Origin of the sequence: Burkholderia sp. MSMB1078WGS (assembly GCF_001528895.1) — a bacterium.
In the GTDB taxonomy this organism is placed as follows: Bacteria; Pseudomonadota; Gammaproteobacteria; order Burkholderiales; family Burkholderiaceae; genus Burkholderia.
This window is the reverse complement of the sequence record NZ_LPDI01000044.1, coordinates 1-46,104: the sequence shown is the minus strand read 5'-3', so window position 1 is coordinate 46,104 and position 46,104 is coordinate 1. Positions and strand designations below refer to the sequence as shown.

Below are 46,104 nucleotides of genomic sequence, written 5' to 3'. Positions count from 1 at the left end.
ACATCAAGGACCCGACGCAGAACATCGTGTGGGTCACGCCCGAAGGCGGCGGCGGGCCGAATTACCCGAACATGTAACGCAATGCATCCCCGCGCCCCGCGGGCGTGAACGAACCGGAGTGAGACGATGAGCAATGCAGCGAAGGAAGTCGTGGTGGTGAGCGGTGTCCGTACCGCGATCGGCGATTTCGGCGGGAGCCTGAAGGATTTCTCGCCGACCGACCTCGGCGCGAAGGTCGTCGCCGAAGTGCTGGCGCGCGCGAGCGTGCCGGGCGACGCGGTCGGGCATGTCGTGTTCGGCCACGTCGTGAACACCGAGCCGAAGGACATGTATCTCGCGCGCGTCGCGGCGATCAACGGCGGCGTCGCGCAGCACACGCCGGCGCTCACCGTGAACCGCCTGTGCGGTTCGGGCCTGCAGGCGATCGTGTCGGCCGCGCAGACGATCATGCTCGGCGACGCCGACGTCGCGATCGGCGGCGGTTCGGAGAGCATGAGCCGCGCGCCGTACACCGTGCCGGCCGCGCGTTTCGGCCAGCGCATGGGCGATGCGAAACTCGTCGACATGATGCTCGGCGCGCTGCACGACCCGTTCCAGACGATCCACATGGGCGTGACGGCCGAGAACGTCGCACGCAAGTACGACATCTCGCGTGACGCGCAGGATGCGCTGGCGCTCGAGTCGCATCGTCGCGCGGCGCGCGCGATCGCGGAAGGGCGCTTCAAGGATCAGATCCTGCCGATCTCGATCCGCACGAAGAAGGGCGAAGTCGCGTTCGACACCGACGAACACGTGCGGCACGACGCGAGCGCGGACGATTTCACGAAGCTCAAGCCTGTGTTCGTGAAGGAGAACGGCACCGTGACGGCCGGCAACGCATCGGGCATCAACGATGCGGCCGCCGCCGTGCTGATGATGAGCGCGGACGCCGCGCGCGCGCAGGGCGTGAAGCCGCTCGCGCGTCTCGTGTCGTATGCGCACGCGGGCGTCGATCCGGCGTACATGGGCATCGGTCCGGTGCCGGCCACGCAGAAGGCGCTTGAACGCGCGGGCCTGACGATCGCCGATCTCGACGTGATCGAAGCCAACGAGGCGTTCGCCGCACAGGCCTGCGCGGTCACGCAGGAACTCGGCCTCGATCCCGCGAAGGTCAACCCGAACGGCTCGGGCATCTCGCTCGGTCACCCGATCGGCGCGACCGGCGCGCTGATCACGGTGAAGGCGCTGTACGAACTGAAGCGTATCGGCGGCCGTTACGCGCTCGTGACGATGTGCATCGGCGGTGGCCAGGGGATTGCCGCGATCTTCGAGAACATCTGATAATCGAGCGCTCCGCACCCGAACACACAGGAATCGTCATGACCATCGAAACCGTCGGCGTCGTAGGCGCCGGAACCATGGGCAACGGCATTGCGCAAACCGCCGCCGTTGCAGGACTGAACGTGGTGATGATCGACGTCAGCGACGCCGCGCTCGACAAGGGTCTCGCGACGCTGAAGGGCAGCCTCGAGCGACTCGTGTCGAAGGACAAGCTCGACGCGGCCGCACGCGATGCGGCGCTCGCGCGCATCGCGACGTCGACCGACTACGCGAAGCTCGCGGCGGTCGACATCGTGATCGAAGCGGCGACCGAGAACGTCGAGCTGAAGGGCCGCATCCTGAAGCAGATCGAGGCCGTCGCGCGCCCGGACGCGATCATCGCGACCAACACGTCGTCGATCTCGATCACCGCGCTCGCGGCGCCGCTCGCCGATCCGTCGCGTTTCCTCGGCATGCATTTCTTCAACCCGGTGCCACTGATGCCGCTCGTCGAGATCATCCGCGGGCTGCAGACGAGCGACGCGACCGCGTCGGCCGTGCGCGCGCTGACCGAGCGTTTCGACAAATCGCCGATCGGCGTGCGCAATTCGCCGGGCTTTGTCGTGAACCGGATCCTGGTGCCGATGATCAACGAAGCGTTCTTCGTGCTGGCCGAAGGCATCGCGTCGGCCGAGGAGATCGACGCGGGGATGAAACTCGGCGCGAACCACCCGATCGGGCCGCTCGCGCTGGCCGACCTCGTCGGGCTCGACGTGTGCCTCGCGGTGATGGACGTATTCCTGAAGGACTTCGGGGATCCGAAGTATCGTGCGTGCCCGCTGCTACGCGAGATGGTGTCGGCGGGGCGCCTCGGGCGGAAGACGGGGCGTGGGGTGTACGACTACGGCAAGTAAGCGGCGCATCGGTGCCTCTTCGCGCGGCCGCCTTCGGGCGGCCGTGTGCATTGAGCGGCGCGCACGGCGAGATTACGCGTCGAGTATCGACAGGTCGCGCGGCAGCGCGCGCTTGAACATCGCCAGAAGCTGCCGCGCCGCCTTCGGCGGCAGCGTGATCGCATGGCGCACGGCCGCCGCGATCTGGATCATCATCAGTTCCGCGAATGCGCTGCGTTGCGCGCGGGTCGTGTCGGGCGCGACGTCTGCCAGCGCATTCGCGAACAGTCCGGCCAGGAATTCGCCGTCCGCGCGATCCAGTTCCTGCAGCGCGCGATCGGCCTGCGTCGCGCGCCAGATGTCGCGCATCAGCGGCTCGTCGACGAACATCCGGTAATAGCTGTCCGTGATGCGTGCAAGCGTGCCGTGCAGATCGTCGAGCGTCTTCATCGTGGCGAGATCGCGCCGCACGCAGTCGTGGCCAACCTCGTTGTAGCGCTCCGCGAGCGTGCCGATCACGGCCGTCTTGTCCGGAAAGTACTGATACAGCGACCCGAACGAAATGCCCGTGCGTTCGACGATGTCGCTCATCCGGAACGCGTCGCAGCCTTTCTCGATCATCACTTCCGATGCGCATGCAAGGATGCGCTCGAACCGCTCGCGGCTGCGCTGCTGCGTCGGTACCAGCCGCGCACGCGCCGGCGCGGCCGCCGCGGCGGCGGGCTCGTCGCTCTGCCCCGATTTTTGCCGGCCCATGCCGCCTCCCCAAAAACTTGACGTTATTAATGCGAGAGTCTATCGTGTTTTTAAAACGCGAGACATTCTCGTGTTTTTCCATGAAGGAGACGCGCATGTCGGCACTTCCCATCCTCATCGTCGGCGGTTCGGGCAAGACGGGCGCCCGCGTCGATGCCCGGCTGCGCACGCGCGGCCTCGCGACGCGACCGGTGTCGCGCACGTCGGCGGTCCGCTTCGACTGGACGGCGCCCGAAACCTGGCCGGCCGCGCTCGATGGCGTGTCGGCCGCTTATGTGGCCTACCAGCCCGATCTGGCCGTCGAAGGTGCGGTGGACGCGATCGCTGGATTCGCGCGGCTCGCGCGGGAGCGCGGCGTCGAGCGCGTGGTGCTGCTGTCCGGGCGCGGCGAGCCGCGTGCGCAGGCCGCCGAGGCTGCGCTGCAGGCGTCGGGCGTAGGCTGGGGTGTCGTGCGTGCAAGCTGGTTCAACCAGAACTTCTCCGAAGGCTATCTGCTCGACGGCGTGCTGGCCGGCGAAGTCGCGTTGCCGGCCGGCGCGGTGCCCGAGCCGTTCGTCGATGCGGACGACATCGCGGACGTGGCCGTGGCCGCGCTCACCGATGCGCGGTTCGCGGACCGCGTGATCGAGGTCACGGGCCCGCGCGCGCTGACGTTCGCCGAAGCGGTCGGCGAAATCGCACGGGCTGCCGGGCGGCCGATCGCCTATCGCGAGATTGCGCACGATGCGTTCGTCGCGGGGCTGCGCGAGGTCGGCGTACCGGCGCCGGTCGTCGCGCTGCTCGACGACCTGTTCGACGTGGTGCTCGACGGGCGCAACAGCGCGGTGACACAGGGCGTCGAGGCCACGCTCGGGCGCCCGGCGCGCGATTTCGCCGACTATGCGCGTGCGGCCGCCGCGACCGGCGCGTGGAACGCCCGACCATGATCGCGTTCGTGACTTCGGCGTTGTTGTGGGGTTCCGCCGTCGGCTGCGGGCTGATGGCCGGCGTGTACTTCGCATTTTCGGCGTTCGTGATGACGTCGCTCGGGCGGCTCGCGCCGCCGGCCGGCGCGGCCGCGATGAACGCGATCAACGTCGACATCGTGCGTTCGTCGTTCATGCCGCTGTTCCTCGGCACGACGCTGATGGCGCTCGCGCTCGTCGTGATCGAGGTGTTCGATCGCGACTCGCCGGGCGCGATGGCGGCGCTCGCCGGCGGCGTGCTGTACGTGTTCGGCATGTTCGCGGTGACGATGGCCGTCAACGTACCGCTCAACGACGGGCTCGCCGCGGCCGATCCGGCCACGACGCACGGCGCGGCGCTGTGGGCGCGCTACCTGCACGACTGGACGAGGTGGAATCACGTGCGCACGGTGGCGTCGGCGGCCGCGTGCGCCTGCTTCATCGTGGCGATTGCGGCGCGGTAGCGGTCGCGCCGCCGTTACGCATAAAACGCCGACGGCGACATCCCGAAGTGCCGCTTGAACATCGCGGAGAACGCGCAGTGGCTGCTGTGGCCGACGATTCACTCCGGCTCGGGTTCGTGCATCCGTTGCCGCGACACGTTCAACCAACGCGCGATCCTGCCGCCCGCGAGTTGCCACTCGAACGGATTGCGGAAGTCGAAGGTGTACAGCTCGCGTCGAAGATACGGCCAGCACCCACGTAGACCCCGGGACACCCGCGAGCGCTCGATGCGCGAGGGCCGCCACGTGTCGTGCCACGGAAAGTTCGTCGCCATACCCGAGCGACGTCGCGGTAACCGGAAATTGAGCGCATACGCGTACCGCGGCTGGTCCGAGAAGTTTGCCCCCGCGGCATGCAGCGTGCGCCCCGCATGCACGGTGCAGTCTCCCGGCATCAACGGACACGCCACGGCGCGCGCCGGATCGAATCCGCCGACACACTCGAGTCCATGGGCGGTCACGTCGCCCCCGAGCGGTGCATGCGGAAGGACGTCGTACAGATGCGACCCGGGGATGAACTGCATGCACCCGTTGTCGATCGACACGGCTTGTAACGGAATCCAGAAGTTGACTTCGCGATGGTCAATGCGCGCGTCGGTAAATGCGTCGTCCTGATGCCACGGCGTCACGGTGTCCGTATGCGACTGCTTCAGGAAAAAACTGTCGCCGGCGAAACGAACGTTCGGGCCGAGCAGCGTCTTGGCGATATCGAACGCGGCGCGGCGGATACGGAGCCTCGATAGCCGACGCTCGAAATAGGATGCCCAGTGGAGTTGGAGAAGTTGAGGGTCGAAATCGCGCCCGTTCGACTCGGGATAGAAATCGAACATCAGGCCCTCGGCGTAGCCCGTGCGGCCGCCGAGCAGACGATGGCCGATTTCGCGCAAGTCTTCGATCTCCGAGATGTCGATCAGCCCGTTGATGACCGCAAAGCCGTCGTGATGGAACCGGGACCGAAGATTGGCTTGCATTGGAGCCCTGACGATGAGTTCACGGATCGCGAAGCGATGCAGACGGCCTCTGACTTGTCGATTTTCGTATTTTCGCGCGGGACGCTTCTGTTCGATATCTTACGTTGATTGCCGACGGCGGAGCAGTCCGACGAGTCGTACGACAAGGGCGACGCCGCACGGTCTGGCTCCCGCGAGGTATTTCGACGGCCGGTCTTGATGCGTGATGCACGTGCGCGAAGGCCGGCCGTTCTCGCGTCAGTACCCTGACCCGCCGCCGCCCTGATCCGTGACGATCGCCACTCCCGAACTCGTGCCGAGCCGGGTTGCGCCGGCCTCGAGCATCGCGAGCGCGGCCGCGCGGTCGCGCACGCCGCCCGACGCCTTCACGCCGAGCGTCGGCCCGACCGTGCGGCGCATCAGCGCGACATCCGCGAGCGTCGCGCCGCCATGGCCGAACCCGGTCGACGTCTTCACGAACGCGACGCCGAGATCGCGGCACATCTCGCACACGCGCACCTTCTCGTCGTCGGTCAACAATCCCGTTTCGAGGATCACCTTGAGCGGCACCGTGCCGCAGGCGCGGTGCACGGCGTCGATGTCGGCCTTCACGTCGTCGGCGCGGCCGCTTTTCAGCGCGCCGATGTTGATCACCATGTCGATCTCGCTGGCGCCCGCCGCGATCGCGGCGGTGGCTTCGAATGCCTTCGCGGCGGACAGCCCCGCGCCGAGCGGAAAGCCGACCACGGCACAGACGAGCACGCCGGTATCGGCCAGCTCGCGCGCGGCAAGCGGCACGTTCGCCGAATTCACGCAGACCGAGTAAAAGCGATGCTCGGCCGCCTGGCGGCAGAGTTCGCGGATCTGCGCGTCGCTCGCGTCGGGCGCAAGCAGCGTGTGATCGATGGTTTGGGCGAGTTGGGCGTTGGAAAGCGGCATGTGTCAGGACTCCACGGATCGTGTGCGGAAAGGGCACACGGAAAGTTGATGTTTTCACATCGGTTTGTTACAAATACGACATTCCGGCCGGGCCTGCGCGCCCGGCACGACGAGCGACTCACGCGACGGGCACGCAGGATACAGGCATGGAAACAAAGAAGGGCGAACGGATCAAGACATTGATGAACGTGCTGCAAGGGCAGAACGCGATTCATCTGCGGGAAGTCGCCGAGCTGTTCGGCGTGTCCGAAATGACGATCCGCCGCGATCTCGCGGACAACCCGCATGGCCTCAGCCTGATCGGCGGCTACGTGACGCGCCATTTCGCCGCGCAGCGCAGCGACATCGGCGAATACCTGATCAGCGCCGAGAACAACCGGCAGACCGAGGAAAAGCGCCGCATCGGCAAGCTGGCAGCACAGTTCGTGACGACCGGCGACACGATCTTCGTCGACTGCGGGTCGACCACGCCGTTCGTCGTCGATTTCATTCCGGACGACCTCGAATTCACGGCGGTCTGCAATTCGCTTAACGTGTTCGCGAAGCTGCAGCAAAAGCCGCATTGCAACGTGATCCTGTGCGGCGGCGCGTATCACCGCCAGAACATGGTGTTCGAATCGGTCGCCGAAACAGGCATCCTCGATTCGGTGCGCGTGTCGAAGGCGTTCATCTCGGCGGCCGGCGTGAGCGATCGCTGCGGCGTCACGTGCTTCAACTTCCACGAAGTCGATGCGAAGAAGAAGGTGATGGCGCGCGCGCAGAACCGCTTCCTGCTGGTCGATCACACGAAGTTCGACGAAGTGCGCGCGGCCTATTTCGCCGAACTGACCGATTTCAACTACGTGATCTCCGACGGGCAACTGAGCCGCCGCTACGAAACCGCGATCCGCGAACACGGGATCGCGCTCGTGACCTGATGCGGCGCGCGCGTGCAGCGCGCCGGGCGTCGCGCTATTCATCGCGTCAGGCATCGCGCGCTTCCGCCGCGCTCAAGTAGCCGGTGACCACCTCGAAGCGGCGCGACGCACCCGGCGCCAGCGCCGCGACGTGACCCTTGCGGCGTTCGGCTTCGTAACCTTCCGGCTCGCAGGTCGACGGCAGCGCGAACGCGGCGACCTGCTGATCCGCGTTGTGCAGGATCCAGCGCGTCGCATGCGGGAATTGCGCGGGGCGGTACGCGGTATGGAAAGCGCCGCCGTCCGGATGCGCGAGCCGGAAATGCGCGACGCCGTCGGCATCGGCTTGCACGTCGTTCATGAAGAACACGATCTCCGGGTCGTACAGCGCGGGCGCATCGAGCGTCGCGAGCCGCGCCGGTTCGCGCGCGAGCGTGGCCGTGTAGTCGCGCCACGCAGCGGTCGGCTTCACGTGCGCGGGCACGCTGTCGCGCAGCCGCATGCCGCCGTGCGGGAGCGATTGCACGAAGCGGCCGCCCGGCACGTACGCGTAATTCAGGTGGGCCATGTACATCAGGTCCATCGGCGCGCCGCCGAGATTCGTCACGTCCATCGCGATCGTCATCCGCGCATCGTGCTCCGTCAGTCGCACCGACGGACGCGCGACGTAGTGGCTGCCGAAGCCCTGCACGTACTCGTATTCTCCCGTCACTTCGACCATGGCGCCGCGCGCATCCGTGCCGACGATCAGGCTCGCGCGATCCATCGGCGCGCACGGCATCTCGCCGTGCAGCGCGTGCGTGTCGTCCGGCCCCGGGCAGCCGTTGCGCAGCAGCCCGCTGTGGAACATGAAGCAGCCGTAGGTATCGACGATCGACGTCGCGCGCCTCGGCTGCCGGAACATGTGCTTCATCGTCAGGTCGCGGCCGTCGAATTCGGCGGCCCAGATCATCTGGCCGAGATACGGCAGCACGACGAGATGGCCGCGGCGGTTTTCGAGCTTCAGCGCCTCGACGCCGGACGGATACGCGAACGCGGTGACGGTGATGCCGTCGGTGCGATACAGCGTGCGCGGTGCTTCGCGGAAGTCGTCGCACCGCAGTTCGATCTCGCCGCGCATGGTCAGGCTCCCGACGTGCGGCGCGTCGCGGCGTAGCGCGCGGACGCGGGCCCGTCGGCCGCCGCGTCGGGCGTTGCCGCCGGCAGATGACGCAGGCAGTAGAAGCCGTAGTAGACGATCACGACGAAGCATGCGAGCGGCACGACGAACGCGAGCTGCATGTTGCCGCCCGTGTGATCGGAGATCAGCCCCTGGATGAGCGGCACGACCGCGCCGCCGACGATGCTCATCACGAGGATCGAGCCGCCGTATTCGGTGTCCTTGCCGAGGCCGTCGATCGTCAGCCCGTAGATCGTCGGCCAGCACGGGCCGAGGAAGATGCTCACGCACACGGCTGCATACACGGCCGTGATGTTGTGCACGCTGATCGTGTATGCAAGCAGCGCGATGCACAGGATGCCGTAGACGATCAGCACCTTGGCTGGGCCGACGCGCTTCATCACGAGTGTCGCGACCAGCTTGCCGACGAAGAACGCGAAGAAGGTCGCGAGCAGGTAGCGCGACGCGCCGCGCTCGGTGAGGCCGCCGATCTGCATCGCGAGCCGGATCGTGAAGCTCCACACGCCGACCTGCGCGCCGACGTACAGGAATTGCGCGACCACGCCCGCGACGAAGCGCCGGTTGCCGAACAGGCGCGCGAGCGTGCCGCGCGCGTCGATCCGGTGCGTGACCGTGCTCGCGCCGTTGCCCTTGCACGCCGGGTACGGCGTGAGCGCGAACACGACGAACACGGCGGCGAGCACGACGATCAGCCACTTGTACGGTTCGAGCGTAGCCTGAATCATCGCGAGCTGGTGCGTGTGGGCTTCGGCGGCCGACATCGCCGCGAGCTGCGCATGCGACGCGTCCCCTTCCTTGAAGATCAGGAAGCTGCCCATGTAGACGCCGGCCATCGCGCCGAACGGATAGAACGTCTGCGAGATGTTCAGCCGCCGCGTGCTGGTGTCGCGCGGGCCCATCAGCGTCGAATACGAGTTCGACGCCGTTTCGAGGAACGACAGGCCCGCGGCGATCACGAACAGCGCGACGAGGAACATCCCGTACTTCGCCATCGACGCGGCCGGGAAGAACAGCAGGCAGCCGGTCGTGTAGAGCAGCAGGCCGACGAGGATCGTCGTCTTGTAGCTGAACTTCTTCACGACGGTCGCGGCCGGAATCGCGAGGAAGAAGTAGCCGAGATAGAACGCCGACTGCACGAACGCCGATTCGAAATCGGACAGGAAGAACGATTTCTTGAACTGCGCGATCAGCACGTCGTTCAGGTTCGCGGCCGTGCCCCACAGCGCGAACAGGCAGCACAGCAGCGTAAACGCGAAGAGCGGCGTGCGATTCAGGTAATAGCCGTCGGGTGTGTGTTCGATCCGGGTTCGGCTCATGGGTGTCTCCTTCCCAATGTCTCGTCGATGAAGGCGCCGGTCAGAAGCCGGCGTCGCGGAGGAAGCGTTCGAACGTCGCGGCGTCGGCGTACGACTTCTGCGTGCCGAGGCCCGTGACCGAATGCGCGGCGTAGGCGGACGCGTAACGCATCGCGTCGACGGCGTCGCGCGACGCGGCATAGCAGCGCGCGAAGCAGCCGATATACGCATCGCCGGCGCCCGTCGTATCGCGCGCGTCGACCGGCACGCCCGGCACGTGGCGCGCGCCGTCGCGCGACACCAGCAGCGAACCCTTGTCGCCGAGCGTGACGAGCACGTGCTTGAGCCCGCGCGCGACCAGCGCTTCGGCGGCACGGGTCGCGCTGTCGCGCGAATCGACCGGCATGCCCGACACGATTGCGAGCTCGGTCTCGTTCGGCACGAAGAATTCGACGGAACGGATGCGCTCGAAATCGAGGTCGGCGACGGCCGGGGCCGGGTTCAGCAACACGGGAATGCCGTGCCGTGCGCCGAATTCGATCGCGTGATAGACGGTGTCTAGCTCGATTTCGAGTTGCAGCACGATCAGCGCGCAGTCGGCGAGCATCGGCGCGGCCGCATCGATGTCGGCCGGTTGCAGATGGCGGTTCGCGCCCTTGACGATCAGGATGCTGTTGCTCGAATCGGGCTCGACGAAGATCGGCGCGACGCCGCTGGGCACGCCGGCGACCTTGCGCACGTGCGTGGTGTCGATGCCTTCGCGCTCGAAGTTGCGGATCGTGGTGTCGGCGAACACGTCGTCGCCGACCTTCGTGACCATCACGACGCGCGCGCCGAGGCGCGCGGCCGCGACGGCCTGGTTCGCGCCCTTGCCGCCGCAGCCGAGCTCGAAGTTCGGCGCCTCGAGCGTTTCGCCCCGGGCGGGCATGCGCGCGACATAGGTCACGAGGTCGACCATGTTGCTGCCGATGACGGCGATCGTCTCCATCTGCGTCTCTTCCTTGGTATGGGGTGCGCCGCGCGCGCGTGGTCGGCGGCGGCTCGTGAGTGTGATAATAAAATCACATTAAATGTGAAAATGCAATCCTATGATGTTAGAAGGGTCACTTGTGGGGGCGGGCATCCGGCCGGACGAATTGCTCGTTCCGCCGCGTTGGAGCGGGTTCGGATTCATCGGGGGAGCGCTGGGAGTCGTTACGCGAACGATGCCGCGTTCTCGGATTTTCGTTGCGCGGCGCGATGCGAGCCATGTCGCGCGCTTCGCGGCCGTACGCCAGGATGACCGGCCGATTACCGTTTTGTCATCTACGTCGTTCGCGCCTGCACGGTGAGCGGCCGCGTCGCCGTTTCCGGGTAACATCGCCCGATGTCCCCATGCAAGCGACGGAGCCGGCCATGCGCATCCTGATAGTCGAAGACGAACCGAAGACGGGCGCGTACCTGAAGAAGGGGCTCGAGGAATCGGGCTTCAGCGTCGATCTCGCGAAGGACGGCGGCGAAGGGCTGACGCTCGCGCAGGAAGAGCGTTACGACGTGATCGTGCTCGACGTGATGCTGCCCGTGCTCGACGGCTGGGGCGTGCTCAAGCGGCTGCGCGACACGCACACGACGCCGGTGCTGTTCCTGACCGCGCGCGACGACGTGCAGGACCGCGTGCACGGGCTCGAACTCGGCGCCGACGACTATCTCGTGAAACCGTTCGCGTTCGTCGAACTGCTCGCCCGCATCCGCACGCTCGCGCGTCGCGGGCCGCCGCGCGAGACCGAACGCCTGACGGTCGGCGATCTGGACATCGACGTGGTGCGCCGCCGCGTGAAGCGCGGCGCCACGCGGATCGACCTCACGCCGCGCGAATTCTCGCTGCTGCAACTGCTCGCGCGCCGGCAAGGCGAGGTGCTGAGCCGGACGCAGATCGCATCGTACGTGTGGGACATGAATTTCGACAGCGACACCAACGTGGTCGAGGTCGCGATCCGGCGCCTGCGCGCGAAGATCGACGACGCGTTCCCGGTCAAGCTGATCCATACCGTGCGCGGCGTCGGCTACGTGCTCGAACCGAAGGACGACGCATGACGCGCCCGCGCTCGCTGGCCGCGACGCTCGCGCTCGCGTTCGCCGCGACCACGCTCGCCGCGTTCGCGCTCGTCGGCGCGTACGTGTATGCGGGCCTCGAGCGGCAGGTGAATACGCAGGACGACCTCGACATCGTGCTGGCCGCGCGTCACACGCGCCGGCTCGCGGGCGAGCTCGAGTCGCTCGATGCGGTTCGCGCGCACGCGGAGCGGCTGACGAGCCAGGTGCTGGGCAACGAGGCGCTGTCGATGGCCGCCGTCGATGCGCGGGGCGACGTGCTCGCACGTCACAACGTCCGGCTCGCCGCGCCCGACGATGCGCCTGCGGCCGCATCCGCTCCGCTGGCCGACGCGCAATTGTTCGCGCCGCACGCGGTGCCGGTTCCCGCGAACGACCGGATCACGGCCGACCGGCTCGTCACGTGGACTGCCGGCGGCGGCACGCCGATGCGCGGCGTCGTGATCGAGGCCACGCTCGGCGACCGCACGCCGATCCGCATCGCGATCGCCCGCAACATGCGCGACCGGGCCGATCTGCTCGACGGTTACCGCGACCGGCTCAAGCTCGCCGGCGGGCTCGGCGCGCTGTTCGCGCTGCTGCTCGGCTACTGGCTGATCCGCACGGCGCTCGCGCCGCTGCGCGAGATCGTCGACAACACCGGCCGGATCACGGTCGACAAGCTCGACACGCGGCTCGACGCGTCGCGCGCCCCACCCGAGTTGCGCGCGCTCGTCGATGCGCAGAATGCGATGCTCGGCCGCCTGCAGCAGGCGTTCGCGCATCTGTCGCAATTCAGCGCCGATCTCGCGCATGACCTGCGCACGCCGCTGAACAACATGCGCGGCGCCACCGAAGTCGCGCTCGCGCGGCCGCGTTCGGCAGACGAGTACCAGGCGCTGCTCGAATCGAATCTCGAGGAATACGATCGTCTCGCGCGGATGATCGAGAACGTGCTGTTTCTCGCGCGTGCCGAGCATCCGAGCTTCGTCACCCGGCAGCGCGCGTTCGACGTGCGCGACGAACTCGAGCGCATCGCGGAGTATTTCGAGGGGCTTGCCGACGAAGCGGGCTCGACGTTGCGCGTCGAAGGGCAAGGGCAGCTGACTGCCGATGTCGAGCTGTTTCGCCGCGCCGTCGGCAACCTGCTCGCGAACGCGCTGCGTTACACGCCCGCCGGCGGCGTCATCACGCTGAGCGTGGATGAAGCCGCCGATGCGGTGCGCGTCGTCGTCGCGAATCCGGGCGAGCCGATCGATCGCGCGCTGCTGCCGCGGATCTTCGACCGGTTCGTGCGCGGCGACCCCGCGCGTAGCGGCGGTGCGCCGGGTGGCACGGCCGGGCTCGGCCTTGCGATCGTGCGCTCGGTGATGGAACTCCACGGCGGTACCGCGCAGGTCGAAAGCGACACGCTCGGCACGCGTTTCACGCTTACGTTCAACCGGCTGGCGGCAGTGTGACGGTGGGTGCGGCGGCCATGCCGCCCGTCGCCTCGGCAACGCTGCCGATGGTGCTGCCGGCTTTGCGGGCGCGATTGCACGTGTCGCGACAGCGGATTGTCGATCCGTGCCGGCCGGCCGGGGCGGCGTCGGCTTGTCTGGCTCACCCATCAAGAATTCGATTGCGTCGTGCAGATCATGGCGAGCTTCAATCGCAGGGGATGCGTGGACGGGCTCTTCGTGTCGGCCAAAGTGGAGATAGCTGTCGTGCGATTCAACGATGGCTTCGTGCGCTGCCTCAAGAACATGATCCGGATACGGCGCGAACGCTTCCCATTCGTCGTCTTCATCGACATCGGCGACGCGCGTGCCGGTGGTGCCACGAGCCGGAGGGCGCGTGATGGGGGGAGAGGGTGTGTCGGCCGGTCCTTGGTCGCGAGCCAATGGAAACCCACCGCGATCATGGCGACGAGCGCGAGGCCCAGCCCGATCAGCACAAAGGTAGGGGGATGAGAGATCACGGAAACTCCTGAGCGAAGTGCGCCGATGCGGAAATGCAGCGGCGGAGCAGCCGTAGTTGGGCGTGCTGCGTGTATGTGGTTGAAAAAAGTTGATTGCGGAACCGCGATTCGACCTCGTAATTCTGTCAGCGATTTTCGAGATGGTGGGTGAGGTAATATTCGCGCGGATTGCCGCGGTCAATACTGTTGATACTTGCGACTAACAGAATGCGCTGTTTAGTTTGCCGGACGGGATTGCCGTTCGGCGCGCTCATCGCCAATTCGAGTGCGGAGAGCTTTTCCAGGTAGTTCGTCGCTTCTTCTTAGCAACGCTTAACAGTTGTTGACGCTGTTCTATCAGATTTCGTGCGATGTTCGCATCCCGTGAGAGCGGGTCGAACAAAAATCGCGAGTAGACCAAGGTTATGAATAAAAATCATTATCGGCTGGTATTCAGCCGTTTGCACGGGATGCTGGTCGCAGTGGAAGAAACGGCCAGTGCAGCGGGGAAAGCAAGCGCTGGTGAAACGCAGCGTGCCGTCGATCGCAGCGGTATGCATGGAGTGGCGCAGTTCGCGTTGCGTTTTGCCGCATTCGGTGCGCTGATTGCCGCGGGCGCGATACCGATGTGGGCACAGGCACAAATCGTCGGGGCAGGGTCGAATGCGCCGTCGGTGATCCAGACGCCCAATGGTCTGCCGCAAGTGAACATCAACAAGCCGGGTGGTGCCGGCGTTTCGCTGAATACCTACAATCAGTTCGACGTTCAGAAGAACGGCGCGATCCTGAACAACTCGCCGACGATCGTCAATACGCAGCAAGCCGGCTATATCAACGGCAACCCGAACCTGAGTGCGGGACAGGCGGCGCGCATCATCGTCAACCAGGTCAACAGCACGGCGGCCAGTCAGATCAAGGGATATGTCGAGATTGCAGGAAGCCGCGCGGAGATAGTGCTGGCGAATCCGGCCGGCATCGTCGTAGATGGTGGCGGGTTTATCAATACCTCACGCGCCGTCCTCACAACGGGTGTGCCGCAGTTTGGCGCGGATGGTTCACTGACCGGCTACAACGTATCGCGTGGGCTCATTACTGTGCAAGGTGCCGGCCTCAATGCGTTGAATGTCGATCAGGTCGATCTGATTGCCCGTGCCGTGCAGGCTAATGCCGCGATCTATGCAAAAGATCTGAACGTGATCGCCGGTGCGCAACAGGTCAATCATGACACGCTTGCCGCGACGCCAATCGCCGGAGACGGTCCTGCCCCGGCTGTCGCGATTGACGTGGCGCAATTGGGCGGTATGTATGCCAACAGGTTGTTTTTGGTTGGCAACTCCGCAGGCGTAGGTGTTGCGAACGCTGGGACGATCGCCGCGCAGGCCGGCGACTTGACGCTGCAATCGGATGGTCGGCTGGTGCTGACGGGCAAGACGACTGCGAGCGGCAATCTTACCGCAACCGGCAACGACATTCAGAACAACGGTACCACCTACGCCCAGCAGAATCTCAACGTCTCGGCGAACGGCGGCGCAGTGTCGAACGCCGGCGCGCTCGCCGCGCGGCAGAATACGACCGTCAACGCAGGCAGCGTCAATTCGACCGGCACCTTGGGTGCGGGCGTGAACAGCGACGGAGCCGTTGCCCAGAGCGGCGACCTGAACGTGACGACGACCGGACAACTAAACGCGAGCGGTCACAACCGGGCGGGTGGCAGCGCGAGTTTGCAGGCGGCCGCGATAGACCTGTCGAACAGCACGACATCGGCCAGCAGCGCCCTCACCCTGAACGCGACACAGGGCGATCTGAATCTCGCGCACGCAGTAGCAGTTGCAGGCGGTGCGCTGTCCGCGACCGCAGCGGGGGCACTCATCAACGATGGTGGCAATCTGTCGTCGGACGCTGCGCAAACGATTCATGCGGGCTCAGTGTCGAATGTCGGCGGGCAGATGGTGTCGGGCGCGTCGCTGGACCTGAACACGGCCGGAGCCGTCGACAACCGCCAAGGTCTGATGCAGGCGGCCGGCCGGGAGACGATTACCGGCGCGTCGATGGACAATTCAGGCGGCCGCGCCACGTCGCTCGGCACGGACGGCCTATCCGTGCATGTCAACGGTGCGCTGGTCAATGCAGCAGGCACGACCGCACAGGGCGCGGCGGGCGGTGTGATCGGCTCGAATGGCACGACCGGTGTATTGGCCGATACGATTGCGAATCAGGGGGAATTCAATTCCAAAACCGACCTGACCGTCCATTCGCGTACGCTGGACAATCACTCCGGTGCGCTGCTGGCAGGGGCGAAGCTCGACACGACCGTCGTTGAAGCGCTGAACAACAGTCAAGCGAAAATCTCCGGTTCCACCACCCATGTATCGGCCGCGTCGATCCAGAATGACGGCGGCTTAATCGATGGCGATACACTGGGCGTCACGACGACCGGCGACCTCCTGAATCGCGGCGGCGTGCTGCGTCAATACGGGCAGTCCGATCAACGCTTGTACGTTGGCGGGATGCTCGACAACGGTGCGTCGGGATCGATCGCGTCGAATGCGCAGAATCTTGGGATTTCGGCGCATGCGATTCAGAACGATACGGGTTCGATTCAGCACGCCGGCAAGGGCGCGCTTGACCTGAGCGCCAGCACGATTTCGAATAGCGGCCAAGTGCTGACGAACGGCGCGTTGCAGGTGACGGCCGACACGCTGTTGAACTGGGGAAAACTGGGTGCGAAGACGGATGCGACCGTCCGTGCACAGACCTTCGACAACCATTCAGGTAGCGTCACCGCCGGCGCAAAGCTCGATACGCACGTTGTTGGGGCGTTGAATAACCAGCAAGGGTTATTATCCGGTTCAACGAACATGATTTCAGCCGCTTCGGTCGACAATGGCCGGGGCATGATTGAGGGCGACGCGCTCGGCGTGACGACGGCAGGCGATCTGCTGAATCAAAACGGATCGATCCAGCAATACGGAAAAATCGATCAAACGCTTTCCGTTGGCGGCGCGCTCCACAACGAACAAGGGACCGTCACCACCAACGCGACGAACCTGACGATCAATGCGCAGTCGATGTCGAATGATGGCGGCAACGTCAGCCACACCGGCACCGGCCAGCTCGCGCTGACGACGACGGGCGCGATTTCGAATATCGGCGGCCAGATCGTCACCAACGGTGATTTGGTCTCGCGTTCGTCGCACCTGGACAATTCGAGCGGCGTGATGTCGTCCCAACACGTCGCAAACATTCTGGCGAATGCCGGCATCGTCAATGTGCACGGTACGTTTTACGGGAAGGATTCCCTCACCGCGTCCACGCAAGGCGACTATGTGAATTCGTTCGGCAGTACACAGTCGGGCGGAAATCTCACGGTATCGGCCGGCGGCGTGCTGTCGAACGATCGAGGCATCATGTCGGCCAACGGTGCGCACAGCACGATGGACGTATCCGCTTCGGACATCGTGAACCGCACGGGTACGCTTACCAATGCCGGGGATGGCGCGACCGTCCTGTCTGCCGCGACGATCGACAATAATGCCGGTACGGCGGGCGGCAACGGAGATGTGACCGTCAACGCGCAGCGCGTGACGAATACAAACAAGGCGAACCTCGTCGCCGGCAAGGCCGGAAATTTCAATATCGCGCAGTGGCTGGACAACTCCGGGGGCCTGCTTTACGGCGGCACGGTGTTCAACCTGAATCAGGCCGGTGCGACCGTGCTGAACGACAGCGGCAGAATGGAAGGCGGACAGGACGTATCCGTCAAGGTCGCGTTGTTGTCGAACCAAGCCGGTGCGATTCGCGCGAACCGCGATGTCGCGGTCAGCGGTGGTGTGACCGGCGATGGCGAAATGACCGCCGGTCTCAACCTCGGCCTGCACGTCGATGGCGACTATACGAACGGCGCAGCCAACCGTCTGCGCGCGGACGGCGACATGGACGTGTCGGCAACCGGCACGTTGACGAACGGCGGTACGCTGGCGGCGACCGGCGCATTGACGGTGAGCGGCAAGACAATCGTCAATCAGGCCGGGGCCGACATCAATTCGGCGACGACGACGGTCAACGCGGCCGATACGTTGACGAACGCCGGCACGATCGAGGGCGATTGGGTCGTGACCAACGGCACGACGCTCATGAACACCGGTGCGGTGATCGGCAACGACGTGCTGGTCAACACAACCGACGTGCAGAATACCGGGCCGAGCGCTGTGATCGCCGGTGCCAAAAAGGCACGCGTCTACGCCTCGAACTCGGTGACCAATAGCGACGGCGCGTTGATCTACAGCGCGGGCGATCTGGAAATCGGCAAGGATGGCACGCGCGACGCGTCGGGCATGCTCGCGAATCAGACCAACACGGTCACAAACGATTCGGCCAGCATCGAGGCCGACGGTAACATGGATGTCGCCGCGCACACGCTCGTCAATAAGCGCACGTCGATCGTGACTGAGCCGGGCACGCCGCAAAGCACGTCGTCGTCGCTGTCGCTGTACACCGGCGGTATCCCGATCGGCCGAAAGACCCAGTGGCACCGCAGTCTGACCTTCCCGCAATGGACTTGGGGCGGCGAAGCCGATCCGATTTCGGGGAACATGGCCGGCGCGTTGCGTAATCCGATTTCGATCACGGTGCCGAAATCGCAGGTCACGAATCTGAATGCGACCACGCAGACTTTTTCGCTGACGCAACCGATTGTCGAAACGTATCAGGACTTGAACTCGTGTGCGGACCTTTTGTGCGTCACTGCTACGGACCAGACACGCAACATCGCGACGAACGCGACGCAGACATACCAAAGCATTCAGGATAACGGCGCGACCTACACGATTACGTTCTGGCCGGACTGGGACCCCAAGACGCAGATGCGCCCGGATACGGTTCGGGTGCGTACCGATCTTGGCCCCGACTCGCACGATTACGTCGAAACGCAGCGTACCACCACAACCACGACGACTACGGACAAATTGATCAGTGCGTCCAATCCGGCGAAGATGCAGGCACAGGGCGCGATCCGGATCAACGCGGATGGCGGTTCGATCACGAACGAATCGTCGATCATGGCGGCCGGCGGCGATCTGGTCCGGCGCGCGACGGGCGGCACCGTTACCGACAAGGGAACGGTGCTGCAACAGACAGTCAGCGAACAGGACACGTCGACGTTCTACTGGCACCAGAAGACCGGGGGCGACAACGATACGCAGACCGTGAATTATCCCGTCACGCCGCTGCCGCCGACGACGATCGCGGCACTGCCGGCTATCGCCACCTCGAACCAGACGGTCCAGACGGACGCGCAATCGATCAATGTGCAGAGCGTCGACCGGCTCGGCCAGACCGTCACGGGTTCCGGTGTGACGGGCGGTAATGCGACCGGCACGCAGCTTGGCGGCCTGAACGGGCAGATTGCGGGACCGAATACGCCGACTGGCGTCACGGGTCAGACGAGCCGGCCGCAAACGCTCGGGAACGCGTCGAGCGGTATTCCGAACCTGACGCTGCCGACCAACGGGCTGTATACGTACCATCCTGCGCCCGATCAGGCGTTCTTGATCGCGACCGATCCGCGCTTCACGTCATATACGAAGTTCATATCGAGCGACTACATGCTCGGCCAGCTCGGCGTGAATCCGCAAACCACCATCAAGCGACTCGGTGACGGCGCGTATGAAGAACGGCTGGTGCGCGACCAGGTGACGCAACTCACCGGGCGCACGTTCCTCGCTGGCTATTCGGACAACCTCGACGAATACACGGCGCTGATGAACAACGGCGTTGCGTATGCGAAGGCGTTCAATCTCGCGGTCGGCGTCGGCCTGTCGGACGGACAGATGCGCCAGTTGACGTCCGATATGGTCTGGCTCGTCTCGCAGGACATCACCTTGCCCGATGGCTCGCACCAGACCGTGCTGGTACCCAAACTGTATCTCGCTCAAGCGAATACGGTCGATTTGCAGCACAGCGGTGCGATTGTGGTTGGGGGCAAGGTCAACCTTAACGGTACGGGGGACGTCGCGAACAGCGGTCATATCGTCAGCGACGTGGCGACGACGGTCATCGGCAACACCATCGTCAACCGGGGTGTGATCGGTAGCGGCGGCACGACGGCAGTGGCTGCCGTGCAGGATGTGCGCAACGTGAGCGGTCGGATCGGCGGAGTCGATACGGTGGTGCGAGCCGGTCGCGACATCACCAACGAAACCGATACCTTGGGCGCGTCCGGAGCGGCGAGCACGACGGGCCTGATCGGGCAAATTTCCGCGCAAGGCACGCGCGCGACGGGCGTGATTTTCGCCACCAACGACGTTCAGGCACTGGCTGGACGCGATATCAACGTGAGCGGCGCAGCAATCCAGTCCGGGCGTAATACGTCGGTCGGAGCAGGCCGCGACATCAACGTTGGCACGGTCAGTCTGAAGGCCACGCAGGACGTCGGCACGCGAGATGGCCTGAACGGTGGGCATGACGACGTGACGCAGCACGTCGGCAGCGCGATAACGGCGGGCGGCAATGTGACGACTGTCTCGGGACGCGACACGACGCTGACGAACGCGACCGTCAATGCCAAGGACAACGTCACGATAGTGGCGGGCGGCGATTTGACCGCGACGGCCGCGAAGGATACGCAGCACCACGACGAACGGTCGCTGGGCGGTAGCCTGACCCAGCATACGGCGTCGTCGTATGACGAAACCGCGCGCGGCACGGACATTCACGCGGGCAATAACGCGGTACTGGGTGCGGGCCAAGGTGCCGTTGCTTCAGCGATCCTCGCGGCCGGCGGCGTCACGGCTCAGACGGACGCGTCGCGAGCCGGCAACTTGAGTATCGCCGGTTCGAACGTGACGACCGGTCAGACGTTGGCCGATGGAACGACCTCGGGCGGCGCGACCAAACTGGTCGCCAAGGGCGACATCAACGTCGGCGCGGTCACCGAAACCCACGATTCGCAAAGCTGGGTGCACGACCAGCGCTCGGGTTTCGTGTCGAAATCCGAGACGACAGACGAGAAGACGTCGCATCAGGTGCAGTCGATCGGCTCGACTGTTTCGGGCGATACGGTATCGGGCAGTGCCGGACGCGATCTGACGGTGGCGGGTTCCACGGTTGCGTCGACGCACGACCTGTCGCTGGAAGCGGGGCGCAACCTGACGGTTACCACCACGCAGGATACGAGTAACAGTTCGAGCTTCCACGAGGAAAAGAAATCAGGCGTCGGCTCAGCCGGCAGCGGGATTTCGTATGGGAATCGCGACCAGAAGGATACGGCGCACGACAGTTCGGTGACGCAGAACGGCAGCCTCGTCGGCAGTACCGATGGCAGCGTGTCGATGAAGGCCGGCAATGATCTGCATGTCACGGGTTCGGACATCATCGCGGCGCAGGATGTGACCGGCACTGGCAAGAACGTAACGATCGATTCGGCGATCAATACGACCCACCACGACGAAACGCACGAAGTCAAACAAAGCGGTTTTACGTTGGCGTTGAAAGCGCCGGTCATCGACGCGGTGCAGAACGTGAATCAGCAGGCGCGCGGCGCGGGCCAGAGTCAGGACGGGCGCGCTGCCGCGCTGCATTCCATTGCAGCAGCGGGCGGCGTGGCCGACGCATACGGCGCAGCCAAGGGGCTCGCCAATTCACTGGCAAGCGCGGACGGCAAGCCGGAGGCGAAGGTCGAACTGAGCTTCGGTTCGTCGCAAAGCAAGTCGACATTTAGTGAAGACGGCACGCAGAATCGCGGCAGCAACGTGAAGGCGGACGGCATCGCTGCGTTCGTGGCGACGGGGGGCAAGAACGCGGGCCAAGGCAACCTGACGATCCAGGGCTCGGACGTGAATGCGAAGGACGTGCTGTTGCAGGCGACGAATCAGGTCAACCTGTTGAACAGCACGGATACCGACAGCACGCGCAGCACGAACAAATCGAGCAGTTCGAGCATCGGCGTGTCGTTCGGCACGGGCGGCTTCGGCGTGTCGGCCGCGATGTCGCGCGCGCACGGCGATGCCAATTCCGATGCGGCGATGCAGAACAACACGCACATCAACGCGAGCAACACTGCGACGATTGTGAGCGGCGGCGACACCAACATCATCGGTGCGAACGTCAACGCGAACAAGGTCGTCGCGGACGTAGGCGGCAACCTGAACCTCGCTTCGGTGCAGGATACGACCCATAGCGCTGCGCACCAAAGCAGCACGGCTGGCGGCTTCAGCATCAGTCAGGGCGGCGGCAGTGCGAGTTTCAGCGCACAGAACGGGCATGCGAGCGGAAACTACGCGGGCGTGAACGAGCAAGCCGGTATTCAGGCGGGTAGCGGCGGTTACGACATCAACGTCAAGGGCAACACTGACCTGAAGGGCGCGTATATCGCTAGTACGGCGACCCCGGACAAGAATCAGTTGACGACCGGCACGTTGTCGTTTTCGGACATTCAAAACCATTCGGAATACGACGCCAGCAGCGTTGGTGTGAGCGCGGGCGGTGGCATTGGCGACGGCGGCAACAATTACGCGACGCATGGGGCGACGAGCACGAACGGCAAGAACACGGGCGGCGCGTTGCCGCTGTATGTGAACGAGAGCGGTAGCAGTAGCGCGACGACGAAGAGCGCGATCGGCGACGGTCGCATCACGATCACGGATAAGGAGAGCCAGAAACAGGACATCGCGACGCTGAATCGAGATACGACCAATCTGAACGGTAAAGTCGACAAGACCCCGGACCTGCAACAGGTGCTGAGCAATCAGGGCGATCTGATGAACGCGGCGATGGCGGCATCGGAGGCAATTGCAAAGCAGATTGGCAACTATGCGGACAGGAAGGAGAAAGCCGCGCGCGATGCCGCCGCCGCGACCGACGATCCTGCGCTCAAGGCGCAATATTTGCAGGACGCGAAGAACTGGGCCGAAGGCGGCGATAATCGTGTTGCTCTGCACATTGCAGGCGGTGCACTGACCGGTGGATTGACAGCGGGCGGGCTGGGTGCGGCGGGCGGTGCAGCCGGTGCCGGGCTGTCAGCGAAGCTCGCCCCGGAACTGACGGAAATCGCGCAATCGATCAAGGATGCGGGGCCGACCGGCAACAAGAACGTCGACGAATTGCTGGGTAACGTTGCGTCGAACCTGTTGGCCGGCGGCGCGGGGGCGCTCGTGGGTGGTGGGACGGGTGCGTTGACATCGGCTGCGGTGGATCGCTTCAATAGACAGTTGCATCCGACTGAAATCACCGCCATTCGAGAGAAGGCACGGCAACTCGCGGCATCCGGCAAGATCGGCTACGATGAAGCGCTATCGCGTCTTTCGGCACAAGCGCTGCGTGACGTCGATCTGCAATTCGCGAAAGCGAATCCGGGTGTAGATGCACAGGCGCAGGTGTGGCTCGACCAAGTGAAGGCGGCGAATCCTGCGGGCTACAACAACATGCCCTTGTTTCAGGCGACGAGCGCGCAGTACAAAGACCCGAGCCTTTACGCGTATACGAAGTCGACGAATCGGGACGTGTATTTCGCGGCCAATTTGCCGGCGATCCCGGGGACGCTCAGCCCACGGAACCCGAGTATGAGTGCGATCGCGACGGGGAATGCCAAGGCAGTGGGCAACACATTGATCGACGTGTATAACAAGGCGCTGGGGGTTGCCGGTATCGATATGCCGAACGTCCAATTGCCACACATCTCGATGACGCCTGAGGAGCAGGCTGCTGCTGCTGCGACGGCGGTGATGGCATTGCCGTGGGGAGCTGAAGCGCTACTCGGACGTGGAAACGCGACCGCAGATTTGGCGCAAAGCGTCGGAGCTACTGGGAAGAACTATGTCGGGGGCGGTGCGCAACTTGCGGACGATACTAGTTTCTTGCTGGCGGAGCGTCAATTACCTGTCTCGCGTGGATCTCTCAGTGGTGATGCTGAAATGCCACCCGCGAATGCGCCAGCGGATCAGGTGCGAGCGGTGCAGCGTCAGAACGAGGCGGCGCAAATATTGGCTAATCATGGTTTGGACGTGGAACAACTGCCTAACAGCGGCTTGCCAGGACCTAATCCGGATCTCAAAATCAATGGCCAGATTGCGGACGTCTATTCGCCGACAACCAAGAATCTGCAAACCATTTGGGATAACGTTGCGAAGAAAGTGCAAACGCAAGCGCAGAATGTGGTGATCAATCTTGCGGATTCGCCCCTGAGCGGGACCGATGTGGCGCAATTTCTACAGCGAAACCCGGTGGCTGGTATGAACACAGTTACCATTATAAAGAACGGCGCGGTGATCGTCGTTGGGAGATAAAAATGTCATTAATGATGATGCTTGAGATGGAGAGGAATGTAAACGTCGATTCAGTTCGGTCGGCGTTGGTTCGATGCGAGGGGGAATTGTTGAATGATGAAAGTGAGGGATTTGACGGAAATTTCCAATTTACGAATATGTTTTTCTCATTTCGCAAACTCCAGGCGGGAAGAGTCAAGACGGAAGATTTCGAGTGCGACTGGGAAGTCGGTGCAGAAATGACATTCGTATATGTAATATCTGAATTGGAGCGTTGTAAGTCGCAAATGCGCAGTTTTCTCGAGGAGTTTTCGAAAACAAATGCGTGCAATTGGGTATTGTCGTTTCAATTTGAGTCTGTATACGCATACCGGGAGGCATCGTCGATTAAGTGGTTGAAAGAATTGTAGATCCTGGATTGATCTGATGTTCGATATCGCCAAATCGTGCAGGAGGAACCGAGTGAATTGATGCATTCGTCGACTGGGCTTCGGAGAAGACGCGAAGAACTTGCCGCGTGACGTGGCGAATTCGGTGGCGGACCGAAGACGCCGAGCGGGCCAGCAGGGGCCACGGTTATGGTAGGTGCTGTACCGTGTAGATCGGTGTCTTGTGTCTGACTGTGAACGCTGCCCCTGTCGTGACGCCGGGCGGGTCTGTTTTGTCGAGTGGTGGAAATGGAGACGGTCAATCGAATTCAACGATTGGTGGAAAAAGCGTTAGCGATATTTCCGATGCAGCAAAATGCAAAAACATGGCAAGCATACGGATAGCGCGTTTCCAAATGCAAAGAGTAGTCCAGCAGAAATCAATGAACAAGGGCAGCAAATTGTTTGTAGCATCCTGAATGATCCCGGACGTACGGTGACGCAGCGCGAGACAGGGCGCTTTGGTAACGTGGTTGATATTGCGGCAACTGGTGGTCGAAGGGTGCGTTACTATGGCGATGGTAAATTCATTGGTTTCATGGAGCCGCCGAAATGAGTGCTTTGACTGCGCAGGTAGCAAGCGTTGTGGATCGAGATAGTTTGGTTTATGAAATATGGTTTGAAGCCAAGCAACTCGCAGAAATATCGAAGGAGCCGGGGTGTGATTACGTTATTGAATTGTACGGGCCCGAGAATGCCCGAGCGTGGCGCGTGAATTTACAAGAGTTCAAATCATTGATAGATCAAGGTATCAAAGAGTTGATGAATAATCCGTGACGCTCGGCTCTCGCGACGTGCTTCAGCGTAACACGGGGAGCGTCGCTGGTCTTGACGACACGTTGGGTTTTGTTTTCTAATTTTCATAAAAAAATAACGACATAGTTAAGATTGATTTGATCCGATTTAAAGAGTTGTTGCCATGAGAAAAATTTATTTTCACGGAGGGTGCTCCATGTATGAGCTTGGCTCTACATTGGATGTGAGATTCTTTTTTAATGTCTTGATGTATTCGTCGCGGGAAGGCGTCCGGGGCTAGATTGGGCTCTACTAACGGATCGATTGTATCGACCATATATTCGCTTAGAAGAATCTAGGTGAGGTTCAAGTCTTAACACGTCAAGCAAGGCAAATTTTTATGAAGATGTCGGCATCTTCAGTTGATTGGTGTGAAATGTAAAATAATTCATTCATCGCGTGCCTTGATTTGAATTGGAGTGGCTTGAGTGATATATTTTTTGGAAATATCTTGGTTGAGCCGGGCAGGCATGCAATTCGGTAAAAATTATTTTTGATGAATTTAATATCTACAATCCTGTTCGATTTGTAATTGCGGATTTTCCGGGATTATATCGTGATCAGAAGAAACCACTGGCTGAGTACGATGCGCTGGAAGGTCAACCGTTCTGGCAACAATAAATTGACAATGAAATCGACACGGTACTCCCGTCGTGTACGTTGGCTGCCGATCTTTGCTCTTGCGCCGTTTGCAGTGCAGGCACAACAAGCGCCGTCACCTGCCGATCAAGCTGCCGCCGCTCGCGCGAATGCTGAACAGGATCGGCAAGCACAGCAGCAACGCGACGCGCAACAGCGCGACGCAGCGCTGCGTACCCCTTCTGTGCGTTCAGACGTACCGCGCGTCGAAATGTATCCATTACTACCGAGCGAACAGCCGTGCTTCCGGATCGACCGCTTTACGCTCGACGTGCCGGACTCGTTGCCGGCCGCCACGAAATCGGCAGGCGCATCCGCGCTGCCGATGGATCGTTTCGCCTTTGCGCGCGAATGGCTCGCCCACTATGCGGGCCAGTGTGTCGGCAAGCAAGGTGTCGATACGATCGTCAAGGGCATCTCTGCAGCGATTTTGTCGCGCGGCTACGTGACCACGCGCGTGCTTGTTCCTGAGCAAGACCTGTCGAGCGGGATGCTGAAACTATCGCTGATTCCCGGCATGGTTCGACACGTGCGCTTCTCCGACGAGAAATTGCGTGGCGCCTGGAAGACCGCCTTCCCGACTGGCGACGGCGAACTCCTGAACCTGCGCGACTTGGAACAGGGACTCGAGCAAATGAAGCGCGTGACGAGCCAGGACGTGTCGATGCAGATTGTGCCGGCCGACGTGCCCGGCGAGAGCGACGTCGTGCTCGACGTGAAACGCGGCAAGCCCTGGACGGTTGTTGCGTCGATCGACAACTCGGGTACCCGCGCTACCGGCAAGCTGCAAGGCAACCTGTCGCTCGGTATCGACAACCCGCTCGGGTTGAACGACATCTTCAACATCGGCGCGAGTCAAGACCTTGAACTCGGTGACAAGCGCCTTGGCTCGCACGGTTGGAACGGTTTCTATTCAATCCCGTGGGGCTACTGGACCGCGACGCTGTCCGCGTACACGAACACCTACTACCAACAGATCGCCGGCGTGAATCAAACATTCGTGGCGAGCGGCAATTCAAAGACGGTCGATTTCAAGCTGGCCCGAGTGCTTGCCCGTAGCCAGAATGATGTGTTCGGTGCGTACGCTCGCCTGTCGCGTCGTTTCGGACAAAGCTTTATCGAAGACACCGAGATTTCGCAGCAGCGCCGCAATAACACGATGATCGAACTCGGCCTGACCGATCGCCACTACTTCGGCGGCGCGCAGTTCGATGGCTCGCTTGCGTATCGGCAAGGCGTTGGTGGATTGGGTGCTCAGGATGATCTGTTGGCGGCGGGTGGTGGGCCGACCTATCGGTTCAAGATGGCCGTGTTCGATGCGAATCTGTCGGTGCCGTTCGCGATTGCGCAGCAGCCGTTCCGGTACGTCACGACGTTCCACGGCCAGTACACCGGCAACACGCTGTACTACATCGATGACCTGACGATCGGCAGCCGCTACACGGTGCGCGGTTTCGACGGCGAAACGATGCTCGCCGCGGCGCGCGGCTTTTACTGGCGCAACGAACTACAGGCGCCGATCGGGCAGACCGGGCAAGCAGTCTATGCCGGCATTGACTACGGTCGTGTATGGGGCCCGCAACCGGTGGCATTGGTGGGTACGCAACTGGCAGGTGCGGTGATCGGCGTGAAAGGCAGCGTCGCGACGCGTTTCGGTGGGTACGGCTACGACCTGTTCGCCGGCACGCCGATCTACAAGCCGTCCGGATTCCCCACGGCGCGTGTCACGGTCGGTTTTCAGGTGACGGCCCAGTTCTGAACGTGATGAGTCGAGACACGTCTCCGACCCGTACGCGTCGCAAGCACGACGCTGCATATGCCCGTCTGGTTAAGGTTGCCGCCGAGCGCGGGCTTACGTTGCTGACGAAGGAATGGGGCGGGTGATTTGACCGTGGGAATCGCGGTGTGTGGCGACTACAACGCATCCGTGCCTGCACCCACGCTAACCTGCCAACTACCGCCCAACGCCTTCAGCAACCCGACTTCTGCCTCGATCCGGCGCGCGTCGATCTGATCGGTCGTGCGCCGATTCGTCAGCGCGATCGTCTGCGCGGTCACCACGTCCAGATAGCTGACGGCGCCCGCGTTGAAGCGATTCGTCGTCAGCCGCAGCGACAGATCGGCCGCGTCGGTCGCGCGCTGCTGGCTGTCGGCTTCGGACGCGAGTGCGTCAAGCGCCGACAACTGATCCTCGACCTGCTGGAACGCGACGAGCACGGTGTGCCGGTAGTCGGCGACCGCACCGTCGTATTGCGCGTGCGCGCCGCGCAGCGACGCGCTGCGGCGGCCGCCGTCGAACAGCGTGCCGGCGAGCTGCGGGCCGAGCGACCAGAACAGGCTCGGCGCGGTGAGCCACGGTGCGAAGAACGAACTCTCGAGGCCGACGCTCGCCGACAGCACGAGATCCGGGAAGAACGCGGCGCGCGCCTCGCCGATCCGCGCGTTCGCGGCCGCGACACGGCGCTCGGCCGCCGCGATGTCGGGCCGCCGCTCCAGCAGTTGCGACGGCACGCCGGCCGGAATGGCCGGCACGTGGAACGCCTGCACGCGCGGCGGCAGCACGAATGTCGACGCGTTCTCGCCGACGAGCGTCGCGATCGCGTGCTGCAACTGCGCACGCGACGCGTCGATATCGGTGTCCTGCGTACGCGTCGATTCGAGCTGGGTCTCGGCTTGTGCGACCGCCGACGCATCGATCGCACCGGCCGCGAGTTGCCGCTTGAGCAGCGTCAGTGCGTCCGCGTACGCGCGCACGGTGTCGTCGAGCAGTTGCTTCTGCGTGTCGAGCGAGCGCAGCGCGAAATAGTCGGTCGCGAGTTCGGCCGTGACCGACAGCTTCACGGCCTGCAGATCGGCCGCGCTCGCGGCGGCGTCCGCCTGCGCGCCCGTCACCGCGTCGCGTACGCGGCCGAACACGTCGGGTTCCCAGCTCGCGGCCACGCCCGCCTGATAGTCGGGCGTCGCCTTGCCGGCAAGCGACGAGCCGAGCCGGTTTTGCGACACGCGCGCGCGGCTTTGCGCGGCGCCCGCAGTGATCGTCGGCAGGAACCCGGCGTGCTGATAGTCGACCGTCGCGCGCGCCTGCTGCAACTCGGCGACGGCTTTCTTCACCGTCTGGTTCGACACGTCGACGCGCGCTTCGAGCGCATTCAGGTCGGCATCGTCGAAGACGGTCCACCAGGCGCCGCGCGCGGCGGCGTCGGCCGGCGTCGCGGTGCGCCAGCCGGACTGCGCGGCCGGTGCGCCCGCGTAGTTCGCGGGTACCGCGACGGCGGGCGGCGAATACGGCGGCAGCGTCGAGCAGGCGGTCAGTGCGGCCACGGCGCCGAGCGCGGCGACGCGGCGGGCGAACGGGAGCGGGTGAAGGAAGCGCATGGCGGATATCTCGTGAGTCGTCGTCGATGAGTCAGCCGCGCGCGGGCGCCGAGACCGGCGCCGATGCGGCCGTCGCGGCACCATCGGCGCCGACGGCACGCATCGGCGGCGCGCCGCGCGCGGCGGCGGAGGAGGCAGAGGCAGAGGCAGAGGCAGAGGCAGGTTGCGCGGGGCGCGCAGCTGAGGCGGCAACCGGCGCCGCATCGTGCGCGGTCGACACGATCTTCACGGCTTCGCCGGCCGTGATCGCATCGCCCGGGTTGTCGATCACGCGATCGGTTGCCGCGAGCCCCGCGACGATTTCGACGCGCGTGCCGAAATCGCGTCCGATCTGCACGGTCTTCAGCGCGGTTCGGCCGTTCGCGCCGACGGTGGCGACCGTCACGCCGTTCGGCCGGAACAGCAGTGCACTGACCGGCAGATCGAGCGCCGGCGCCGCGCTCGGCACGGCGAGATGCGCCTGCGCATACGCGCCGGGCATCAGCGCGCCATCGTGGTTGTCGACGTCGATCTCGACGCGCAGCGTGCGCGTGACGGGATCGATCGCGCCCGCGCTGCGCGCGACCCGCGCGGCAAGCCGCCGCCCCGGATACTGCGGCGTCGTCAGGTAGACCGGCGTGCCGGTCGATACGCCGGCCGCGCTGTCCTGCGGCACGTCGACGAACACGCGCAGCGTGTCCGTCTGTTCGAGATGGAAGAGTTCGCCGGACAGGCCCGGGCTGCCCGGCGTGCCGCCCGCGGTGACCAGCGTGCCGACGTCGACGTTGCGTGCGGTGATCACGCCGTCGAACGGCGCGGTGACGGACTCGTACGACACGAGTTCGGCAAGATGCGCGACGTTGGCCTGCGCGGACGCGAGCATCGCGCGCTTCGCGTTCATGTCCGCGACCTTCGTGTCGGTGTCCTGCTGCGAGACCGATTGCGTGTTCAGCATGTCCTGCCAGCGCTGCGCGGTCGATTTCGCATAGTCGTAGTTCGCCTGCGCGCTCGCTTCGTCGGCGCGCGCCTGGCGCAATTGCGCGTCGAGATCGGGCGCCGAGATCCGCGCGAGCGTCTGGCCGGCCTTCACGTGCGTGCCGAGATCGGCGCTCCAGTGCGCAACGTAGCCGCTCGTGCGCGCATAGATCGACGCGTCCGCATAGGGCGCCACCGAGCCGGGCAACGTCAGCGTCTGGTCGGCCGGCGCCGCGCCGGGCACGACGACCGACACCGGCAGCGCCTGCTGCGCGGCCACCTGCGCACGCTGCGCGGCGCGTGCATCGATACGCGGCACGATGCCGAGCGCGAGCAGCGCGGCGGCGAGCGCGACGGCCGCGAGCGGCACGGCGAGCTTGCGGGCGCGGCGAGGCGGCGGCGTGTCGGGGGCGGCGCCGCGTGCGGCGGGCGGCACGGCTGCGGGCGCGGTGGCCGCTTCGGCGGCGGGCGGTGGGGCGACGGGTTCGATCGAGTCGTTCATGATGGGTCCGGGTCGGGCGAATCGAAGGATGAGAAGGGGCGGCCGTCTGCACTCAACGCAGCACTGGCGTGTCGGGCGCGCGCTGCACACGCCGCGCGGCCGCGGCGTCGCGACGCCGCGCGAGCCACGCGTGAACGAAGCCGAACAGCACCGGCACGAACAGCAGCGTCGAGCACGTGCCGAACGCGAGGCCGCCGATCACCGCGCGGCCGAGCGGCGCGTTCTGCTCGCCGCCGTCGCCGAGGCCGAGCGCCATCGGCAACATGCCGATCAGCATCGCAAGCGCGGTCATCACGACGGGCCGGAAGCGGCTGAAGCCTGCGTCGAGCGCGGCCTGCCACGGCGGCGCGCCGGCCGCGAGCAACTCACGCGCCGCGTTCACGACGAGAATGCTGTTCGCGGTCGCGATGCCGATACACAGGATCGTGCCGGTCAGCGCGGGCACCGACAGCGTGGTGCCCGTGACGAACAGCATCCACGCGATGCCGGCGAGCGACGCCGGCAGCCCGCCGACGATCACGAGCGGATCGAGCCACGACTGGAAGTTCACGACCATCAGCAGGTAGACCAGCGAGATCGCGAGCGCGAGGCCGCCGAGCAGGCCCGAGAACGACTCGTGCATCGCCTGCACCTGGCCGCGCAGCACGATCGACGAGCCGGGCGGCAGTTGTGCGCGCGCGGCGTCGACGAGCTTCGTCACGTCGGCCGTGACGCCGCCGAGATCGCGCCCCTGCACCGCCGCGAAGATGTCGAGCACCGGCTGCACGTTGTAGTGCGACACCACGGCCTGCTGGGTCGAGCGCGAGAACGTGCCGAGCGCGCCGAGCAGGTTCTGTGCGGACGCGCCCGCGGCCGGGCCGCCGGCCGGCGTCTGCGGCGTGCTCGCGGTGCCGGCGGGCAGCGGCACGTTCGCGAGCGACTGCAGCGAATTCACCGTGTATTGCGGCGTCTGCACGAGCACCGGGTAGCTGACGCCGTTGCGCGGATCGAGCCAGAAGTTCGGCGTCGTCTGCGAGCTGCCGGACAGCGCGATCAACAGGTTCTGCGCGACGTCGCGCTGCTGCAGGCCCGCCTGGATCGCCTTCGTGCGGTCCACGTTCACGTCGATCGCCGGTTCGTCGCCGGGCTGCTGGATGCGTGCGTCGACGAGCCCGCGCACGCCGCGCAGCTTCGCGAGCAATGCATTCGCAACCGCGCGGTTCTGGTCGAGCTTGTTGCCGACGATCTGGATGTCGATCGGCGCCGGCAACCCGAAATTGAGGATCTGGCTGACGATGTCGGCCGGCAGGAACGCGAACGTCACGCCGGGGAACGACTGCGCGAGCACGTTGCGCAGCGTCGCGACGTAGGCGGCGGTCGACGCGTGATTCGGCTTCAGCGTGACGAGCACGTCGGCGTCCTCGGTGCCGATCGGGTCCGACGAATCGTACGTGAGGTTGATTCCGCTGACCGGCACGCCGATGTTGTCGAGCACGCCGGCGAGTTGGTTCGCCGGAATCACGCCGCGGATCTTCGCTTCGACTTCGTTGGTCAGCCGTGCGGTTTCCTCGATCCGCGTGCCGGTCGGCGCGCGCAGATGCAGGCGGATCTCGCCGGTGTCGACCGACGGGAAGAAGTCCTGCCCGGCGAACGCGTAGAGGCCCGTCGATGCGACGCATGCGAGCAGGAACGCGGCCGCGAAGCGGCGGCGCCGCGCGATCGCCGCGGACAACAATGCGCGATAGCGCAGCCGCACGGCCTCGAAGCGATGCTCGAACGCCGCCTGGAAACGCGCGATGCGTGCGAATACGCCGCGCGGCGGCCGGCCGCTCCCTTTGGCGCGCATCAGCGCCATCGCGAGCGTCGGCACCAGTGTGCGCGAGAAGAAGTACGACGCGATCATCGCGAAGATCACGGCCTCGGCCAGCGGCACGAACAGATAGCGCGCGACGCCCGTCAGCAGGAACATCGGCACGAACACGATGCAGATCGACAGCGTCGACACGAAGGTCGGCACCGCGATCTCGCCCGCACCGGTCAGGATCGCGTCCTCGAGCGGCGCACCGAGCTCGAGATGATGCGTGATGTTCTCGATCGCGACGGTCGCGTCGTCGACGAGGATCCCGACCGCGAGCGCGAGCCCGCCGAGCGTCATGATGTTGATGGTCTGGCCGAGCGCGGACAGCGCGAGCAGCGACGTGAGCACCGCGAGCGGGATCGTGACCGCGATGATCAGCGTCGCGCGCCAGCTGCCGAGAAACAGCAGGATCATCAGCGCGGTCAGGCAGGCGGCGATCAGCGCTTCGCGCACGACGCCCTGGACCGCCGCCTTCACGAACACGGACTGATCGTCGAGCGGCGCAATGTGCAGCGCCTTCGGCAGCCCGGCCGCGATCTTCGGCAGCATCGCCTTCACCTGGTCGATGATCGTCAACGTTGACGCGCTGCCGGTTTTCTCGACCGTCAGCAGCGCCGCGCGCTTGCCGTCCGCCCGCACGATGTTGGTCTGCGGCGCGTAGCCGTCGCGAACGTGCGCGACGTCGCGCACGTACACGACATTGCCGCCGATCGTCTTCACCGGCAGGTCGTTCAGCGCGGCGACCGTCTGCGTGCTGCCGTTCATCTGCACGTTGTATTCGTGTGTGCCGATTTTCGCGGTGCCGCCCGGCAGGATCAGGTTCTGCGCATTGATCGCGTTGACGACGTCGATCGGTGCGAGCCCTTTCGCCTGCAGCGCGCGCGTATCGAGGTCGACGACGATCTGGCGGATCTTGCCGCCGAACGGCAGCGGCACGGCCGCGCCCTGGACGGTCGCGAGCTGGGTGCGGATGAAGCTGTTGCCGAGATCGTACAGCTGCTGCTCGGCGAGCGTGTCGCTCGACAGCCCGAGCTGCAGGATCGGCACCGTCGACGCGTTGTACGTGATGATGTTCGGCGGCAGCGTGCCGGGCGGCAGGATGCGCAGGATCGACGCGGCGTTGCTCGCGGCTTCCGCGATCGCGCGATTGATGTCGGCGCCCGGGTGGAAGAAGATCTTCACGACCGACACGCCGTTCAGCGACTGCGACTCGATGTGCTCGATGTCGTCGACGTCGGACGTGAGCGCGCGTTCGTAGTTCGACGTGATCCGCTTGGCCATGTCCTCCGCGGAGAAGCCGTTGTACGACCAGACGATGCTGACGACCGGAATGTCGATGCTCGGGAAGATGTCGGTCGGCGTGCGCAGCAGCGCGAGCGGTCCCGCGATGAAGATCAGCAGCGCGAGTACGACGAACGTGTAAGGCCTGCGTAACGCCAGCCGGACGATCCACATGATGGTGCTCCTCGAAGCAGGGCTCGGATGCGCATTCGATGCGACGAGCGTGCAGTCTGCCGGCGCAGCGTTGACCCGACCCTGACTCGAGGATTACGAAACCGTTATCTGCGCCGGCGCGGCAGCAGCGGCTGTGCGGCGGGGCGCCCAGCGCGAGGCGGGCTGGCCGAATCGTCGCCGCCGACGGCGGTGCGCCGCTTCATCCATATAATGTCCGGCGGCAAAACCTTCGCTCATTCGCGTATCTCGCCCATTTCAGGAGCCAGACCGATGTCGTTGCGCACCGATGCAAACTTCTTCCTCCTACTTGCCGATTCGTATCGCCGGCTCGTGAACCGTCCGCTTGTGCCCGACGGTATGAGCTCATCCGACGGCGCCGCGTGGCTGTACGGTACGGCGCCCTTCGGCGTGCTTGCGCACGACACGTCGGCCGATCCGGTCTTCATGTACGGCAACCGGCGCGCGCAGGCGATTTTCGAATACGACTGGGATGAACTGACGGCATTGCCGTCCCGTCTGTCGGCGGAGCCGATGGAGCGACACGAGCGTCAGGTGTTTCTCGACAAGGTGATGCGCGACGGCTTCGTGTCCGAATACCGCGGCGTGCGGGTGACGAAGTCCGGCAAGCGGTTCTGGATCGAGCGCGCGACCGTGTGGCAGCTCATGGACGCAGACGGAACCGTGCACGGCCAGGCCGCGATGATCCCGGAAGTACGACCGCTCGACGCACCTGTGACAGGCGCGGGCGACCAGATAACAAATCCGTAATCGAAGCCTCACCTTCAGGAAAGCGCGCGAATCGCAGAATGGACACAACTCCTCATCGCATCGATGCGGAGCGGATGTCCGGCCTGATCTGCGGACGCAAACATGCCATCTTGTGAGGTGAACATCATGACCAACCTGATTCGTGCAGTCCTGCTTTCCTGTGCGCTGAGCGCACCGATCGTCGCCTTTGCGCAAACCACCGACCATGAGCTCACGCGTGCCGACGTGCGCGCCGATCTCGTCCGCGTCGAAAAGGCCGGTTACCGGCCGATCGGCAGCGATCCTTACTATCCGGAAGACATTCAGGCCGCCGAGGCGAAGGTCGCCGCGCAGCAAGCGCAATCGGCCGCTGCACGGCCGACCGACGCTGCAAAGCCCGCGACCTCATCGTTCGCGTCGCTCGACGCGCAGCAGTTGTACGAGCATCACTGAACGCGGCGATCGACCGCCGCCCGCGGTGCCGGCGGCGGATCGGTCAACGGCACGCATGCCGCCGCGATTCAGTGCTCGCCCTTCTCGAGCACGTTCTGCGTGAGGGCGACCGACGGAATCGTCGGCTTGAGCAACGCACGGCGCGCGCGGCGGCTCAACCACTTCCAGCCGGCCACGAGCAGCAGCGCGACCAGCGGGATCGATGCAATCGTCCATGTCCCGTTCGGGTAGTCGAAGGCCATCAGCACCAGCACGCCGAGCAGGAACAGCAGCGTGAGCCACGATGTCACGGGCGCGCCCGGCATCCTGAACGAGACGTCGTCCGCCTCGCCGCGCCGGACTGCGGCGCGGAACCTCATCTGGCACACGACGATGAAGCCCCATGTGCTGACGATGCCGAGCGATGCGATGTTCAGCACGATCTCGAACACGCTCGACGGCACGAGATAGTTGAGCAGCACGCCGACCACATAGATCGCGACCGTCACCAGAATGCCCGCGTACGGGACGGACTGCGCGCTCATCCGCGCGAGGAACGCGGGGGCCGAGCCGCCCATCGACAGCGCGCGCAGCACGCGCCCCGTCGAATACAGGCCGGAGTTCAGGCTCGACAGCGCGGCCGTCAGCACCACCAGGTTCATCACCGAGCCGATGCCCGGCACGCCGAGCGCGCCGAAGAACGTGACGAACGGGCTCTGGCCCGCCTTGTACGCGCTCCACGGCAGCAGGCAGACCAGCAGCACGACCGATGCGACGTAGAAGATCGCGATGCGCCAGATCACGTTGTTGATCGCGCGCGGCAGCACCTTGCGCGCATCCTTGCATTCGCCGGCGGCCGTGCCCACCAGTTCGACGCCTGCGAATGCGAACACCACGCCTTGCACCAGCACCAGCGCCGGCATCAGTCCGTGCGGAAAGAACCCGCCGTTGTCGGTGATCAGATGCATGCCGGTGCCATGGCCGGCCACCGGCATGCCCGTGCCGAGGATCGCCGCGCCGATCACGAGAAACAGCACGATCGCGGCGACCTTGACCAGCGCGAACCAGAACTCCATCTCCGCGAACCACTTCACGCCGATCAGGTTCATCGTCGCGACGATGCAGAGCGCGACGAGCGCGAAGATCCACTGCGGCACGGCCGCGAACGGCGCCCAGTAATGCATGTAGAGCGCGACGGCGGTGATGTCGACGATGCCGGTCATCGCCCAGTTCAGGAAGTACATCCAGCCCGCGACGAACGATGCCTTCTCGCCGAGGAATTCGCGCGCGTACGACACGAAGCTGCCGCTGCTGGGGCGATGCATCACGAGCTCGCCAAGCGCACGCAGGATCAGGAACGAAAACGCGCCGCATACGAGATAGACGATCGCGAGCGACGGGCCGGCGGCCTGCAGCCGGCCGCCGGCGCCGAGAAAGAGCCCGGTGCCGATGGCCCCGCCGATCGCGATCATCTGCACCTGTCGATTGCCGAGGGTCTTGTGATAGCCGGCTTCGTGCGATTCGAGCCAGCTGCGTTTGTCGGTTTCGCCGGTTGTCGACGGTTCGGGAATCGATGCCATGACGGTATCCTCGCGCACGGATGGGATTGGAATCATCCCGATCGCGGGACGATCGGGACCACCGGTACCGGCGGACCGGCGCGCGCAAGCAAGCGCACCCGTCCTGTTCGCGATTCGCCGGGTGTGGCGAAAGGCACGGTACGTCGCGAACGTAGTCAGCCGTAATTCCCGTCACAAACGGCATGCAAAATTGGACTGCGTCTGTTCGAATCCGTGCATAGGGGCCTCGGCGGCGGGTGAACCAATTGGGTAATTTGGTGCGCCGGCGCGCACTGCGAGGGCAACCGTTGCCGAAGGTGCCGGCTCATGCACCGAAATGAGGAATGCGGTACACCGAAAGGTTCGCCGAAATTTCCGTCTCGCGCCGATGCAGCCGGCGTTTTGCGGCAATGGCCTGGTTTTTGCTGGAGTGGTTCGGCCGCGCAATCGTTGCGCGCTGCCCGACGACATACCAGACAAGGAAGATTCACCGTGAGCCCGACGACCCGACCGTTCCCCCGACGCACCTGGCTGGCTGTACTGATCGCCGCCCCCGTGATCGCGCTGTTCGCCGCCGCGCCGGCCCACGCCGATGCGCTCGACACCATCGCGAAAAACGGCACGCTGCGCGTCGCGGTGCCCGAGGACTATCCGCCGTTCGGCTCGGTCGGCACGGACATGCAGCCGCAGGGCTACGACATCGACATGGCAGGACTCCTCGCCAAGGCGCTCGGCGTCAAGCTGAAGCTGGTGCCCGTGAACAGCGCGAACCGGATTCCGTACCTGACGACCAACAAGGTCGACATGGTGATCTCGTCGCTCGGCAAGACGCCGGAGCGCGAGAAGGTCATCGATTTCTCGAGCGCTTACGCACCGTATTTCCAGGGCGTGTTCGGGCCGTCCGACGTGAAGGTGAGCGCGCCCGCCGACCTCACCGGCAAGACGGTCGGCGCCACGCGCGGCGCGCTCGAGGAGATCGCGCTGTCGCAGCTCGCGCCGAGCGCGACGATCAAGCGCTTCGAGGACAACAATGCGACGATCCAGGCGTTCCTGTCGGGGCAAGTCCAACTGATCGCGGCCGGCAACATCGTCGCGGCGGCGATTCTCGCGAAGAATCCGCCGCGCCGCCCCGAGGTCAAGTTCGTGATCAAGAATTCGCCGTGCTTCGTCGGCGTCAACAAGAACGAGCCACGCCTGCTCGCGAAGATCGACGATGCGATCGCGCATGCGAAGCAGGACGGCACGCTGGGCGAAATGTCGCGCAAGTGGCTCGGCCAGCCGTTGCCGGCCGGACTGTGACGAAACGCCGTGCCGCGTGACACGTCGCCGCGGCCGGGATGCCCGGCGCGGCACGTGTCGTTGTCCGAACCCGAACTTATCCCGTTCCCATGAGCTACCAGCTTCAATTCGGCGAGCTTGCCGAGTACGCCGGCGTGTTCGCGGGCGGCGCGGCGATCACGCTCGCGCTGACCGCGGTCGCGACCGTGCTCGGCGTGGCGATCGGCGTGCTCGGCGCGGCCGCGTACAGCGCCGACGCGCGCGCGGCCGTGCGGTTGCGCCCGCTGATCGGCGCGTACGTCGAGGCGATTCGCAATACGCCGTTCGTCGTCCAGCTGTTCTTCATCTTCTTCGGCTTGCCGGCGCTCGGCGTGCATATCGACGAATACACGGCCGCGATCCTTGCGATGACGCTCAATCTCGGCGCGTACTCGGTCGAGATCGTGCGCGCGGGCGTGGCCGCCGTGCCGAAAGGGCATCTGGAGGCGGCGTCCGCGCTGGCGATGTCGCGCGCGCAGATGTTGCGCCACGTCGTGCTGCCGCAGGCGCTCGCCAAGGTGTTTCCCGCGCTGTCGAGCCAGATCGTGATCACGATGCTCGGTTCGGCGGTCGTGTCGCAGATCTCGGTGGCCGACCTGACCTATGCGGCAAGCTACATTCAGTCGCGCAACTTCCGCGCATTCGAGACGTACTTCGCGATCACGCTCGCGTATCTGGCGATGGCGCTGCTGCTGCGCGCCACGCTCGGCGCGATGGGCCGCCGCCTGTTCTCCCGGCGCGTGCGAGGTGCGCGATGATCGATTTCACGCTTGGGCAAATTCTCGCGAACCTGCTGCTGGCCGCGCGCTGGACGATCGTGCTGTCGATCGTGTCGTTCGTATCCGGCGGCCTCGTCGGCCTCGGGCTGCTCGTGATGCGCGTGTCGAATTCGACGGTGCTGCGCGGCGTCGCGAAGCTCTATATCGAAGTGTTCCAGGGCACGCCGTTGCTGATGCAACTGTTCATCGTGTTCTTCGGCCTGCCGCTCGTCGGGCTCGACGTTTCGCCGTGGGTCGCGGCCACGGCCGGGCTCACGTTCTTCACCAGCGCGTATCTGGCCGAAATCTGGCGCGGCTGTGTCGAGGCGGTGCCGAAAGGGCAGTGGGAGGCGTCGGCGAGCCTGGCGATGGGTTACGTCGAGCAGTTGCGTCACGTGATCCTGCCGCAGGCCGCGCGCATCGCGATCGCGCCGACGGTCGGCTTCGGCGTGCAGGCCGTGAAGGATACGGCGCTGGTGTCGATCATCGGCTTCACCGAGCTGACGAAGGTCGGCATCGCGATCTCGAACGCGACGTTCCGGCCGTTCGTCGTATATGGCCTCGTCGCGCTGATCTATTTCGCGCTCTGCTATCCGCTTACCCGTTATGCGCGCACGTTGCAAAGGAGATGGCATGCCGCTCGTTGAAACCCGGGGTGTCGAGAAGAATTTCGGCACCCATCATGTGCTCAAGGGCATCGATCTGTCCGTCGAGCGCGGGCAGGTCGTATCGATCATCGGCCGCAGCGGCTCGGGCAAGAGCACGCTGCTGCGCACGCTCAACGGGCTCGAGAGTATCGACGCAGGCACGATTTCGGTCGACGGAGAACGCGTCGATGCACGGCACGCCGACCTGCGTGCGCTGCGGCTGAAGGTTGGCATGGTGTTCCAGCAGTACAACCTGTTTCCGCACCTGAGCGCCGGGCAGAACGTGATGCTGGCGCAGTCGGTGGTGAAAAAGGCGCACCGTCAGCAGGCACGTGCGATCGCAGAGCTGATGCTCGAGCGCGTCGGCCTCGGCGACAAGTTCGACGCGTTTCCGGAACACCTGTCGGGCGGCCAGCAGCAACGCGTCGCGATCGCGCGTGCGCTCGCGATGAAGCCGAGTGTGCTGCTGTGCGACGAGATCACGTCCGCGCTCGATCCCGAGCTCGTCGGGGAGGTGCTGGGGGTCATCGAGCAGCTCGCGCGCGAGGACATGACGCTGATCATGGTCACGCACGAGATGAACTTCGCGCGTGCGGTGAGCGACAGGATCGTGTTCATGCACCAGGGGCGTGTATGGGAGAGCGGCACGCCCGACGAGATCTTCGAGCGGCCGCAGACCGTGGAGTTGACGCGGTTTCTGGGCACCGTCCGACACACGGCGCCGTTGCGCGTCGACTGACGCTGCCGTGCGACCGGGCCGCGACCGGATGACAAGACCGTAATCGAAGCCTCACCTTCCGGAAAGCGCGCGAATCGCAGAATGGATACCACTCCTCGTCGCATCGATGCGGAGCGGGTGTCCGGCCTGATCTGCGGACGCGAACATGCCATTTTCGGAGGTGAACGTCATGAACAATCTTATTCGTGCAGTCCTGCTTTCCTGTGCGCTGAGCGCACCGATCGTCGCATTCGCGCAAACCGCCGGCGACACGATCACGCGCGCCGACGTGCGCGCCGACCTGATTCGGGCGGAGCGCGACGGTACGCTGCCGACGTCGAACTCGGACTATCCACCGAGCACGGAGACGATTGCGCGCAATCGCGAACTGTATGCGATCGCACATGGCGACTGGCACACGGCAACGGCCGCGACGTCGGCGTCCGTCTCGACCGCGAGCGCGCAATGAAGCGCCGAGCGAAGGGGCTGGCGATCGCCGCGTGGCTTGCGGCAGCCGCGGCCCCAGCTTTCGCGCGCGGACAGCCGCAACTACCCGCAGACGACGGCGGGCGCGCGAGCGTGCTGCGTGCGCTGAATCCCGAGGCCGCTCCGTACCGCGCGGCGGCCGACAGACGGCCGGCGCACCTTCACGCCGCGCCCATCAACCGCGCGCCGAGCGCGATCCCGCGCGCGGACAGCAACGCACCGGCCGCACGCTGACGGGCGTCCCAGCCTGCCAGCGCGACATCGAACGCGGCGCCGCGTGCGACGTCGCGCAATGCTTCGGCGAGACCGACCGCGTCGTCCGCGGCTTTCGCGACGCCCGCCGCCGTGTGCGGGCGCACGATGCATGCGGCGTCGCCGAGCAGCACCGCGCGCCCGAAAGCCATCCGCTCGACCGCGAGATCGAGGATCGCCTGCGCGAACGGCGCGGGTGTCGCATCGACGAGCGCGGCGAGCGTCGGTGCGAGCATCCGGTCGGCGGCGTCGACGAGTTCCGTGCGGTTGTCGTCGCGCATCGCGCCGGGCGGCAGCGATCCGTCGCGCTGCGTGCCGTCGCGCGCAAGGAACAGCGACGGCAGCCGGTCGGCCGCCAGACGCCGGTACCACACCCAGTTCACGCGCCGTTTGCCCGCTTCGGTTGCGCCGTCGGCGCCGGGCACCAGATAGGTGAGGAACAGGTGCCGGTCGCCTTGCTGGAACGTGAAGCGTTCGCGCAGCAGATACAGCACCTGCTCGGGCAGCGTGCGTTCGTCGACGAGCCCGCGCCACGCGACATAGCCCGCATACGTCGGGCGCACGTCCGGCAGCAACTGCGCGCGTACCGTCGAGCGGCCGCCGTCCGCGCCGATCAGCAGGTCGGCGGTCTCGGCGCGGCCGCTCGCGAAATGCGCGACGATCCGCTCGCCGTCCTGCTCGAACCGCTCGAACGCGTCGCCGGCCTGGATGACCCCGGCCGGCAGCGCGCGCTTGAGCGCCGTGTAGATCACGTTCCACGCGGTCTGCGTCTGCGGCATCGCGAAGCGCTGCACGATCCGGTCCTGCGCATCGACGTAGATCCGGTCGATCGAATCGACGCCGGCGTCGCGCGGCAGCGCTACGCCGCCGAACGCGAACGCGCGCTCGATCGGTGGCTGCAGCACGATGCCGCCGCCGCGGCTGTCGAGCGCGTACGGCGATTGTTCGAATACGCGCACGTCCCAGCCGGCCGCGCGCAGCGCGGTCGCCGCGAACAGCCCGCCGACCGATCCGCCGGCGATGACGGCCTTGCGGCCCGATCCGTGTTCCATCCGGTGCTCCTCCGATGATGCCGCGTGCGGCGGGCGTTGCGTCAGCCGGCCCAGCCGCGCAAGAAGTCGAGCAGCAGCGCGTTCACGCGCTCGGGCTGTTCCTCGTGCGGCAGATGCCCGCACTGTGCGATCGGCTCGGCGCGCAGGTTCGTCGCCATGCTTTCCCATACGGCCTTCATGTCGAACATCTTGCCGACCGCGTAGAAATCCTCGCCCCAGATCGCCATCGTCGGGCACGCGATCCTGACGTCGGCATCGACGAGGTCCTGCTGCACGTCTTCCGCGTTCGCGCGATAGTCGGCCAGCGCGCCGCGCACGGCCCCCGGGCGCCGATACGCGCGCACGTAGGTGTCGAACGCGTCGCCCGCGATGGCGTGCGGGTTGTAGCACCAGTCCGCGAAAAAATAGCCGAGCCATTCGGCTTCCTTGCCGGCGATCAGCGCCTCCGGCAGGTCGGGCACCTGATGGAACAGGAAAAACCAGTATGCGCGCGCCGTTTGCGCGGTCATGTTCTGCGCGACGATGCGCGTCGGCACGTTGTCCATCACGACGAGCCGCTCGACGCGTTCGGGGAAGTCCTTCGCGAAACGCGTCGCGACGCGTGCGCCGCGATCGTGCCCGACGAGCGCGATGCGCTCGATGCCGAGCGCATCGAGCAGCGCGGCGAGATCGCGCGCCATGTTGCGCTTGTCGTAGCCGGCCGCGGGCTTGTCGGTTTCGCCGTAGCCGCGCAGGTCGGGCGCGATCACGCGATAGTGCCGCGCGAGCGCCGGAATCTGGAAGCGCCACGCGAAGCTGGTTTCGGGGAAGCCGTGCAGCAGCACGACGACGGGCCCGGCGCCGGCGTCGATGAAGTGCTGGCGGATGCCGTTCGCCGTAACGGTGTGATGGGTGAGTGCAAGCGTGTCGGTCGTCATGGAGGAATCCCGGTTCTGCGGGCGGTGCGCGATACGGCACGCGTCCGATGCTGTCCGAGCATAGGGCAGGCGACGCGCGTCGCGGCTGAATCGTTCTGAATCGGCTCGAGCGTGGCGCCGCTGCGTCGCTTGCGGCGCGGGCGCATCGCGGATGAGCCGGACGCGATACGCTTCAGCGCGGCCGGCGTGCCGTTGAGGAACGCGTCGATCTGTCGTTCGATTTCCGCGTTGCGCTGTGCTTCGGAGGCCGGCGTCGCGATGTCGTACGCGCGCCCCGGCGCGGCCGGCCACGCAGGCGGGCGCCATGCCGAGCCGCGCGTTGCGCGGCGCTTTCAGGAAAATTCAGTTCGCCGCCGTGACTTTCAGGCGGGCGTTCCCTTAGTCTTGCTTCAGAACCGCCGCACGGGCCGGACGCCATCCTGTCGGCCGGGCCCGCGGCGCAACCGGAACGGACCATGCCTTATCTGATCTCGCCGGGAGCCGCTATCGCAGTCGGCTTCCCGTATCACCGCGTGCGCGTGCAATCGCCCGCGGCGCCGCTGATCGCGCTCGCGCGCCGGCTCGGCATCGTCGCCGACGAGCAGGCGATCCCGCTCGCCGCACAGGTCCGCGATGCGGACACCGCCGACACAACCGCGGAAGCCACGACATGCAGCCCGTGCAAGTAACGGTAGCGGGCGCGGCGGCCCCCGATCGCCTGCACGGCGAGGATGTGTACCTTGCATCGATCGCCGGCTATGTCGACACGCTCGGCTTCGTCGCGCTGTTCGGGCTCTTTACCGCGCACGTCACCGGCAACTTCATCCTGATCGGCTCGGGCCTCGCCGGTGTCGGTCAGGGCCTCATGATCAAGTGGCTCGCGTTTCCGGCATTCATCGCGGGGATCGTGGCCGCCCGCCTGCTCGATCACCGGATGCGCGTGCGCGGGCATGGCCCGCGGGCGCGCGCGCTGTACGCGCTGCAGACGATCCTGCTGGCCGGATTCATGCTCGCCGGCGTCGCGGCGTCGCCGATCGGCAGCGCCGATGCGCCCGCGACGATCGTCTGCGGGCTGCTCGGTGCGGCGGCAATGGGCGTGCAGAACGCGCACGGCCGGCTGACCGCGCGCACCGTCGTCGCGAACACCGTGATGACCGGCAACGTCACGCAGGCGGTCATCGATGCATTCGACTGGCTCGTGCCGATTGCCGCGCCGGCCGAACGGGAAGCCGCACGCGCGCGGCTGCGACGCACGCTGCCGCCGGTTGCCGGATTCGCGCTCGGCGCGGGCGCCGGGGCGAGCGCCTACCTGTACGCCGGGTTCTGGGCACTGGCGCTGCCGCTCGCGGCGCTCGGCTTCCTCACCTGGCGATCCGGCCGGACCGGCGAGCCGTCCGCGTCGCGCTGAACGCCGATTCCGCACGCGACGTCGGCTGCGTGCGGAATGGGGGGCGGCGAAGCCGCTCCGCTCTTCATTCTTTCGACGCTGATTTCGGGAACGGTTTGATGCAGGTGAGCAAGCGCGAGACCGCTCGACCGTTCGTAGAAAGCGCAGCGTCACACGCGCGCGGTGAACCGGTCGACGAGGTCGTGGTGACCGAGCCGTTCGACCCACCAGCGTAGCGCGCGCCCGGCTTCGTTGGCGCGCCACGCGATATAGCAATGGGTCGTGTCGCGCATGCCGGTGACTTCCCGCGCGACGAGCCTGCCTTGCGCGATCGCGGGCGCCGCGATGCAGTCCGGGAGCGTACCCACCGCGAGCCCTTCGCATTGCGCGGCCAGTTTCGCAGCGAGCGTCGGCACCGCGAGATACCGTTGGCCAGGGTCAAGCGCGGCCGACTGCGGCTGAAGTTCGCGGGACGTGTCGGAGATCACCGCGCCGCGATACTCGACGATCGATGCCATCGACAGCGGTTCGGGCAGCGCGGCGAGCGGATGGGTAGGGGCGACCGCGAACACGTGCCGCAGCATGCCGATTGGCTGCGCGACGATGTCCGGCAGTTCAGGCGGCTCGCCGGCCGCGCCGACGATCAGATCGGCCCGCCGCGAAATCAGCGCGTCCCAGGTGCCGCCGAGCACTTCGGTGGAGAGTCGCAGCCGCGTATCCATTTCGAGATCGTAGAACGCGTGGACGTATGGCCACAGCTTGTCGAAAGGCAGTATCTCGGCGATGCAGACGCGGATCTCGGTTTCCCAACCTTGCTGCGCGCGCTGCGCCTTCCGTTCAAGCTGTTCGGCAGCGCGAAGCAGACGGCGGCCTTCCTCGACGACGATGCGGCCCGCGTGCGTGAGCTTCGCACGACGCCCGCTGCGATCGAACAACGCGACGCCGAGATCGTTCTCGAGCTTCCGTACGACGTATGTCAGTGCGGACGGCACGCGGTGCACCAACTCTGCGGCGTCGGCAAACGTACCGGTGCGGTCGATCGCGTCCAGTGCCTCGAGTGCTTCGAAAGACAGCTTCATGGCGAATTTCGCGACGGCAAGCGCATCGGGCGATGTCGCGCCGTCGAGCGACGCTGAATCCAATACGGTTCAAAACGGGTCGTCATCCGACGTGCCGGGACACGCACGCCTGCGAGCCAACGGTCGGGCCGACGCCGCGTTCGCTCGACATCGGCCCGTCACGTCGGCGTCGATTCGCGGCGCTTTACGGCAGCGTCGGCGTGTGCGCCGGGCAGCGCGCCGAACATGTGCTGGCTGCACTTGGCGTCGCGCCACGCGGTTCCCAGTTGGATGCCGTCGAACATCCGACGCACCACGGGAAGAATCTGCTCGCCGGCGAGAATGCCGAGCAGGCCGGCCAGGGCGACGGCGGGCGGCGCCGGCGATTGCACGCCGATCAGCGCATAAACGACGCCGGCGAGGATGCCGGCGAGAAGTGAAGCAATGTACGGTTTCATGGGTCTGGAATGGAATGACGGCCGTTAAAGATACGGACAACTACCGGGCTGGCGTCGATCCGAAAGTCTTGGGCCAGCCTATCAGGTCCGCGCGTTCGTCGTCAGCACATTCAATGAAATTCAGATCTTTTCAGTCTGAATTCAGCGCGTGGCGAAAATCAGAACAATTAACTGGTGCGGCCGCAAGTTCACGTATTGAATGGCGCAGGCCGGCTGCCGACGCTTGCGACTCGGCGCATTGGACGTTTCGCGGATTCGTCGGCCAGGCAAGCCTCATCTTTCTTCGCGTCAAAGGACATCACCATCATGAGCAACCCCAAGCTTGAAGTACTTACCCCGCACAACAGCCAGCTGATCTTCATCGACCAGCAGCCGCAGATGGCGTTCGGCGTGCAGTCGATCGATCGCCAGACGCTGAAGAACAACGTC

At 65.2% G+C, this 46,104-nt stretch carries 37 protein-coding genes and 1 pseudogene; 23 read left to right on the top strand and 15 right to left on the bottom strand.

Annotation, left to right across the window (positions count from 1 at the left end):
- The 3 genes from WT24_RS35755 to WT24_RS13985 form a co-directional block, all read left to right on the top strand.
- A partial coding sequence (locus tag WT24_RS35755; protein WP_133168007.1) for a 4Fe-4S dicluster domain-containing protein occupies nt 1-77 on the top strand: 77 nt, incomplete at its 5' end.
- A gap of 49 nt (nt 78-126) precedes the next feature.
- Entirely contained in the window at nt 127-1,320 is a 1,194-nt protein-coding gene (gene bktB / locus WT24_RS13990; protein ID WP_059499807.1) for a beta-ketothiolase BktB, read from the top strand.
- Nucleotides 1,321-1,358: 38 nt separating this feature from the next.
- Nucleotides 1,359-2,213: a 3-hydroxybutyryl-CoA dehydrogenase gene (locus WT24_RS13985; protein ID WP_060034086.1), complete on the top strand. Its 855-nt coding sequence runs from the start codon at nt 1,359-1,361 to the stop codon at nt 2,211-2,213.
- A gap of 72 nt (nt 2,214-2,285) precedes the next feature.
- Here WT24_RS13985 and WT24_RS13980 read toward each other — a convergent pair whose 3' ends face one another.
- The gene (locus tag WT24_RS13980; RefSeq protein WP_060034083.1) at nt 2,286-2,948 is read right to left on the bottom strand and encodes a TetR/AcrR family transcriptional regulator; all 663 of its coding nucleotides are present in this window, start codon (nt 2,946-2,948) and stop codon (nt 2,286-2,288) included.
- A gap of 95 nt (nt 2,949-3,043) precedes the next feature.
- Here WT24_RS13980 and WT24_RS13975 point away from each other — a divergent pair, with 95 nt between their 5' ends.
- Nucleotides 3,044-3,874 carry an NmrA family transcriptional regulator gene (locus tag WT24_RS13975; protein WP_060034091.1) on the top strand — a complete coding sequence of 277 codons (831 nt, stop codon included), beginning with the start codon at nt 3,044-3,046 and terminating at the stop codon, nt 3,872-3,874.
- Complete coding sequence (locus tag WT24_RS13970; protein WP_060034094.1) at nt 3,871-4,356, top strand: DUF1772 domain-containing protein; 486 nt, start codon at nt 3,871-3,873, stop codon at nt 4,354-4,356. The genes WT24_RS13975 and WT24_RS13970 overlap by 4 nt, the downstream gene beginning before the upstream one ends.
- 98 nt (nt 4,357-4,454) lie before the next feature.
- Here the strand turns inward: WT24_RS13970 and WT24_RS13965 are convergent, their stop codons facing one another.
- Complete coding sequence (locus WT24_RS13965) at nt 4,455-5,366, bottom strand: phytanoyl-CoA dioxygenase family protein (RefSeq protein WP_059790938.1); 912 nt, start codon at nt 5,364-5,366, stop codon at nt 4,455-4,457.
- 237 nt (nt 5,367-5,603) lie between these two features.
- On the bottom strand, nt 5,604-6,284 hold the full coding sequence (gene deoC / locus WT24_RS13960) for a deoxyribose-phosphate aldolase (protein ID WP_059499803.1): 681 nt from the start codon (nt 6,282-6,284) through the stop codon (nt 5,604-5,606).
- A 146-nt stretch (nt 6,285-6,430) separates the two neighbouring features.
- Here deoC and deoR point away from each other — a divergent pair, with 146 nt between their 5' ends.
- Nucleotides 6,431-7,201 (top strand): DNA-binding transcriptional repressor DeoR, encoded by a 771-nt coding sequence (deoR, locus tag WT24_RS13955; protein ID WP_034209379.1) that lies wholly within the window; start codon nt 6,431-6,433, stop codon nt 7,199-7,201.
- Between the two features lie 46 nt (nt 7,202-7,247).
- Here deoR and WT24_RS13950 read toward each other — a convergent pair whose 3' ends face one another.
- The 3 genes from WT24_RS13950 to rbsK are packed head-to-tail and all read right to left on the bottom strand — an operon-like array spanning nt 7,248 to nt 10,643.
- Entirely contained in the window at nt 7,248-8,300 is a 1,053-nt protein-coding gene (locus WT24_RS13950; protein WP_060034081.1) for an aldose 1-epimerase family protein, read from the bottom strand.
- A gap of 2 nt (nt 8,301-8,302) precedes the next feature.
- Nucleotides 8,303-9,676, bottom strand: coding sequence for an L-fucose:H+ symporter permease (fucP, locus tag WT24_RS13945; protein ID WP_059499801.1), 1,374 nt, complete (start codon nt 9,674-9,676; stop codon nt 8,303-8,305).
- Nucleotides 9,677-9,716: 40 nt separating this feature from the next.
- Nucleotides 9,717-10,643, bottom strand: coding sequence for a ribokinase (rbsK, locus tag WT24_RS13940; RefSeq protein ID WP_059499800.1), 927 nt, complete (start codon nt 10,641-10,643; stop codon nt 9,717-9,719).
- Between the two features lie 407 nt (nt 10,644-11,050).
- Between rbsK and WT24_RS13935 the strand changes: the two genes are divergently transcribed.
- The 3 genes from WT24_RS13935 (at nt 11,051) to WT24_RS34330 (ending at nt 13,677) form a co-directional block, all read left to right on the top strand.
- Nucleotides 11,051-11,728 (top strand): heavy metal response regulator transcription factor, encoded by a 678-nt coding sequence (locus tag WT24_RS13935; RefSeq protein WP_059499809.1) that lies wholly within the window; start codon nt 11,051-11,053, stop codon nt 11,726-11,728.
- On the top strand, nt 11,725-13,185 hold the full coding sequence (locus WT24_RS13930; RefSeq protein WP_059790930.1) for a heavy metal sensor histidine kinase: 1,461 nt from the start codon (nt 11,725-11,727) through the stop codon (nt 13,183-13,185). The genes WT24_RS13935 and WT24_RS13930 overlap by 4 nt, the downstream gene beginning before the upstream one ends.
- A 96-nt stretch (nt 13,186-13,281) precedes the next feature.
- A complete protein-coding gene (locus tag WT24_RS34330; protein WP_156441793.1) occupies nt 13,282-13,677 on the top strand; it encodes a hypothetical protein in 396 nt (131 codons plus the stop codon).
- 133 nt (nt 13,678-13,810) lie between these two features.
- Here WT24_RS34330 and WT24_RS35280 read toward each other — a convergent pair whose 3' ends face one another.
- On the bottom strand, nt 13,811-13,939 hold the full coding sequence (locus WT24_RS35280; protein ID WP_257127475.1) for a hypothetical protein: 129 nt from the start codon (nt 13,937-13,939) through the stop codon (nt 13,811-13,813).
- Between the two features lie 150 nt (nt 13,940-14,089).
- Between WT24_RS35280 and WT24_RS13920 the strand changes: the two genes are divergently transcribed.
- The 4 genes from WT24_RS13920 to WT24_RS13915 all read left to right on the top strand — a co-directional run bounded on the left by WT24_RS13920 (nt 14,090) and on the right by WT24_RS13915 (nt 27,544).
- On the top strand, nt 14,090-23,944 hold the full coding sequence (locus tag WT24_RS13920) for a hemagglutinin repeat-containing protein (protein ID WP_156441792.1): 9,855 nt from the start codon (nt 14,090-14,092) through the stop codon (nt 23,942-23,944).
- Between the two features lie 723 nt (nt 23,945-24,667).
- Nucleotides 24,668-24,907, top strand: coding sequence for a hypothetical protein (locus WT24_RS34325; RefSeq protein WP_156440540.1), 240 nt, complete (start codon nt 24,668-24,670; stop codon nt 24,905-24,907).
- Nucleotides 24,904-25,128: a hypothetical protein gene (locus tag WT24_RS34320; protein WP_156440539.1), complete on the top strand. Its 225-nt coding sequence runs from the start codon at nt 24,904-24,906 to the stop codon at nt 25,126-25,128. Before WT24_RS34325 ends, WT24_RS34320 begins: the two co-directional genes overlap by 4 nt.
- Before the next feature lie 646 nt (nt 25,129-25,774).
- Nucleotides 25,775-27,544 (top strand): ShlB/FhaC/HecB family hemolysin secretion/activation protein, encoded by a 1,770-nt coding sequence (locus WT24_RS13915; RefSeq protein WP_060034071.1) that lies wholly within the window; start codon nt 25,775-25,777, stop codon nt 27,542-27,544.
- Nucleotides 27,545-27,699: 155 nt separating this feature from the next.
- On the opposite strand, the gene WT24_RS13910 is transcribed toward WT24_RS13915, so the two are convergent.
- The 3 genes from WT24_RS13910 to WT24_RS13900 are packed head-to-tail and all read right to left on the bottom strand — an operon-like array spanning nt 27,700 to nt 33,908.
- Nucleotides 27,700-29,160: an efflux transporter outer membrane subunit gene (locus WT24_RS13910; RefSeq protein WP_060034068.1), complete on the bottom strand. Its 1,461-nt coding sequence runs from the start codon at nt 29,158-29,160 to the stop codon at nt 27,700-27,702.
- A 31-nt stretch (nt 29,161-29,191) separates the two neighbouring features.
- A complete protein-coding gene (locus WT24_RS13905; protein WP_060034065.1) occupies nt 29,192-30,616 on the bottom strand; it encodes an efflux RND transporter periplasmic adaptor subunit in 1,425 nt (474 codons plus the stop codon).
- A gap of 52 nt (nt 30,617-30,668) precedes the next feature.
- A complete protein-coding gene (locus tag WT24_RS13900; RefSeq protein ID WP_060034062.1) occupies nt 30,669-33,908 on the bottom strand; it encodes an efflux RND transporter permease subunit in 3,240 nt (1,079 codons plus the stop codon).
- A gap of 270 nt (nt 33,909-34,178) precedes the next feature.
- Here WT24_RS13900 and WT24_RS13895 point away from each other — a divergent pair, with 270 nt between their 5' ends.
- Nucleotides 34,179-34,676 carry an MEKHLA domain-containing protein gene (locus tag WT24_RS13895; protein WP_060034060.1) on the top strand — a complete coding sequence of 166 codons (498 nt, stop codon included), beginning with the start codon at nt 34,179-34,181 and terminating at the stop codon, nt 34,674-34,676.
- Between the two features lie 126 nt (nt 34,677-34,802).
- Nucleotides 34,803-35,108, top strand: a complete 306-nt coding sequence (locus WT24_RS13890; protein ID WP_059499808.1) for a DUF4148 domain-containing protein — start codon at nt 34,803-34,805, stop codon at nt 35,106-35,108.
- A 68-nt stretch (nt 35,109-35,176) separates the two neighbouring features.
- Here the strand turns inward: WT24_RS13890 and ansP are convergent, their stop codons facing one another.
- Nucleotides 35,177-36,667 carry an L-asparagine permease gene (gene ansP / locus WT24_RS13885; protein ID WP_059499794.1) on the bottom strand — a complete coding sequence of 497 codons (1,491 nt, stop codon included), beginning with the start codon at nt 36,665-36,667 and terminating at the stop codon, nt 35,177-35,179.
- Nucleotides 36,668-37,138: 471 nt separating this feature from the next.
- Between ansP and WT24_RS13880 the strand changes: the two genes are divergently transcribed.
- The 5 genes from WT24_RS13880 (at nt 37,139) to WT24_RS13860 (ending at nt 40,555) form a co-directional block, all read left to right on the top strand.
- The gene (locus WT24_RS13880) at nt 37,139-37,945 is read left to right on the top strand and encodes a transporter substrate-binding domain-containing protein (protein ID WP_059499793.1); all 807 of its coding nucleotides are present in this window, start codon (nt 37,139-37,141) and stop codon (nt 37,943-37,945) included.
- An 89-nt stretch (nt 37,946-38,034) separates the two neighbouring features.
- The gene (locus WT24_RS13875) at nt 38,035-38,721 is read left to right on the top strand and encodes an amino acid ABC transporter permease (RefSeq protein ID WP_060034057.1); all 687 of its coding nucleotides are present in this window, start codon (nt 38,035-38,037) and stop codon (nt 38,719-38,721) included.
- Complete coding sequence (locus WT24_RS13870; protein WP_059499791.1) at nt 38,718-39,368, top strand: amino acid ABC transporter permease; 651 nt, start codon at nt 38,718-38,720, stop codon at nt 39,366-39,368. Before WT24_RS13875 ends, WT24_RS13870 begins: the two co-directional genes overlap by 4 nt.
- Nucleotides 39,355-40,107 carry an amino acid ABC transporter ATP-binding protein gene (locus WT24_RS13865; protein ID WP_059499790.1) on the top strand — a complete coding sequence of 251 codons (753 nt, stop codon included), beginning with the start codon at nt 39,355-39,357 and terminating at the stop codon, nt 40,105-40,107. Before WT24_RS13870 ends, WT24_RS13865 begins: the two co-directional genes overlap by 14 nt.
- Before the next feature lie 169 nt (nt 40,108-40,276).
- Nucleotides 40,277-40,555 carry a DUF4148 domain-containing protein gene (locus WT24_RS13860; protein ID WP_059793070.1) on the top strand — a complete coding sequence of 93 codons (279 nt, stop codon included), beginning with the start codon at nt 40,277-40,279 and terminating at the stop codon, nt 40,553-40,555.
- 178 nt (nt 40,556-40,733) lie between these two features.
- On the opposite strand, the gene WT24_RS13855 is transcribed toward WT24_RS13860, so the two are convergent.
- Both WT24_RS13855 and WT24_RS13850 read right to left on the bottom strand, forming a co-directional pair.
- A complete protein-coding gene (locus WT24_RS13855; RefSeq protein WP_060034055.1) occupies nt 40,734-41,876 on the bottom strand; it encodes an FAD binding domain-containing protein in 1,143 nt (380 codons plus the stop codon).
- Between the two features lie 41 nt (nt 41,877-41,917).
- Nucleotides 41,918-42,793: an alpha/beta fold hydrolase gene (locus tag WT24_RS13850; RefSeq protein ID WP_060034052.1), complete on the bottom strand. Its 876-nt coding sequence runs from the start codon at nt 42,791-42,793 to the stop codon at nt 41,918-41,920.
- A 455-nt stretch (nt 42,794-43,248) separates the two neighbouring features.
- On the opposite strand from WT24_RS13850, the gene WT24_RS13845 reads away from it, so the two are divergent.
- On the top strand, nt 43,249-43,461 hold the full coding sequence (locus WT24_RS13845; protein WP_060034049.1) for a DUF1427 family protein: 213 nt from the start codon (nt 43,249-43,251) through the stop codon (nt 43,459-43,461).
- On the top strand, nt 43,443-44,180 hold the full coding sequence (locus tag WT24_RS13840) for a YoaK family protein (protein WP_060034046.1): 738 nt from the start codon (nt 43,443-43,445) through the stop codon (nt 44,178-44,180). Before WT24_RS13845 ends, WT24_RS13840 begins: the two co-directional genes overlap by 19 nt.
- 149 nt (nt 44,181-44,329) lie before the next feature.
- Here the strand turns inward: WT24_RS13840 and WT24_RS13835 are convergent, their stop codons facing one another.
- Together WT24_RS13835 and WT24_RS13830 are read right to left on the bottom strand one after the other, a co-directional pair.
- Complete coding sequence (locus tag WT24_RS13835; RefSeq protein ID WP_060034089.1) at nt 44,330-45,238, bottom strand: LysR family transcriptional regulator; 909 nt, start codon at nt 45,236-45,238, stop codon at nt 44,330-44,332.
- Nucleotides 45,239-45,396: 158 nt separating this feature from the next.
- Nucleotides 45,397-45,675, bottom strand: a complete 279-nt coding sequence (locus tag WT24_RS13830; RefSeq protein ID WP_059499784.1) for a XapX domain-containing protein — start codon at nt 45,673-45,675, stop codon at nt 45,397-45,399.
- 306 nt (nt 45,676-45,981) lie between these two features.
- Here WT24_RS13830 and WT24_RS13825 point away from each other — a divergent pair.
- A pseudogene (locus WT24_RS13825) lies at nt 45,982-46,104 on the top strand (hydrolase); the annotation flags it as partial.

What these genes read in the sequence shown, in the direction of transcription:
- WT24_RS13865 (WP_059499790.1), top strand. Translation starts at nt 39,355, where the DNA reads ATGCCGCTCGTTGAAACCCGGGGTGTCGAGAAGAATTTCGGCACCCAT.
- WT24_RS13935 (WP_059499809.1), top strand. Translation starts at nt 11,051, where the DNA reads ATGCGCATCCTGATAGTCGAAGACGAACCGAAGACGGGCGCGTACCTG.
- WT24_RS13985 (WP_060034086.1), top strand. Translation starts at nt 1,359, where the DNA reads ATGACCATCGAAACCGTCGGCGTCGTAGGCGCCGGAACCATGGGCAAC.
- WT24_RS13900 (WP_060034062.1), bottom strand. Translation starts at nt 33,908, where the DNA reads ATGTGGATCGTCCGGCTGGCGTTACGCAGGCCTTACACGTTCGTCGTA.
- WT24_RS13905 (WP_060034065.1), bottom strand. Translation starts at nt 30,616, where the DNA reads ATGAACGACTCGATCGAACCCGTCGCCCCACCGCCCGCCGCCGAAGCG.
- deoC (WP_059499803.1), bottom strand. Translation starts at nt 6,284, where the DNA reads ATGCCGCTTTCCAACGCCCAACTCGCCCAAACCATCGATCACACGCTG.
- WT24_RS13975 (WP_060034091.1), top strand. Translation starts at nt 3,044, where the DNA reads ATGTCGGCACTTCCCATCCTCATCGTCGGCGGTTCGGGCAAGACGGGC.
- WT24_RS13870 (WP_059499791.1), top strand. Translation starts at nt 38,718, where the DNA reads ATGATCGATTTCACGCTTGGGCAAATTCTCGCGAACCTGCTGCTGGCC.
- WT24_RS13845 (WP_060034049.1), top strand. Translation starts at nt 43,249, where the DNA reads ATGCCTTATCTGATCTCGCCGGGAGCCGCTATCGCAGTCGGCTTCCCG.
- WT24_RS13830 (WP_059499784.1), bottom strand. Translation starts at nt 45,675, where the DNA reads ATGAAACCGTACATTGCTTCACTTCTCGCCGGCATCCTCGCCGGCGTC.
- WT24_RS13930 (WP_059790930.1), top strand. Translation starts at nt 11,725, where the DNA reads ATGACGCGCCCGCGCTCGCTGGCCGCGACGCTCGCGCTCGCGTTCGCC.
- WT24_RS13835 (WP_060034089.1), bottom strand. Translation starts at nt 45,238, where the DNA reads ATGAAGCTGTCTTTCGAAGCACTCGAGGCACTGGACGCGATCGACCGC.
- WT24_RS13915 (WP_060034071.1), top strand. Translation starts at nt 25,775, where the DNA reads ATGAAATCGACACGGTACTCCCGTCGTGTACGTTGGCTGCCGATCTTT.
- bktB (WP_059499807.1), top strand. Translation starts at nt 127, where the DNA reads ATGAGCAATGCAGCGAAGGAAGTCGTGGTGGTGAGCGGTGTCCGTACC.
- WT24_RS35280 (WP_257127475.1), bottom strand. Translation starts at nt 13,939, where the DNA reads ATGAGCGCGCCGAACGGCAATCCCGTCCGGCAAACTAAACAGCGCATT.
- deoR (WP_034209379.1), top strand. Translation starts at nt 6,431, where the DNA reads ATGGAAACAAAGAAGGGCGAACGGATCAAGACATTGATGAACGTGCTG.
- WT24_RS13855 (WP_060034055.1), bottom strand. Translation starts at nt 41,876, where the DNA reads ATGGAACACGGATCGGGCCGCAAGGCCGTCATCGCCGGCGGATCGGTC.
- WT24_RS13965 (WP_059790938.1), bottom strand. Translation starts at nt 5,366, where the DNA reads ATGCAAGCCAATCTTCGGTCCCGGTTCCATCACGACGGCTTTGCGGTC.
- WT24_RS34325 (WP_156440540.1), top strand. Translation starts at nt 24,668, where the DNA reads ATGCAAAAACATGGCAAGCATACGGATAGCGCGTTTCCAAATGCAAAG.
- WT24_RS13920 (WP_156441792.1), top strand. Translation starts at nt 14,090, where the DNA reads ATGAATAAAAATCATTATCGGCTGGTATTCAGCCGTTTGCACGGGATG.
- WT24_RS13860 (WP_059793070.1), top strand. Translation starts at nt 40,277, where the DNA reads ATGAACAATCTTATTCGTGCAGTCCTGCTTTCCTGTGCGCTGAGCGCA.
- WT24_RS13890 (WP_059499808.1), top strand. Translation starts at nt 34,803, where the DNA reads ATGACCAACCTGATTCGTGCAGTCCTGCTTTCCTGTGCGCTGAGCGCA.
- WT24_RS13875 (WP_060034057.1), top strand. Translation starts at nt 38,035, where the DNA reads ATGAGCTACCAGCTTCAATTCGGCGAGCTTGCCGAGTACGCCGGCGTG.
- WT24_RS13850 (WP_060034052.1), bottom strand. Translation starts at nt 42,793, where the DNA reads ATGACGACCGACACGCTTGCACTCACCCATCACACCGTTACGGCGAAC.
- WT24_RS13950 (WP_060034081.1), bottom strand. Translation starts at nt 8,300, where the DNA reads ATGCGCGGCGAGATCGAACTGCGGTGCGACGACTTCCGCGAAGCACCG.
- rbsK (WP_059499800.1), bottom strand. Translation starts at nt 10,643, where the DNA reads ATGGAGACGATCGCCGTCATCGGCAGCAACATGGTCGACCTCGTGACC.
- fucP (WP_059499801.1), bottom strand. Translation starts at nt 9,676, where the DNA reads ATGAGCCGAACCCGGATCGAACACACACCCGACGGCTATTACCTGAAT.
- ansP (WP_059499794.1), bottom strand. Translation starts at nt 36,667, where the DNA reads ATGGCATCGATTCCCGAACCGTCGACAACCGGCGAAACCGACAAACGC.
- WT24_RS13840 (WP_060034046.1), top strand. Translation starts at nt 43,443, where the DNA reads ATGCAGCCCGTGCAAGTAACGGTAGCGGGCGCGGCGGCCCCCGATCGC.
- WT24_RS34320 (WP_156440539.1), top strand. Translation starts at nt 24,904, where the DNA reads ATGAGTGCTTTGACTGCGCAGGTAGCAAGCGTTGTGGATCGAGATAGT.
- WT24_RS13980 (WP_060034083.1), bottom strand. Translation starts at nt 2,948, where the DNA reads ATGGGCCGGCAAAAATCGGGGCAGAGCGACGAGCCCGCCGCCGCGGCG.
- WT24_RS13970 (WP_060034094.1), top strand. Translation starts at nt 3,871, where the DNA reads ATGATCGCGTTCGTGACTTCGGCGTTGTTGTGGGGTTCCGCCGTCGGC.
- WT24_RS13895 (WP_060034060.1), top strand. Translation starts at nt 34,179, where the DNA reads ATGTCGTTGCGCACCGATGCAAACTTCTTCCTCCTACTTGCCGATTCG.
- WT24_RS13910 (WP_060034068.1), bottom strand. Translation starts at nt 29,160, where the DNA reads ATGCGCTTCCTTCACCCGCTCCCGTTCGCCCGCCGCGTCGCCGCGCTC.